The 57,671-nt window shown below is 72.0% G+C and carries 44 protein-coding genes, 9 tRNA genes, 1 pseudogene and 1 riboswitch (1 of these 55 running past the window's edge); of the genes and pseudogenes, 26 read left to right on the top strand and 28 right to left on the bottom strand.

Going from position 1 to position 57,671, the window contains the following annotated elements:
• Positions 1 to 467: 467 nt before the first annotated feature.
• Entirely contained in the window at positions 468 to 1,016 is a 549-nt protein-coding gene (locus IE142_RS19250) for a MarR family winged helix-turn-helix transcriptional regulator (protein ID WP_043382094.1), read from the bottom strand.
• A 135-nt stretch (positions 1,017 to 1,151) separates the two neighbouring features.
• Between IE142_RS19250 and IE142_RS19255 the strand changes: the two genes are divergently transcribed.
• Positions 1,152 to 2,429, top strand: a complete 1,278-nt coding sequence (locus IE142_RS19255) for an MFS transporter (protein ID WP_191887089.1) — start codon at positions 1,152 to 1,154, stop codon at positions 2,427 to 2,429.
• Between the two features lie 84 nt (positions 2,430 to 2,513).
• On the opposite strand, the gene IE142_RS19260 is transcribed toward IE142_RS19255, so the two are convergent.
• Complete coding sequence (locus IE142_RS19260) at positions 2,514 to 4,166, bottom strand: ATP-binding SpoIIE family protein phosphatase (RefSeq protein WP_191886915.1); 1,653 nt, start codon at positions 4,164 to 4,166, stop codon at positions 2,514 to 2,516.
• Positions 4,167 to 4,362: 196 nt separating this feature from the next.
• Entirely contained in the window at positions 4,363 to 5,739 is a 1,377-nt protein-coding gene (locus IE142_RS19265; RefSeq protein WP_191886916.1) for an NAD(P)/FAD-dependent oxidoreductase, read from the bottom strand.
• Positions 5,740 to 6,112: 373 nt separating this feature from the next.
• On the opposite strand from IE142_RS19265, the gene IE142_RS19270 reads away from it, so the two are divergent.
• On the top strand, positions 6,113 to 6,922 hold the full coding sequence (locus tag IE142_RS19270) for a TetR/AcrR family transcriptional regulator (protein ID WP_191886917.1): 810 nt from the start codon (positions 6,113 to 6,115) through the stop codon (positions 6,920 to 6,922).
• Between the two features lie 168 nt (positions 6,923 to 7,090).
• Here IE142_RS19270 and IE142_RS19275 read toward each other — a convergent pair whose 3' ends face one another.
• On the bottom strand, positions 7,091 to 9,208 hold the full coding sequence (locus IE142_RS19275) for an asparagine synthase-related protein (protein ID WP_191886918.1): 2,118 nt from the start codon (positions 9,206 to 9,208) through the stop codon (positions 7,091 to 7,093).
• Between the two features lie 690 nt (positions 9,209 to 9,898).
• Here IE142_RS19275 and IE142_RS19280 point away from each other — a divergent pair.
• From IE142_RS19280 to IE142_RS19295, 4 genes are all read left to right on the top strand, one after another.
• The gene (locus tag IE142_RS19280; RefSeq protein WP_043382107.1) at positions 9,899 to 11,323 is read left to right on the top strand and encodes an NsdA family TPR-like regulatory protein; all 1,425 of its coding nucleotides are present in this window, start codon (positions 9,899 to 9,901) and stop codon (positions 11,321 to 11,323) included.
• Between the two features lie 75 nt (positions 11,324 to 11,398).
• Positions 11,399 to 12,643, top strand: a complete 1,245-nt coding sequence (gene lhgD / locus IE142_RS19285) for an L-2-hydroxyglutarate dehydrogenase (protein ID WP_191886919.1) — start codon at positions 11,399 to 11,401, stop codon at positions 12,641 to 12,643.
• Positions 12,644 to 12,693: 50 nt separating this feature from the next.
• Positions 12,694 to 13,554 (top strand): tRNA (guanosine(46)-N7)-methyltransferase TrmB, encoded by an 861-nt coding sequence (gene trmB / locus IE142_RS19290; protein WP_191886920.1) that lies wholly within the window; start codon positions 12,694 to 12,696, stop codon positions 13,552 to 13,554.
• Between the two features lie 10 nt (positions 13,555 to 13,564).
• A complete protein-coding gene (locus IE142_RS19295) occupies positions 13,565 to 14,992 on the top strand; it encodes a PrsW family intramembrane metalloprotease (RefSeq protein ID WP_191886921.1) in 1,428 nt (475 codons plus the stop codon).
• A gap of 18 nt (positions 14,993 to 15,010) precedes the next feature.
• On the opposite strand, the gene IE142_RS19300 is transcribed toward IE142_RS19295, so the two are convergent.
• The 5 genes from IE142_RS19300 to IE142_RS19320 form a co-directional block, all read right to left on the bottom strand.
• Positions 15,011 to 15,955, bottom strand: a complete 945-nt coding sequence (locus IE142_RS19300; protein ID WP_191886922.1) for an aldo/keto reductase — start codon at positions 15,953 to 15,955, stop codon at positions 15,011 to 15,013.
• Between the two features lie 139 nt (positions 15,956 to 16,094).
• On the bottom strand, positions 16,095 to 17,132 hold the full coding sequence (locus IE142_RS19305) for a M23 family metallopeptidase (protein WP_191886923.1): 1,038 nt from the start codon (positions 17,130 to 17,132) through the stop codon (positions 16,095 to 16,097).
• Between the two features lie 10 nt (positions 17,133 to 17,142).
• Positions 17,143 to 17,299: riboswitch (cyclic di-AMP (ydaO/yuaA leader) on the bottom strand.
• A 236-nt stretch (positions 17,300 to 17,535) separates the two neighbouring features.
• A complete protein-coding gene (locus tag IE142_RS19310) occupies positions 17,536 to 18,720 on the bottom strand; it encodes a PP2C family protein-serine/threonine phosphatase (RefSeq protein WP_191886924.1) in 1,185 nt (394 codons plus the stop codon).
• Between the two features lie 173 nt (positions 18,721 to 18,893).
• A tRNA-Met gene (locus IE142_RS19315) sits at positions 18,894 to 18,967 on the bottom strand.
• 90 nt (positions 18,968 to 19,057) lie between these two features.
• The gene (locus IE142_RS19320; protein WP_191886925.1) at positions 19,058 to 20,188 is read right to left on the bottom strand and encodes a dihydrofolate reductase family protein; all 1,131 of its coding nucleotides are present in this window, start codon (positions 20,186 to 20,188) and stop codon (positions 19,058 to 19,060) included.
• Positions 20,189 to 20,346: 158 nt separating this feature from the next.
• Between IE142_RS19320 and IE142_RS19325 the strand changes: the two genes are divergently transcribed.
• The 3 genes and pseudogenes from IE142_RS19325 to IE142_RS36785 form a co-directional block, all read left to right on the top strand.
• Positions 20,347 to 20,817: a trimeric intracellular cation channel family protein gene (locus IE142_RS19325; protein ID WP_229830674.1), complete on the top strand. Its 471-nt coding sequence runs from the start codon at positions 20,347 to 20,349 to the stop codon at positions 20,815 to 20,817.
• The gene (locus IE142_RS36780) at positions 20,814 to 20,975 is read left to right on the top strand and encodes a hypothetical protein (protein ID WP_229830678.1); all 162 of its coding nucleotides are present in this window, start codon (positions 20,814 to 20,816) and stop codon (positions 20,973 to 20,975) included. Before IE142_RS19325 ends, IE142_RS36780 begins: the two co-directional genes overlap by 4 nt.
• Before the next feature lie 2 nt (positions 20,976 to 20,977).
• Positions 20,978 to 21,164 (top strand): annotated as a pseudogene (locus tag IE142_RS36785) (amidohydrolase); the annotation flags it as partial.
• Between the two features lie 61 nt (positions 21,165 to 21,225).
• Here IE142_RS36785 and IE142_RS19330 read toward each other — a convergent pair.
• From IE142_RS19330 to IE142_RS19350, 5 genes are all read right to left on the bottom strand, one after another.
• Positions 21,226 to 21,301 (bottom strand) — tRNA-Lys (locus IE142_RS19330).
• Positions 21,302 to 21,420: 119 nt separating this feature from the next.
• Positions 21,421 to 22,956: an amino acid permease gene (locus IE142_RS19335; RefSeq protein ID WP_191886926.1), complete on the bottom strand. Its 1,536-nt coding sequence runs from the start codon at positions 22,954 to 22,956 to the stop codon at positions 21,421 to 21,423.
• Positions 22,957 to 23,093: 137 nt separating this feature from the next.
• On the bottom strand, positions 23,094 to 25,055 hold the full coding sequence (locus IE142_RS19340; RefSeq protein WP_191886927.1) for a DEAD/DEAH box helicase: 1,962 nt from the start codon (positions 25,053 to 25,055) through the stop codon (positions 23,094 to 23,096).
• Between the two features lie 290 nt (positions 25,056 to 25,345).
• Positions 25,346 to 25,891 carry a hypothetical protein gene (locus tag IE142_RS19345; protein WP_191886928.1) on the bottom strand — a complete coding sequence of 182 codons (546 nt, stop codon included), beginning with the start codon at positions 25,889 to 25,891 and terminating at the stop codon, positions 25,346 to 25,348.
• A gap of 163 nt (positions 25,892 to 26,054) precedes the next feature.
• The gene (locus tag IE142_RS19350; protein WP_043383624.1) at positions 26,055 to 26,405 is read right to left on the bottom strand and encodes a metallopeptidase family protein; all 351 of its coding nucleotides are present in this window, start codon (positions 26,403 to 26,405) and stop codon (positions 26,055 to 26,057) included.
• 129 nt (positions 26,406 to 26,534) lie between these two features.
• Here IE142_RS19350 and IE142_RS19355 point away from each other — a divergent pair, with 129 nt between their 5' ends.
• The 7 genes from IE142_RS19355 (at position 26,535) to IE142_RS36790 (ending at position 33,142) form a co-directional block, all read left to right on the top strand.
• Positions 26,535 to 28,148 carry a metallophosphoesterase family protein gene (locus IE142_RS19355; RefSeq protein ID WP_191886929.1) on the top strand — a complete coding sequence of 538 codons (1,614 nt, stop codon included), beginning with the start codon at positions 26,535 to 26,537 and terminating at the stop codon, positions 28,146 to 28,148.
• 80 nt (positions 28,149 to 28,228) lie between these two features.
• Positions 28,229 to 28,301 (top strand) — tRNA-Glu (locus tag IE142_RS19360).
• 34 nt (positions 28,302 to 28,335) lie between these two features.
• Positions 28,336 to 28,410, top strand: a tRNA-Asp gene (locus IE142_RS19365).
• Positions 28,411 to 28,434: 24 nt separating this feature from the next.
• Positions 28,435 to 28,508 (top strand) — tRNA-Phe (locus tag IE142_RS19370).
• Between the two features lie 142 nt (positions 28,509 to 28,650).
• Positions 28,651 to 32,595 carry an ATP-dependent RNA helicase HrpA gene (gene hrpA, locus IE142_RS19375; RefSeq protein ID WP_191886930.1) on the top strand — a complete coding sequence of 1,315 codons (3,945 nt, stop codon included), beginning with the start codon at positions 28,651 to 28,653 and terminating at the stop codon, positions 32,593 to 32,595.
• A 105-nt stretch (positions 32,596 to 32,700) separates the two neighbouring features.
• Positions 32,701 to 32,775: transfer RNA gene (locus IE142_RS19380), tRNA-Asp, on the top strand.
• A 172-nt stretch (positions 32,776 to 32,947) separates the two neighbouring features.
• Positions 32,948 to 33,142 (top strand): DUF6274 family protein, encoded by a 195-nt coding sequence (locus tag IE142_RS36790; RefSeq protein WP_229830682.1) that lies wholly within the window; start codon positions 32,948 to 32,950, stop codon positions 33,140 to 33,142.
• 442 nt (positions 33,143 to 33,584) lie between these two features.
• Here the strand turns inward: IE142_RS36790 and bldC are convergent, their stop codons facing one another.
• Both bldC and IE142_RS19390 read right to left on the bottom strand, forming a co-directional pair.
• Positions 33,585 to 33,791: a developmental transcriptional regulator BldC gene (gene bldC / locus IE142_RS19385; protein ID WP_003949541.1), complete on the bottom strand. Its 207-nt coding sequence runs from the start codon at positions 33,789 to 33,791 to the stop codon at positions 33,585 to 33,587.
• A 532-nt stretch (positions 33,792 to 34,323) separates the two neighbouring features.
• Complete coding sequence (locus tag IE142_RS19390; protein WP_191886931.1) at positions 34,324 to 35,175, bottom strand: DUF8083 family protein; 852 nt, start codon at positions 35,173 to 35,175, stop codon at positions 34,324 to 34,326.
• Positions 35,176 to 35,395: 220 nt separating this feature from the next.
• Here IE142_RS19390 and IE142_RS19395 point away from each other — a divergent pair, with 220 nt between their 5' ends.
• Together IE142_RS19395 and IE142_RS19400 are read left to right on the top strand one after the other, a co-directional pair.
• On the top strand, positions 35,396 to 36,490 hold the full coding sequence (locus IE142_RS19395; RefSeq protein ID WP_191886932.1) for a Leu/Phe/Val dehydrogenase: 1,095 nt from the start codon (positions 35,396 to 35,398) through the stop codon (positions 36,488 to 36,490).
• A gap of 324 nt (positions 36,491 to 36,814) precedes the next feature.
• Positions 36,815 to 37,066: a DUF3073 domain-containing protein gene (locus tag IE142_RS19400; protein ID WP_019330669.1), complete on the top strand. Its 252-nt coding sequence runs from the start codon at positions 36,815 to 36,817 to the stop codon at positions 37,064 to 37,066.
• A 78-nt stretch (positions 37,067 to 37,144) separates the two neighbouring features.
• Here IE142_RS19400 and purM read toward each other — a convergent pair whose 3' ends face one another.
• The 7 genes from purM to purS all read right to left on the bottom strand — a co-directional run bounded on the left by purM (position 37,145) and on the right by purS (position 45,037).
• Positions 37,145 to 38,212, bottom strand: coding sequence for a phosphoribosylformylglycinamidine cyclo-ligase (gene purM, locus IE142_RS19405; RefSeq protein WP_043382183.1), 1,068 nt, complete (start codon positions 38,210 to 38,212; stop codon positions 37,145 to 37,147).
• A 43-nt stretch (positions 38,213 to 38,255) separates the two neighbouring features.
• Positions 38,256 to 39,782 carry an amidophosphoribosyltransferase gene (gene purF / locus IE142_RS19410; RefSeq protein WP_043382187.1) on the bottom strand — a complete coding sequence of 509 codons (1,527 nt, stop codon included), beginning with the start codon at positions 39,780 to 39,782 and terminating at the stop codon, positions 38,256 to 38,258.
• 62 nt (positions 39,783 to 39,844) lie between these two features.
• Complete coding sequence (locus IE142_RS19415; protein ID WP_191886933.1) at positions 39,845 to 40,630, bottom strand: META domain-containing protein; 786 nt, start codon at positions 40,628 to 40,630, stop codon at positions 39,845 to 39,847.
• Between the two features lie 44 nt (positions 40,631 to 40,674).
• Positions 40,675 to 41,472 carry a maleylpyruvate isomerase family mycothiol-dependent enzyme gene (locus tag IE142_RS19420; RefSeq protein WP_191886934.1) on the bottom strand — a complete coding sequence of 266 codons (798 nt, stop codon included), beginning with the start codon at positions 41,470 to 41,472 and terminating at the stop codon, positions 40,675 to 40,677.
• Positions 41,473 to 41,832: 360 nt separating this feature from the next.
• A complete protein-coding gene (gene purL / locus IE142_RS19425; protein ID WP_191886935.1) occupies positions 41,833 to 44,091 on the bottom strand; it encodes a phosphoribosylformylglycinamidine synthase subunit PurL in 2,259 nt (752 codons plus the stop codon).
• The gene (gene purQ / locus IE142_RS19430) at positions 44,088 to 44,768 is read right to left on the bottom strand and encodes a phosphoribosylformylglycinamidine synthase subunit PurQ (RefSeq protein WP_061443786.1); all 681 of its coding nucleotides are present in this window, start codon (positions 44,766 to 44,768) and stop codon (positions 44,088 to 44,090) included. Before purQ ends, purL begins: the two co-directional genes overlap by 4 nt.
• Positions 44,765 to 45,037 (bottom strand): phosphoribosylformylglycinamidine synthase subunit PurS, encoded by a 273-nt coding sequence (purS, locus tag IE142_RS19435; RefSeq protein ID WP_043382202.1) that lies wholly within the window; start codon positions 45,035 to 45,037, stop codon positions 44,765 to 44,767. Before purS ends, purQ begins: the two co-directional genes overlap by 4 nt.
• Before the next feature lie 339 nt (positions 45,038 to 45,376).
• Between purS and IE142_RS19440 the strand changes: the two genes are divergently transcribed.
• The 8 genes from IE142_RS19440 (at position 45,377) to IE142_RS19475 (ending at position 50,051) form a co-directional block, all read left to right on the top strand.
• Entirely contained in the window at positions 45,377 to 45,694 is a 318-nt protein-coding gene (locus IE142_RS19440; protein WP_043382204.1) for a histone-like nucleoid-structuring protein Lsr2, read from the top strand.
• Between the two features lie 138 nt (positions 45,695 to 45,832).
• Positions 45,833 to 45,904, top strand: a tRNA-Gly gene (locus tag IE142_RS19445).
• 80 nt (positions 45,905 to 45,984) lie between these two features.
• Positions 45,985 to 46,057: transfer RNA gene (locus IE142_RS19450), tRNA-Gly, on the top strand.
• A 144-nt stretch (positions 46,058 to 46,201) separates the two neighbouring features.
• Positions 46,202 to 47,188 (top strand): ABC transporter ATP-binding protein, encoded by a 987-nt coding sequence (locus IE142_RS19455; protein WP_191886936.1) that lies wholly within the window; start codon positions 46,202 to 46,204, stop codon positions 47,186 to 47,188.
• On the top strand, positions 47,185 to 48,000 hold the full coding sequence (locus tag IE142_RS19460) for an ABC transporter permease (RefSeq protein ID WP_191886937.1): 816 nt from the start codon (positions 47,185 to 47,187) through the stop codon (positions 47,998 to 48,000). Before IE142_RS19455 ends, IE142_RS19460 begins: the two co-directional genes overlap by 4 nt.
• Positions 48,001 to 48,055: 55 nt before the next feature.
• Positions 48,056 to 49,303 carry a sensor histidine kinase gene (locus IE142_RS19465; protein ID WP_191887090.1) on the top strand — a complete coding sequence of 416 codons (1,248 nt, stop codon included), beginning with the start codon at positions 48,056 to 48,058 and terminating at the stop codon, positions 49,301 to 49,303.
• Positions 49,300 to 49,914, top strand: coding sequence for a response regulator transcription factor (locus IE142_RS19470; protein ID WP_191886938.1), 615 nt, complete (start codon positions 49,300 to 49,302; stop codon positions 49,912 to 49,914). The genes IE142_RS19465 and IE142_RS19470 overlap by 4 nt, the downstream gene beginning before the upstream one ends.
• Positions 49,915 to 49,975: 61 nt before the next feature.
• Positions 49,976 to 50,051 (top strand) — tRNA-Gly (locus IE142_RS19475).
• Positions 50,052 to 50,199: 148 nt separating this feature from the next.
• On the opposite strand, the gene IE142_RS19480 is transcribed toward IE142_RS19475, so the two are convergent.
• From IE142_RS19480 to IE142_RS19500, 5 genes are all read right to left on the bottom strand, one after another.
• Positions 50,200 to 51,099: a phosphoribosylaminoimidazolesuccinocarboxamide synthase gene (locus IE142_RS19480; RefSeq protein WP_043382219.1), complete on the bottom strand. Its 900-nt coding sequence runs from the start codon at positions 51,097 to 51,099 to the stop codon at positions 50,200 to 50,202.
• Positions 51,100 to 51,183: 84 nt separating this feature from the next.
• A complete protein-coding gene (locus IE142_RS19485) occupies positions 51,184 to 52,695 on the bottom strand; it encodes a N,N-dimethylformamidase beta subunit family domain-containing protein (RefSeq protein WP_191886939.1) in 1,512 nt (503 codons plus the stop codon).
• Between the two features lie 187 nt (positions 52,696 to 52,882).
• Entirely contained in the window at positions 52,883 to 54,778 is a 1,896-nt protein-coding gene (locus IE142_RS19490) for a hypothetical protein (protein WP_191886940.1), read from the bottom strand.
• Positions 54,779 to 55,078: 300 nt separating this feature from the next.
• Complete coding sequence (purD, locus tag IE142_RS19495; protein ID WP_191886941.1) at positions 55,079 to 56,329, bottom strand: phosphoribosylamine--glycine ligase; 1,251 nt, start codon at positions 56,327 to 56,329, stop codon at positions 55,079 to 55,081.
• Positions 56,330 to 56,466: 137 nt separating this feature from the next.
• Positions 56,467 to 57,671: the 3' portion of a DNA polymerase III subunit gamma and tau gene (locus tag IE142_RS19500; protein ID WP_191886942.1), read on the bottom strand. The gene runs 1,153 nt beyond the window's last position; 1,205 of the gene's 2,358 nt are visible here — the last part of the coding sequence; its start codon lies off the right edge, out of view — the gene reads right to left on this strand; it ends in the stop codon at positions 56,467 to 56,469.

Below are 57,671 nucleotides of genomic sequence, written 5' to 3' on the forward strand. Positions count from 1 at the left end.
AAGGAACGGTCGCTTCCTTTGTACTCACCCTCTCGGGCTTTCCTCCGGGCGCTTCCCTTCGGTCTTGCGTTTCCGACTCTATCAGATCTTTCCGATCCGATTTCCTCGGTGCTTTCCAGGTTCCCGCTTTCGCGTTTCCCTTTCCGGCGGTTCCGACTCTATCAGATCCTTTCGGGCTCTGATTCCCCGTCAGAGGGGGTTGCCTTCCCGGCTGTTGGGCCGTTCCGACGTCCCAAACCTTAGCGGACTTTCCCGGCGTTTCCCAAATCGGTGTCGAGCGGGTCGCCGGGCCCTCTCGGAATTGAATTCGGACATGCCGAAACAAGTTCCCAGCGGGAGATCGTGCAGGTGGTTTGGTGGCCGCTGTCGCGGCGGAAGGTGCTGCCGCAGAACCGTTACGGCCCCGTGGCAACCCGAAGAACCCTACGGATCGCCTAGGGGGCTGTCAAGCGTCCCTGTCAAGATCTTCAATCGAGGTCGCTGAGCCGGCCACCGGCGTCGGGCTGGGCGTGCTCGACCCTGCGCAGCAGGCGGGTCAGGACCTCGCCGAGGGCCGACCGCTCGTCCGCGGAGAGGTCCTGGAGCAGGTCCTCCTCGAAAACCGTGGCGAGGCGCATGGCCTCCAGCCACTTCTCGCGCCCCTCCGCCGTCAGCTCGACGATGACGCGAACCCGGTTGGACTCGTCACGGTCCCGGGTGACGAGCCCTTCCCCCACCATGCGGTCGATGCGGTGGGTCATCGCGGCCGGAGTCAGGCCGAGTCGCTTGGCGAGGTCGCCGGGGCCCAGGCGATAGGGGGCTCCGGAGAGGACGAGCGCCTTCAGCACCTCCCAGTCCGTGTTGCTGATGCCCAGCTCGGCGGTCTGACGGCCGTACGCGACGTTCATACGGCGGTTCAGGCGGGAGAGCGCCGAGACGATCTTCTCGACCTGGGGATCGAGGTCCTGGAACTCGCGCTGGTAGGCGGCGATCTGCTCTTCGAGTGTCGGCTCGCCGGCGCCGGAGGTGTCGCCCATGGCCGCAGTATGGCATGCGCCTTCTTTGCCTCGAAGTCCTTCACTGTGTACTCTTTAGCTTCGAACTTTAGCTTCTAAGTCTTCAGCTTCAACGGCTGGAGCATCGGCTCAGAGAGGGTGAACGTGACCAGGGCGATGGGCGCAGCGATGCGCCGGATCCATGTGGGCAACGCACTCAGCGCGTTCGGGCTCGGCTTCACCGTCCCCTACCTGTACGTCTATGTGGCGCAGGTGCGGGGACTGGGTTCTGTGACGGCGGGCCTCGTGCTCGCCGTCTTCGCCGTGGCCGCGCTGATCGTGCTGCCGTTCGCCGGGCGGGCCATCGTCCGGCGGGGCCCGCTGCCGGTGCTGCTGGTCGCCCTGGTCACCGCCGCGCTCGGTGCGCTGAGCCTCGGGCTGTCGGCCTCCGCGGCCACCGTGCTGCTGTCCGCGGCCGCCCTGGGGGCGGGGCAGGCCGTGATGCAGCCGGCGCTCGCGACGATGATCGTGGACTGCTCGACGACCGAGACGCGGTCCCGGGCGTTCGCGATGCAGTTCTTCCTGCAGAACCTGGGCCTCGGTGTCGGCGGGCTCATCGGTGGTCACCTGGTCGACACCACGAAGGCCTCGTCGTTCACGCTGCTGTTCGCGATCGAGGCGGCGATGTTCCTGGCCCTGGTCGCTGTGATGGCGACGGTGCGCACACCGGGCGCGCCGGGCCTGGAGGAGGCCCCGGGAGGGTCCGCCGGGGGCAGTTGGAAGCAGCTGCTCGGCAACCGGGCCATGGTGCAGCTGTGCGTACTGGGCTTCGTGCTGTTCTTCGCCTGCTACGGGCAGTTCGAGTCAGGGCTGAGCGCGTACGGCGTCGAGGCCGCCGGGATCTCCACCTCCGCGCTCGGGACCGCGCTGGCGGCGAACACGCTGATGATCGTGATCGCGCAGTTCGCGGTGCTGAAGTTCGTGGAGCGGCGGAAGCGGTCGCGGGTGATCGCGTCGGTGGGGCTGATCTGGGCCGTGGCGTGGGCCGTGGCCGGGTACGCCGGGCTCGGGCACGGCAGCCAGGCGATGGCGACGGCCGCCTTCATCTCGACGTACGCGCTGTTCGGGCTGGGTGAGGCGCTGCTGTCGCCGACGCTGGCGCCGCTGGTGGCGGATCTGGCACCGACCGGGCTGGCCGGGCAGTACAACTCCGCCTTCGCCCTGGTGAAACAGCTCGCGCTGGCGATCGGACCGGCGGTGGGCGGGCCGCTCGGGGCGTCACTGCACGCGCCGTACATCGTGGCCTTCACGCTGATCTCGCTGGGCATCACGGTACTGGCGGTGCGGCTGGGGCGGCAGCTCACGGACGTACAGAACCAGCCGTCGCTCGCGCGGAGCCGGGTGGTCACGCAGGGCGGGGCGTCGACCGACGCGGTGGCGACGGCGGAGGCCTGAGCGCGACCGGTCCCGGCGTGGCCGGGGGGGGTGGCGGGGGCGTGGCTCGAGCAGCCGCGCCCCTTTTCCCCTCGTGCCTTTGTGTCACCGCTTGGGCAGGAGGAATTCGCACCAGACCGCCTTGCCGCCGCCGGGTGTGCGCCGGGAGCCCCAGTTGGAGGCGATCGTCGCGACGATGGCGATGCCCCGGCCGGACTCGTCGACGGGTTCTGCGCGGCGGCGTCTGGGCAGGTGGTCGTCGCCGTCGGTCACCTCGATGATCAGGCGGCGATCGGTGCGGCGCAGGCGCAGCCGCATGGGGGGCGTGCCGTGCTGGAGGGAGTTGGCGACCAGTTCGCTGGTGGCGAGGACGCCCAGGTCGTGCAGGTCGGTGGGGAAGCGCCAGCTGGTCAGGACGCCGGAGGCGAAGGCACGCGCGCGTGGGGCCGCTTCCACGCCGCCGAGCAGTTCCAGGGCGGCGTTGCGGAATCGCTCGGCCTCGGCGCCCTTGCGGGCGGGGTGCTGGAGGACGAGGACGGCGACGTCGTCGTCGTGGTCGGGGGTGACGCCGGCGGAGCGGACCAGGCGGTCGCAGACCACCTGCGGGGTGCCGGTGGCTCCGGACAGGGCGCGCTCCAGGGCGGCGATGCCCTCGTCCAGGTCCTCGTTGCGGCGTTCCACCAAGCCGTCGGTGTAGAGGACGGCGGTGGAGCCGGGAGTCAAGGCGATGGAGCCGGACGTGTGCATCCAGCCGCCGGTGCCGAGCGGGGGGCCGGTGGGTTCGTCGGCGCGCTGGACGGTGCCGTTCTGGTCGCGGACCAGGATGGGCAGGTGGCCGGCGGACGCGTAGACGAGACGGCCTTCGTTCGGGTCGTGGATGGCGTAGACGCAGGTGGCGATCTGGTTGGCGTCGATCTCGGTGGCGAGGCCGTCGAGGAGCTGGAGCACCTCGTGCGGGGGCAGGTCGAGGCGGGCGTAGGCCCTGACCGCCGTACGGAGCTGGCCCATGACGGCCGCCGCGCGGACGCCGCGTCCCATGACGTCGCCGATGACGAGGGCGGTGCGGCCGCCGCCGAGAGTGATCACGTCGTACCAGTCGCCGCCGACCGCGGCCTCGGTGCCGCCCGGGTGGTAGGTGGCGGCGACGCGCAGGTCGTCGGGTTCCTCCAGCTCCTGTGGGAGCAAGGAGCGCTGGAGGGTGACGGCGGTCTCGCGCTGGCGGCGTTCGCTCGCGCGGAGGCGGGCGGCGGCTTCGGCGTGGTCGGTGACGTCGGTGGCGAAGACGAGGACACCGCCGTCGCCGTCGCCGTCGTGGGGCTCGGTGACCGGCGTGCAGGTGAAGGTGTAGGAGCGGCCGTCGGGGGCCTTGCGGGACTTGAGGGTGCGGGGTCGGCCGCTGCGCTGGACCTGGTCGAGGAGGGGGAAGAGGCCGAGCTCGGCGAGTTCGGGGAGCGCCTCGTGGGCCCGTTCGCCCAGGGTGCGGTCGCCGAAGGCGCCGACGTAGGCGCCGTTGACGTAGGCGAGGCGGTGGTCGGGGCCGTGGACGAGGGCGACGAGGGCCGGGACGCGGTCGAGGACGTCGCGTACGGGGAGGTCGTCGACGGCGGGTACGGGCGGGGCGTCGTCGGTCAGCTGCTCGGCGCGGGCGGGGGGTACGGAGCCGTCCGGCCGGCGGTCCGGGGGGAGCGGCGGGTCGGTCCGCGCTGCGGCGCGGCGCTGCGTTCCGGGGAGCCGGGCGCTCCAGCGCGTGAAGTTCACGAATCCTTGCCTCGTGTCCTTGCCTCGTGTAGTTGTCGGCGGCCCGGGACCGGACGGATCGTGAAACCGGGCGGAGTGCCGGGGACCGCGCGTCGCGAGCGGCGGCGCGCCCGCGGTGGTGGACCAGTCTGGCAGGGTGCCGGCCGGACCGGCATTCGTCAGACGCCGGACCTGCCGGGGCAGTTCCTCAGCCCGGTCAGGACGACCCCTTCGGGTTGTCCGGGGGTTCCTGAGAAGGCTTTCCACCGGCCGCGAGTTCGAACTCGGCTCGCGGATGTTCGAGTGATCCCAGGGAGACGATCTCCCTCTTGAAGAGTCCGGCGAGGGCCCATTCGGCCAGCACGCGCGCCTTGCGGTTGACGGTGGGGACGCGGCTGAGGTGGTAGGCGCGGTGCATGAACCACGCGGGGTAACCCTTAAGCCTGCGCCCGTAGACGTGGGCCACGCCCTTGTGGAAGCCGAGGGAGGCGACCGAACCGGCGTAGGTGTGCCCGTACGTCTCCAGGGGCTCGCCGCGCAGGGCGTGCGTGATGTTGTCGCCGAGGACCCTGGCCTGGCGGACGGCGTGCTGGGCGTTGGGGGCGCATTCCGCGCCCGGTGTGCCGGCGGTGACGTCGGGGACGGCGGCGGCGTCACCGGCGGCCCACGCGTGCGGGGCGCCGTCGACGGAGAGGTGCGGGGTGCACTTGAGCCGGCCGCGCTCGTCGCGGGGGAGGTCGGTGGCGGCGAGGACCGGGTGGGGTTTGACGCCGGCCGTCCACACGACCGTACGGGTCGGGAAGCGGGAGCCGTCGCTGAGGACGGCGACGCGGTCCGCGCAGGACTCCAGGCGGGTCCGTAGGCGTACGTCGATGTTGCGGCGGCGCAGTTCGGTGACCGTGTAGCGGCCGAGTTCCTCCCCGACCTCGGGGAGGATGCGGCCGGAGGCCTCGACGAGGATCCACCTCATGTCGTCCGGCGTGACGTTGTGGTAGTACCGCGCGGCGTAGCGGGCCATGTCCTCCAGCTCGCCGAGGGCCTCGACGCCCGCGTAGCCGCCGCCGACGAAGACGAACGTGAGGGCGGCGTCGCGGAGGGCGGGGTCGCGGGTGGAGGAGGCGATGTCCATCTGTTCCAGGACGTGGTTGCGCAGGCCGATGGCCTCCTCGACGGTCTTGAAACCGACGCCGTGGTCGGCGAGGCCGGGCACGGGGAGGGTGCGCGAGACGGAGCCGGGCGCGAGGACGAGTTCGTCGTACGTCAGCCTGCGGGCGTCCGCGCCCTCCTCGGTGGCGAGGGTGGTGACGGTGGCGGTGCGGGTCGTGTGGTCGATGGACCGGGCCTCACCGATGACGACGTCGCACTGGTCGAGGACGCGGCGCAGCGGCACGACGACGTGCCGGGGGGAGATGGATCCGGCCGCCGCCTCGGGGAGGAACGGCTGGTACGTCATGTAGGGGTCGGGGGTGACGACGGTGATCTCGGCGTCGCCGCGCCTCAGTTCGCTTCTCAGGTTCCTCTGGAGACGCAGGGCCGTGTACATCCCGACGTAGCCACCGCCGACAACGAGAATGCGCGCACGTTCCTTCACCATCCCATGACGCACCCGGCGCTTGCGTTTGTCCACAGGCTCGTCGATTTGTGTGACCGGGGAACGCGGCGGCGGGCGGCGGGGGCAATGGCTTTGTAGCGGGACGGACGCGCAGGTCAGTGGGGGTGGGCGCGAGTCTGGAGGACGGCGCATTCTGGGCGTATACGATCCGTACTCCGATCGAGGGGCGCACCGTGCGGAACCTGCCCCTTCTGAATTGACTCCCGCTCAACTATGTTCTTCCCACGGAGCGTAGGGGGATGTGCTCATCGGGTCCGCGACGGGCGGGCCGGTAACCGGGCCCGTTCCGCCGCACTCCGGCTTTCGATGGCGGGGAGAGTCTCCGGGGGGAGACGTCATTACCGGGGGATTGGCTATGCATGTTCAGGGCTCTCATTGGTCGTCCGCGTCCGCCGTCGCGCCCGGGGGCGCGATGAGTGCGGCACCGGGCGGCGCACCTGGGGACGGGTCGCGGACCGCGCCGTTGCGCGTGGACGCCCAGCGCAATCTGGAGCACGTGCTGCGCGCGGCGCGCGAGGTGTTCGGCGAGCTGGGGTACGGCGCGCCCATGGAGGACGTGGCGCGGCGCGCGCGGGTCGGTGTCGGCACGGTGTACCGGCGCTTCCCGAGCAAGGACGTCCTGGTGCGGCGAATAGCCGAGGAGGAGACGGCCCGGCTGACCGACCAGGCCCGGGCGGCGCTCGGGCAGGAGGACGAACCGTGGTCGGCGCTCTCGCGCTTCCTGCGGACGTCCGTGGCCTCGGGCGCCGGCCGGCTGCTGCCGCCGCAGGTGCTGCGGGTCGGGGTGTCCGAGGACGGTGACGGCGGTGCCGTGCGCGGCGAAGCGCGGGTGCCGCAGCAGCGGATACAGCGGGGCTCCGGTGAGCTGCGGCTGGTGCCTGAGGGCACCGCCGCCGCGGTCGGTGCGGCGGCCGGTGGCTCCGCCGGTACGTCCGTTTCCGTGGCGGACGACGACGGGGCGGCGGCCCTGCTGGAGGTCGTGGGGCGGCTCGTCGAGCGGGCGCGGGCGGCGGGTGAGCTGCGGCCGGACGTGTCGGTCTCGGACGTGCTGCTGGTGATCGCCACGGCGGCGCCCTCGTTGCCGGACGCGGTGCAGCAGGCGGCGGCCTCGGCCCGGCTGCTGGACATCCTGCTGGAGGGTTTGCGGTCGCGCCCCGCGTCCTGACGCGGAGGTGCCGTCGGCCGGGCGGGGCGTCACAACCACCGCGACGGCGCGGCCCTGGCCGACTGGGCGGAGTCACGGTTCACCTGCGCGTAGTGCCGTGCCTGCACGACGTCGCCCACCACGGCGGCCCCCGCCGCGGCCACCCCCGCCCAGCCGCCGGAGGCCCCCTCACCCCCGCCGGGCCACCGCCCCCGCACCGCCCAGCGCCCCGCGCTGCGGCGCGATACCCGCCGGCACCGCCCGCTGCCGCGCCGGCGTCCCCGTCCAGCACGTGCCCCGGCGGGCGAGCAGGCGGCGGAGCCACAGTTCCAGTGAGATCAGGTCGGCCAGCCCGTCCAACGGCAGTGCCTCACCCGCGGCCGCCCCCCGTACCGCCTTGCGCACGACCCGCGCCTCCACCAGCCCCGCCTCCGCGAGCAGCGGCGTGTCGAACAGCCCCAGCAGGGAGTCCGCGGCCACCCGCAGCCCGGCCCGTGCCGCCGAAGCGGCCACCGCCTGCGTCGGCGCCCCCCACCCGCTGGGCAGTTCGCTGACCCCGGCGCCCTCCAGCACCGTCCGCAGGATCGACGCCCGCGCGCCGGGCTGCACCCGCAGCGCCTCCGGCAGGGCCCGGCAGGCGCGGACGACCTGGTTGTCGAGGAACGGTGTGTGCAGCCGTTGGAAGCGGATCTCGGCTGCCTGCTCCAGCACCCGCACCTCCGCCGCCTGCCGCGCCAGGGCCGCCCGCGCCCGGAAGTCACCGGGCCGCTGCCCCGGCCCCACCCCGGACCGCTGCGACGACGTCTGCAGGCGAACCGATACTTCAGCCAGCGCCTCCCCGGTCAGCCACCGCGCCGCCGGCCCGGGCCCGGCCCAGGTCAGCACGGCCAGCGACGCGTCCGTCGCCCCGTCGCCGGGCACGTCGAAGCGTCTGCGCAGCAGTCGCTCGGAGAGCACCTCGAGACCGGTCCGGTACGGCGTCCGCGCCAGCCGCCGCGCCGCGGCGTAGACCCGCGCGGGGACCAGCACCGAGCCGTCCGCCTTGGCCATCGCGGCGACCGGCCGCACGAGATGGCGCCGCTTGCGGTCCATCAGCAGGTCGGCGAGGCGCGCCGGATGCGCGTCCAGGACCTGTCGCGCCCCGTACCCCGTGAAGTGGTCCGCGCTGCCGGCGGCCAGCCTCGCCCGGTGTCGTGCCGCCGCGACCAGGGACGAGCCCGGCTCGTCGGTCAGCGGCCCGTCGAGGACGCCGTACGGCAGCATGTCCCTCCCGCCCGTGACGACGACGTGGTGCAGCCGAGGGTTGGCCGCCAGCGCCCCCGCCCGCTCCACCTCGGCCTCCTGCCCGCCGACGGCGAGGTCGTTGAAGGTGACGGCCAGCAGCCGCTCCCCCGCACCCGTGCCGTGCCCGAGCACGGTCCCCGGCATCCCGGGCAGCCCGGCGGCCAGCAGCGCCAGCGTCCCGGAGGCCGGCCCGCCGGACAGGTCGGCGCCGATCCCCGGCACCGGCATCCCGCGCGCGGCACGCCGTTCCGCGGGGCCCATGCCCGGGACCGGGCCGGGGTCGATGCCGTCCCCGGGGACGTGCCGGGGCGCGGCGAGGCGCGTGCGCACGGCTTCCACCAGGGCGTCCCGTACGGCGTCCACCGCACGGCCGGGGTCGGCCGCGGGCGCCGCCACGGCGAGCGAGGCCACCGGTTCGTACCCGGCGATCTCACGCGCCCCGGCGCGCAGGATCAGCGCATGCCCCGGCGGAACGCGCTTCACGCCGTCGTACGGGGTGGAGTCGTCCAGCGCGGCCGGCACGTCGGGGGCGGCGAGCAGCGCGGCGAGGTGCCCGAAGTCGAGGTTGGCCTCGACGAGGTCGGCGAGCGGCAGCGCGGCCGTCGCGTAGGCGGTGCCGCCCGCCCAGGGGGTGTGGAACACCGGCCGCGCGCCCGCGAGATCGCCGCAGACGGTGATCCGCCGGCCGACCTGGACGACGGCGGTGTAACTGCCGGGCCACGCGGTCAGGTGCCGAAGGGCGCCACCGCGCGCGGCGAGCAACCCGACCCGCAACTGCTCGTCGCTCGCGCCGCAGATGCCGAGCACGGCGATCCGGGTCTGCGGATCGGCGGTGACGACGCGCACCTCGTCGGGGCGCCAGTCGCCGACCGCCCACAGGGGGTCGGGGTCGCCCCACAACAACTGGGAACCCACCGGCTGGACGGTCTCACCGTCGTATCCGGTGGCCCCCGCGGAGCCGGCCGCCCCGGCGATCCCGGCTGCCCCCACGGCGGCGCTGCTCCACCCCACCAACCACCGCATCGACGCCTCCACAGGCTGGGGACAACCAGTGCACGGTACGAACTGGTCCCATGCTGCCATGAAGGGCGCGCCGCGGAGCAGCGGCGGAGCCGCACGTGCTCCCATGAATGCGCCCCCGCGGGTGTCCACCCGCGAAGGCCGACTGCCTGCTCGGAAGGCGCGAAGTCGACGCGAATGCGCCCCCGTTACGCGCCTCTTGGCTACCCAAAGCGCCCTCAACTCCCATGGTGAGGACGCTGCCCCCCGGAAGAACCGGGGACGATTTTCAGCCAATTCGACATTACGAGAACTCGCTCGAACACGCTCCGTGCAGGCTTTGCGCACCACCCGGTGACGGGCGGTCCGCGCGCGGCCCGGGAGGCGAGGCACGCCCCCCGGACCGGTCCGCCGCCCGCGGGGATGTAGGCGGCGGTGTCCCCCAGCCCACTGGATCCAGTACAGCGGGCCGACCCACGCACCGCCCATGGAACCGCTCCCCCGGTGGCCGGAGAAGAGCGCACGGCCGGGCGCACGGCCACACACCGGGAGCACGCGGCAACGGACAGTACAGACACCGCACTCGAGTACGGACCACAATCCCGCCATCCGGAACAATGCCTCTTAACGCCTGGGATGCGGCGAACTACGCTGGGTTTACGAATGCCGCGTGGTTATGCCAGCGCGGCAGCCGTCTGTGTCGAGGGGTGGCGCATGTCCAGGGAGCAACGCGGGCCGAACGAAAAGCTCGGCGCCGTTCTCGCCCTCGCGGGAATCAGCAACGCAGGTCTCGCCCGGCGCGTCAACGACCTCGGCGCCCAGCGCGGGTTGACGCTTCGCTACGACAAGACGTCGGTGGCGCGCTGGGTGTCGAAGGGCATGGTGCCGCAGGGTGCGGCGCCGCACCTCATCGCCGCCGCCATCGGCCAGAAGCTCGGCCGCCCGGTGCCGCTGCACGAGATCGGCCTGGCGGACGCGGACCCGGCTCCCGAAGTGGGCCTGGCCTTCCCCCGGGACGTCGGCCAGGCGGTCAGGTCGGCCACCGAGCTGTACCGGCTGGACCTCGCCGGACGCCGGGCCGGCACCGGCGGCATCTGGCAGTCGCTCGCCGGATCGTTCGCGGTGAGCGCATACGCAACGCCCGCCTCACGGTGGCTGATAACCCCGGCCGACAGTTCGGTGGCGCGCGAGGCGAGCCCGGCAGAGGGCTCCGGCGCACCGCTCAAAGTCGGCCACAGTGATGTGCAGAAGCTGCGGGAGGCCGCCGAGGACGCCCGCCGCTGGGACTCCAAGTACGGCGGCGGCGACTGGCGTTCGTCGATGGTCCCCGAGTGCTTACGCGTCGAGGCGGCACCGCTCCTCCTCGGCTCCTACTCCGACGAGGTCGGCCGCGCCCTGTTCGGCGCCTCCGCCGAACTGACCCGCCTGGCGGGCTGGATGGCCTTCGACACCGGCCAGCAGGAGGCGGCCCAGCGGTACTACATCCAGGCCCTGCGCCTGGCCCGCGCGGCGGCCGACGTCCCCCTGGGCGGTTACGTGCTCGCCTCCATGTCGCTCCAGGCGACCTACCGCGGCTTCGGCGACGAGGGCGTGGATCTCGCCCAGGCCGCGCTCGAACGCAACCGGGGCCTGGCCACGGCCCGCACCATGAGCTTCTTCCGCCTGGTCGAGGCCCGCGCCCACGCGCGCGCGGGTGACGCCCCGGCGGCGGGCGCGGCCCTGAAGGCCGCCGAGAGCTGGCTGGAGCGCGCCCGGCCCGGCGACAGCGACCCGACGTGGCTGGGTTTCTACTCCTACGACCGGTTCGCCGCCGACGCGGCCGAGTGCTACCGCGACCTGAAGGCACCACGCCAGGTCCGCCGCTTCACCGAGCAGGCCCTGTCGAAGCCGACGGAGGAGTTCGTACGCTCGCACGGCCTCCGGCTCGTCGTCTCGGCGGTGGCCGAGCTGGAGTCCGGCAACCTGGACGCGGCCTGCGAGCAGGGCGTGCGGGCGGTCGAGGTCGCCGGGCGCATCTCCTCGGCCCGCACCACCGAGTACGTCAGGGACCTCCTGCACCGCCTGGAGCCGTACGGGGACGAGCCGCGCGTGGTGGAGCTGCGCGAGCGCGCCCGGCCGCTGCTGATGACCACGGCCTGATTCACCGCCCCTCCCGGGTTTGAGGGCATTGTCAGTGGCGCAGTGCACTATCGGAGCCGGGAGGTGGACCGGGAGATGGAACGAGCAGGGGCCGTGCCCGCACACGGCACCGCGTACGGCACCGCGTACCACTGCGACGTGCTGGTGATCGGCGGCGGCATCGTCGGTCTGTCGACGGCGTACGCGATCACGCGCGCCGCGCCGGGCACCCGGGTGACGGTGCTGGAGAAGGAGCCGGGACCCGCCCGGCACCAGACGGGCCGCAACAGCGGCGTCATCCACAGCGGCGTCTACTACCGGCCTGGTTCGCTGAAGGCCCGCTACGCGGTGCGGGGCGCGGCGGAGATGGTGAAGTTCTGCGCCGAGTACGGCATCGCCCACGCCGTCACCGGCAAGCTGATCGTCGCCACCGAACGCACCGAGCTGCCCCGCCTGCACGCCCTCGTGCAGCGCGCCCGGGAGAACGGCATACCGGTGCGCGAGCTGGGCGCCGCCCAGATCCCGGAGTACGAGCCGGAGGTCAGGGGCCTGGCCGCCATGCACGTCGGCACCACCGGCGTCTGCGACTACGTCGCCGTGGCCCGGCAGCTGGCACACGCCTCCGGCGCGGAGATCCGCTACGGGGCGCAGGTCCGCTACGTCGACCGCCGCCCGGGGCTCGGTGTCGCCGTCCGCACCCGCTCGGGGGACGTGCTCCGCGCCCGCGTCATGGTCAACTGCGCCGGGCTGCACTGCGACGAGATCTCCCGCCTGACCGGCGACGACCCCGGCATGCGGATCGTTCCCTTCCGGGGCGAGTACTACGAGCTGGCGCGTCCGGAGCTGGTCCGGGGCCTGGTGTACCCGGTGCCGGACCCGGCCTTCCCGTTCCTCGGGGTGCATCTCACCCGAGGGATCGACGGTGGCGTGCACGTCGGGCCCAACGCGGTGCCGGCCCTCGCCCGGGAGGGCTACGGCTGGGGCGTGGTGCGGCCCCGCGAGCTGGGCGGGACGCTGGCCTGGCCGGGCTCGTGGCGGATAGCCCGGCGGCACTGGAGGTACGGGGCGGGCGAGCTGCTGCGGTCGCTGTCCAAGGCGGCGTTCACCACGGCCGTGCGCAGGCTGCTGCCCGAGGTGAGAGAGGACGACCTGGTGGCGGCGCCCGCGGGGGTGCGGGCACAGGCGGTGCTGGCGGACGGGACTCTGGTCGACGACTTCCTGATCCACGAGGGCGCCCACGCGGTGCACGTCCTCAACGCCCCGTCACCCGCCGCGACGGCCTCCCTGCCGATCGGGCGCGAGGTGGGCCGGCGGGCCCTGGCCATGTTGGGGGGCGCCTGACCGGGTGGCAGCCGCACCGTCGCGCACCCCGCCGTAAAATCGAAGGCACTGTGTCTGATTCCCGCAGCGCCTCCGACGCCCCCCAGCCAGCCGCACCGCACCCCGGCGCCTCCGTCAGGCGCACCCGTGCCAAGGGCGAGCCCCGGTTCCCCGACGGGCCGAAGGCCGACCCGGCCGGGTCGCACTTCGAGCGGCGGATCCGGAGTTTCCAGCCCCGCCGGAGCCGGGTGACCGCCGGGCAGGCGGACGCGCTGCAGCGGCTGTGGCCGCTGTGGGGGCTGGACATCGACGGGCAGCGGGTCATCGACCTCGGCGAGCTGTTCGGCAACGACCACCCCGTCGTCCTGGAGATCGGCTTCGGCATGGGCGAGGCCACCGCACAGATGGCCGCCGCCGACCCCCACACCGACATCCTCGCCGTGGACGTCCACACCCCGGGCCAGGGCAACCTGCTCGGTCTCGCGGAACGGGACGGCCTGTCCAACGTCCGGGTGGCCAACGGCGACGCGATCATCCTCCTGCGCGAGATGCTCGCCCCCGACTCCCTCGCCGGACTGCGCGTCTACTTCCCCGACCCCTGGCCGAAGAAGCGCCACCACAAGCGCCGCCTGATCCAGCCGGAGTTCCTGACCCTGGCCGCGACGCGGCTCGCGCCGGGGGCCGTGCTGCACTGCGCCACCGACTGGGAGCCGTACGCCGAGCAGATGCTCGAGGTGCTCACCGCGCACCCCGACTTCGAGAACACCGTGCCCGGCGGCGGTTTCGCGCCGCGTCCCGCCCACCGGCCGCTGACCCGTTTCGAGGGCCAGGGCCTGGACAAGGGACACGTGGTGAACGACTTGCTCTTCCGCCGCGTACAGCACCGCGTACCGCCCCTCGACCAGCACCAGGAGCAGCCCCCCACCGGTTAGGGTCCATGCCGTGGCCACCTGTCCCCCGCATCCGACGAATCCGCCGCGTCCGCACTGGTGGCATCGCGCCTGGGTGCGTTACGGGGCCTCGACCACGCTGCTGGCGATCTCCGGGTTGGTGATCCTGGCCCTGGTGCGCGAACAGACCGGCACCCAGGGCTTCCTGGTGGGACTCGGCCTCGCGGTGCTGCCCGTGCCGCTGCTCCTGGCCGCGTTCCGCTGGCTGGACCGTGTCGACCCCGGCCCTTGGCGGAACCTGCTCTTCTGCTTCGCCTGGGGTGCCTGCGCCGCCGCCCTGGTAGCGATCATCGCCAACAGCTTCGCGACGAGATGGATAGCCACGGCGACCGCCGACCCGGCGGGCGCCGACACCCTGGGTGCCACGGTCATAGCGCCGGTCGTCGAGGAGTCCGCCAAGGCCGCCGCCGTCCTCCTGGTCTTCCTCTTCCGCCGGCGGGACTTCACCGGCATCGTCGACGGCGTGGTCGTCGCCGGGGTCACCGCCACCGGCTTCGCCTTCACCGAGAACATCCTCTACCTGGGCAACGCCTTCGGCACCGACCAGCTCACCGGGGACAGCGGCTTCGCTTCCGTCACCGCCGCGACCTTCTTCGTCCGCGTCGTGATGTCGCCCTTCGCCCACCCGCTGTTCACCGGGCTCACCGGCATCGGTTTCGGCATCGCCGCCGTCTCCACCGGCCGGCACCACCTGCGCCGCGCCCTGCTCCCGCTGGCCGGCCTGCTGCTCGCGATGGGCATGCACGCGCTGTGGAACGGTTCGGCCGCGTTCGGCGAGTACGGCTTCCTCGCCGTGTACGGGGCGTTCATGGTCCCCTGCTTCGGGCTCCTGACCTGGCTGGCGATCTGGACCCGGCAGCGGGAACTGCGCACCGTGCGCGACGAGCTGCCCGCCTACGTGATGGCCGGCTGGCTGACGCCGACGGAGCCGTACGCGCTCGGCTCGATGCACGCCCGCCGCCTCGCCCGGCGGCACGCCCGCCGGCACGCCGGTAAGGACGCCGCGGGGGCGGTGACGCAGTACGAGGCGTACGCGACCTCACTGGCGTTCCTGCGGCAGCGGGGGCGCGGGGGCCGGGCGGGCGCCGACTTCGCCGTACGGGAAAGGGAGCTGCTGGACGCCCTGTGGCAACGCCGCGAAGTGGCCCGCCCGGCGCTGGACCACGCCGCCCGGGCCACGGCACCGCCGCCCGTCGCCGCCTGGCCGGGCCACGTGGCGTACGGCGTCCACGCCGGGTACGTGCCGTACGGATACCCGGCGCCCGGGGTCCCGGCGTTCGCTCAGAGCCGGGGGCAGTACCCCTGGCCCCCGGCGTTCACGACGGCTCCGTACCCCGGGCTCGCCCAGGCGCAGTACCCCGTCGCCCAGTCGGCGTACCCGTACCCGCCCTACGCCTGGCCCCGCCCCTACCGGCCGTAGCCCCCGGGGCGGCGGACCTCAGGCCGAGGCCTCGGTCAGCCGTACGGTCTCGTCCTCGGTGAGGGGCAGTTCCGCCACCCCCAACAGCGCCGGCAGCTGCTCCACCGTGCGCGCGGAGGCGATCGGCGCGACCACCGTCGGCTGTGCGGCCAGCCAGGCCAGGGCGACCGTGGCGACGGGGGCGCCGTGGGCTTCGGCGATCTCGTCCAGGACCGCGAGGACCCGCTGCCCGCGCTCGCTCTCCAGGTGCTTGGCGGCGCCGCCCGCGCGCGGGCTGTCGACCCGCGCACCGGTCCGGTACTTGCCGGTGAGGAAGCCGGACGCGAGGGCGTAGTAGGGCACGGCGGCCAGTCCCGCCCGCTCGGCGAGGTCGCGCAGTCCGCCCTCGTACGTGTCGCGCGAGACCAGGTTGTAGTGGGGCTGGAGGGCCACGTACCGGGCGAGGCCCTCGCGGTCGGAGAATTCCAGGGAGGCGGCGAGCCGCTCGGCGGAGATGTTGGAGGCGGCGATGTGCCGGACCTTGCCCGCCCGCACCAGCTCGTCGAGCGCGCCGATGATCTCCTCGACCGGAACCTCGGGCTTGTCGAAGTGGGTGTAGTAGAGGTCGATGTGGTCGGTGCCCAGGCGGCGCAGCGAGGCGTCGGCGGCCGCCTTGATGTTCGCGGCGCTCAGTCCCGGGTACTCGGGGTGCTGGCTGACCTTGGTGGCGAGGACGACGTCATCCCGGTTGCCGCGGGCCGCGAGCCACTTGCCGATGAGGGTCTCGGACTCTCCGCCGCTGTTGCCGTCGACCCACGCGGAGTAGGAGTCGGCGGTGTCGACGAAGTTGCCGCCGGCCGCCGTGTAGGCGTCTAGGACGGCGAAGGAGGTGTCCTGGTCGGCGGTCCAGCCGAAGACGTTGCCGCCGAGGGCGAGGGGACACACCTCCAGGTCGGAGGAGCCGAGCTTGCGCAGAGAAGTCATGTAAGGCGTCAACGAGCCCGGCGGACCGCGAGATTCCGGAAGCGGGGCAAAGTTCCCGCAAACCGGCAGCCCTGACGTCGGGGGGTTGCCGTCAGGACCGCCGGGGATCAGGAGTGACGACCGGCGTGTGCGGTGTGGCTCAGGGGGTGAGGCCCTTGCTCCGCAGCCACGCCATCGGGTCGAGGCTGCCGCCGCCGGCCGTGTGGACCTCCATGTGGAGGTGGGCGCCGGTGACGTTGCCGGTGGCGCCGACGCGGCCGATGACGTCGCCGGTGGTGACCTTCTGGCCGACGCTGACGTTGATCGACGACTGGTGGGCGTACCAGATCTCGGTGCCGTCGTCGAGGGTGAGCACGGTCTTGTAGCCGTACGAGCCCTCGTATCCGGCCGACGTGATCGTGCCGCTGTGCACCGCCTTGAGCAGCGTGCCCGTGGGGGCGGCGAAGTCGAGGCCGGTGTGGTGGCCGGAGGACCAGTAGGGGCCCGCCTGCCCGAAGGTGGAGGAGATCGTGTACGAGGAGGTGGGCAGCGTGTACTGCTTGGCCAGCTTCGCCAGCCGCTCGGCCTCGGCCTTCTTCGCGGCCTCCTCCTCCGCCTTCTTCTTGGCGGCGGCTGCCTTGGCCTCGGCCTCCTTCTCCGCCTTGGCGGCGGCTTCCGCGGCCCTCTTCTCGGCGGCGGCCTTGGCCTCGGCGGCGGCCTTGCTCTCGACCTGGGCCTGCTGCTGCTCGGCCTGCGCCATGATGCGCGCGCGCAGCGACTCGCCGGCGTCGGTGGCGCTGCTCTCCTGCCCGGTGCCGGCGGAGGCCGCGGCCATCGTGCTGAGCGGGGTGGCGGAGCCCTCGGGCTCCGGCTCCTCGTCGTCGGAGATGAGCGAGCCGACGTCGGGCAGGTCCGGCATGGAGATGGACACCGGCGGCTTGCCGGTCTGCGCGCTGGCCATGCCGCCCGCGCCGACTGCGGCTATGACACCGACGCCGAGGACGGTGGAGCTGCGGGCGAGTCCACCGCGCTGCTTGGCGACGCGGTGCCGGCCGCGCACGGGGCGGATGGACTCCGCGGTGGGGTTCCACTCCTCGAAGGGGCCCTCTTCGGCGCCGTGGACGTCATAGCCGAAGGTGTCGGTGTCGTGCCCACTGGGCACGAACGGGGCCTCGGGGGCAGGCCGGTTGGACGCCACGTGGGCGTACTCCTTTCCTTCCTTTCGCCTACCGGGTTAGCTGACGGGTTCGGAGCAGGAAGGTCTCCTACGCGCGTATACCAGCCGTGTACACACGGCGGCATACGCCCGATTCACCCCAAGTGGTGGTTCCCCGGTTCCCTCGCGGGATTCGGCGCGTGCGCACGGAGCCGCCTTCTGTGACGGCCGGGACGACCGCGCTGCGTTATCGAACGTTAATAGACGCGGGCCTCGGATTCCAAGCCGTTCCGACTGATCATTACCGAAACCCGGGTGGACACAGGCCTCACGAGCGGTGAAACCCGGACGAGTTGACCGCCCCTCAGTGTCATCTTCCACACCCGTCCCACCTGACTGTGTGTCAGTTGTTATGGGAGGGCGCTCGCGCCATCACGAGATGTGATCAGGGTCGCCGCACGGCGAGCAGCGCCATGTCGTCGGCCATGCCGCCGCCGGAATGCCGGCGCACGTCCTCGGCGAGGGTGCCGAGCAGTTCCGTCGGATGCCGGAACACGCAACCGGCCAGCCGCTCGTGCGGGTCGTAGAACTCTCCCCGGGCGTCGCGCGCTTCCGACAGCCCGTCGGTGTACAGCAGCAGCGTGGCCCCGCCGGGGAACGGAGCCTCCTCCGCCCGGTCGGGCCATACGCCCAGTTCCCCCATGCCCAGCGGCAGCGCCGACTCCCGGGCGGGCAGCGGGCGCAGGGTGCCGTCGGCGTAGAGCAGCAGCGGCGGCGGATGCCCCCGGTTGAGGATGCGGACGACGCCGTCGCCGTGCGGGAGTTCGGCGAGTACGGCGGTGGTGAATCCCTCGAAGGCGTCCAGTCCCTCGCGCCGGGTGCCCTCGCGGGCCAGCGCCCGCTCCAGCCGCTGGGCCACCGCCTCCAGCGTTGCCTCCTGCTCGGCGGCCTCGCGGAACGCGCCGATCACCACGGCGACGGCGGCCACCGCGCCCATGCCCTTGCCCCGCACGTCACCGACGACGAGCCGGATGCCGCGCGGGCTGTCCTGCACCGCGTACAGGTCGCCGCCGATGAACGCGTCGGCCTGCGCGGCTTCGTAGCAGGCGGCGATCTCGAAGCCGCCGATCCGCTCGGCGGGCTCGGGCAGCACGGCGCGCTGGGCGGCCTCGGCGATCTCGCGGACGGAGACGAGCCGCTCGCCGGCGCGGCGGACGAAGGTGTTGACGACGACGGCGAGCGCGGCCGCCGTCGCGATGCTGATCAGCTCGGTGAGGGAGTCGACGTAGTGGATGACCCCCTTGCCGAGTTGCAGCCCGATGACGGCGGCGACCACGGCGCCGCCCGTGAGCACCGTGCCGCGCCGGGAGCAGACCGCCGCGGCGACCAGGGGCGCGGCCGTGTAGAGGGGGCCGGCGGTGAAGTACCGGGGGGTGAGGAGGTCGTACACGACGGCGACGATGATCAGCAGCACGGGCAGCAGACGGATGAGGGCCCGCCCGTACGGGAGCCGCCGCCGCTGCTCGGCCTCGGACGGCAGGACGCCGGCGGCCTCGCCCAGGCCGGGGTCGGGCACGGGATCGCCCGGGAGCCGGCCGCCGGCCCTGGCGTACGCGCTCTCGTCGTCCACGTCACCTGGCCGCACTGCTCGTCTCCCGCCGCCCCGCACGTCCGCGCCGTCTGCCGCGTCCTCCAGGTTTCCCGGGGCGGGGGCGGGCGGCGAGTGGTGCGGGCCGAACGGGTGAACGCGACAGACGCACCGGAGGCCGGAATCCCTTTCGGATTCCGGCCTCCGGCCTTCAGTAGCGGGGACAGGATTTGAACCTGCGACCTCTGGGTTATGAGCCCAGCGAGCTACCGAGCTGCTCCACCCCGCGTCGTTGTGTCTCTACTGTACGTCATCCGGGGGGCGGAATGCACATCCGTATCTCCCCACCCCTCTCATCCGTATATCCCCGCCCCTCCTCCTACCCCTCCAGGTGGCGGTTGGGCGCCTTCGCCCGCTCCTCGAACTCCGGCAGTACGACCACGGTGGCGCCCTGGGCCGCGAGCACTCCGCTGCCGTCGGCCCCCGGTACGAAGGTGTCCGGCTCCCGCCAGGCCGTGACCACGCGGCGCACTCCGGCGTCGAGGATCAGGCTGGCACAGGGCGCGGGCCGGGAGGCGCGGCGGGCGCACGGCTCCAGGCTGCTGTACACGGTGGCGGTCGCGAGCCGGGCGTCGGCGGGGTCGACCTTGGCGAGCGCGGCCTCCTCGGCGTGCACGACGGCGTCGCCGCCCTCCCGCGAGTACCCTCGCGCCAGCTCGCTCCCGTCGGCGGCGACCACGACCGCCCCCACGCTGAACGCCGTCCCGGACGGAGGGCACAGCTCCGCCAGCTCGCAGGCGAGCGCCAGCCAGTGCCGGTCGGCGGCGGTGACGCGGTCGCCGGTGCCGGGGGCGGTCGGCAGGTACCGCGTCAGCACCACGTCCTCGATGCGCCTCGTCTCCGCCAGCCTCAGCCGCCCGCGCCGATAGGCACCGGGCCCGAACAGCCGGGGTGCGTCCGGGTCCCCCACGAGCAGCGGCGCGAGGACGAGCTGCAGTTCGTCGGCGAGCTCCTCCTGCAACAGCTGGGTGTGCACGCTCCCCCCGCCCTCGACCATCAGCCGCCGCACACCTCGCCGGTCGTGCAGGTACTCCAGCGCCGCCCGCCAGTCGAGCATCGCCCCGAGCGTCACGACGTCGGCGGCGACGCCGAGGGCGTGGGCCCGCCGGGCGCCCTCGTCCGTGGTCAGCAGCACCTTCTCCCCGCCCGTGTGCCAGAACCGCGCCGCCCGATCCAGCTCTCCGGTCGCACTGACGGTGACCTTGAGCGGGTACTCCGCCTTCCCCGCCGCGGTCCGGGCCGCCCGCCGCCCGGCCGAGTTGACCAGCAGCCGCGGATCGTCGGCGCGGATCGTGCCGGCCCCGACCAGGATCGCGTCGACGGACGCCCGCACCTCGTCGACCCGGTCGAAGTCGGCGGGCGAGGAGAGCAGGAGCCGTTCGGGGCCGGTGTCGTCCAGGTAGCCGTCCAGGGAGACGGCGGCGGAGAGGAGGACGTACGGGAGGGGCATGGGCGTACTCCGGTGGGACGGTCGGGCGACGGGGTTCCGGCGGGGCAACACTAGACGCCGGTGCCGCGGCGCCCCCGCCGACGACGGGGGCATTCCCTCCGGCCGGCGGTCCCGGCAGCGGGGTACCCGGGCCCGCATGAGTTCCCGACCCGCACCCGTTGCCCGCGCTGGCACCCGCACCGCCTCAGCGCACCGTTGAGCCCGAAGGCGAACGTGCCGGTGATGCGGCGCGGCTGAACGTGGTCGGCGTGGTCGTCCTCGGCATGATCACCGCGCTGGGCGGAGGCCTCATCCGTGACGTCCCCATCGACTCACAGCCTCCGGCCACCCTCCTGGACTGGCGTCACCACACGCTCGCCACCGTCGGCGGACTGGTCGCCTTCCCCCTCAGCAGGCACCTGCGCCGGCTGGAGCCCGCGATCACCGTGCTCGACGCCATCGGGCCGAGCACCTTCGCGGTCATCGGCGCGAGCAAGGCGCTGGAGGCCGCACTGGGCGTCGCCCCCGCGATCCTGCTGGGGATGGTCACCGCGGTCGGGGGCACGATCCGCGACACGCTCGTCGGGCAGGTCCCGACGGTGCTGCGCACCGGCCTGTACGCGATCCCGCCGTGGTGGGCGCCGCGATGACGGTCGCCACCGTCGAGACGGCCCCCTACGGTCTCCCGGCCACGGACCTGGAGGACCTCTACCGGGACCTGCACCGACGCCCCGAACCCGGCCTGCGGGGACACCGCATGGCGAAGAAGGCGGCGGACGCCGCCGGTCATGCACGCCTGCGGCCATGACGTGGGCGATCGATGGCACCGATCCCGAACGGTGCGCCGAGGCAGTCGTCGAGGGCACCGTCTCGCAGGACATCCCGGTCAACCCACGGCGCCACGTTCGCCCCCGTCCTCCAGCCGACCCTGGCCACCGGCGTGAGCGCGGTGACGGTGGCCGCTCCGGCCTGGCTCGGGGACGGGGCCGGCAGATGACCACGTCGGGGCCGGAACGGACGGGACCCCAGCTCGTTTCTGCCGGGAGCCGGGGTCCAACTGGTAGGCCCTGTGGGACTCGAACCCACAACCAATGGATTAAAAGTCCACTGCTCTGCCAATTGAGCTAAGGGCCCAGGGGTGTCGCGCGGTGTTGCGTGATGTTGCCACACCGAGCATAGCCCGACGCGGCCGGGACGCCGATCGGGTATCCGGGTCACGGCCGCGTCGGTGGGCTTCGCGGGGCGGCGGCGGGCTAGGGGTCAACCGGCTCGGGGGCGTTCGCGCGGGCCGCCGCGCGGGCCCGGGTGCGTTCGTGGTCGGGGTTGAGGAACCAGTGCCTGGCCGACGCCAGCCACCAGGTCGCGGCGGAGCCGAGGACGACGAGGACGGCGACCGGCGCGTAGTTGAAGGTCTCCCAGGTGACCGGGGAGACCTGCGGCAGCATGAACAGGACCGTGATGACGCAGACCCACGCCACCGCGATCACGCCCACCGCCTGTGACCAGCGGCCCAGGTGCCACGGCCCCCGCTCGAAGGCGGCGCCCTTGCGCACCCGCAGCAGGGTCGGGACGACGTAGGCGATGTAGAGGCCGATGACGGCGATCGACGTCACCGCCGCGTACGCCGTGACGTTGATCAGGTAGGGCAGGCCGAGGACCAGCGCGCCCAGGGCCGCGAGCCAGACCGCGGCGACCGGTGTGCGGGTGCGCGGGTTGACCGTGTGCCAGACGTGGGAGAAGGGGAGCGCGCCGTCGCGTGAGAAGGCGTAGATCATGCGGCTGTTGGCCGTCACCGACGCCATCCCGCAGAACAGCTGCGCTCCGATGACGACGAGGAGGAGCAGCTTGCCGGCGGTGGCGCCGAGCGCGTCGAGCAGGATCTGCGCGGGCGGCGCGCCGGTCGGGGACGTGAGGGCGCCCTCGTAGGACTGGATGGCGAAGGTGAAACCGAGGAGGAGGACGAAGCCGGCGATCCACGAGGTCCAGATGGACCGGACGATGCCCTTCGGGCCGGCCGTGGACGCGTCGCGCGTCTCCTCGGTCATGTGGGCGGAGGCGTCGTAGCCCGTGAAGGTGTACTGGGCCATCAGGAGACCGATGAGGACCACGTAGACGCCGCTGCCCCAGCCCGTGTTGTTGACGAACTCGCCGAAGACGAAGGACGCCGACCGGTGGTGGTCCGGCGCGAAGGTCAGCGCGCCGACGATCACCGCGACGCCGACGACGTGCCACCAGACGCTGATGCTGTTGAGGAGGCCGACGATGCGGACGCCGAAGGTGTTCAGCAGGCCGTGGAGGGCGAGGATGGCCGCGAAGAGCAGGATCGTGCGGCCGGGGGTGACCTCGAAGCCGAACTGGAGGTTCAGGTAGGCGCCCAGGAAGGACGCGGCGCCGAAGTCGATGCCGGCGGTCACCGCGACCTGGCCCAGCACGTTGAACCAGCCCGTGAACCACGCCCAGGCGGCGGCCGTACGGGGCGGCGCGAGGCGGTGCGCCCAGAAGTACAGGCCCGCCGAGGTCGGGTACGCGGAGCAGATCTCGGCCATCGCCAGGCCGACGAAGAGGGTCATCAGGCCTACGGCGACCCAGCCCCAGGTGATGACGGCGGGGCCGCCCGTGTTCATGCCGAACAGGTAGAGGGTCAGGCAGCCGGAGAGGACCGAGATGATGGTGAAGGAGACCGCGTAGTTGGAGAACGCCGACATGCGGCGGGCCAGAACCTGGGTGTAGCCGAGCTGGGCCAGCCGTTCCTCGTCCGAGAGCCCGCTCGCCTTGGCGTCATCTGTCATGCCCCCAGCAATTCCCCTGCGGCGGACGTGACATGCGTCACTCGGTGGCCGAAAACAGGTCCGAGTAAGCGGAGCGCGAAGCGCCGTGGCCTCCACCCGGTGAGGGCGGAGGCCACGGCGCTCGGTGCTACTCGGCGTCAGCCGTTGCGCTTCCAGCGCGGCTTGTCGTCACGGCGGCCGAAGGAGGAGCCGCGGTGGTCGTCCCGACGGCCGGACGGGCGGTCGTGCCCGCCGGCGCGGAAGCCGGGGCGGTCGCCCTGGCGGTCGCGGTTGAACGGACGGTCGCTGCCGCGGTGGCCGCCGCGGTCGTCACGACGGTCGAAGGAACGGCCGCCACGGTCGTCGCGGCGGAAGCCGCCACGGTCACCACCCCGGTCGTCACGACGGTCGAACGAACGCCCGCCACGGTCGTCGCGGCGATCGTCACGACGGAAGCCGCCACGGTCACCACCCCGGTCATCACGACGGAAGCCACCGCGGTCACCGCGGTCGTCACGACGGAAATCACCGCGGTCCCCACGGTCGTCACGACGGTCGCGGTCGGCGAAACGGTCCCGGCCGCTGCCGCCGCGCTCGGTCTTCTCCACGTCCCGCGCACCCGGCTGCTCGGGCACCACGACCTCGGCCTCCGCCTCGGACGCGGCTGCGGCCACCTCGGCGAGCACCGCCTCGGGGTCCTCGCCCCGCTCGCGCGCGACCCTGGCGACCAGCCGGTCCGCTTCCTCGCGCAGCTCGGTGGCACGCCGCTGGGCCCGCTCCAGCTCCTTGGCGAGCTGGGCGACCTCGCGCTCGGCCTGCTGCGCCGCGTTGCCCGCCGACTCGGCCTGGACCTCGGTCATCGACCGGGCGCCGGTGATCTCGGCGACCTCCGGGTCGAAGGCCGCGCCGCCCTGGATGATGTGGCGCGTGGCGTCGACGCCCGCGTCCTCCATCAGCCGGAAGATCTGGCGGCGCTGGTGCGGCAGGGACAGGGAGACGACGGTGCCGGTGCGGCCCGCGCGCGCCGTACGGCCGGCGCGGTGCAGGTAGTCCTTGTGGTCGCCGGCCGGGTCCACGTTCAGGACCAGGTCGATGCCGTCGACGTGGATGCCGCGCGCGGCGACGTCGGTGGCGACCAGGACGTTGACGTACCCGTCCTTGAAGTCGGCCAGCGTGCGGGTGCGCGCGCCCTGGGTCATGCCGCCGTGCAGCGCGTCCGCCTTGGCGCCGGCGTCCCGCAGCTGCTCGGCGACGCGGTCGGCGCCCAGCTGGGTGCGGACGAAGATGATGGTGCGGCCCTTGCGGGAAGCGATGGCCGCGGTGACCGGCGCCTTGTCCTTGGGCTTCACGACCAGGATGTGGTGCGACATGGTCGTCACCGCTCCCTGGGCCGCGTCGACCTCGTGGAGGGCCGGGTCCTTCAGGTAGCGGTCGACGAGGGTCTTGATCTCGTTCTCCATCGTGGCGGAGAAGAGCATCCGCTGGCCGCCCGCCGGGACCTGGTCGAGCAGCTCGGTGACCTCGGGCAGGAAGCCCAGGTCGGACATCTGGTCGGCCTCGTCGAGGACGGCGATCCGCACGTTCTCCAGGGAACAGGCACCGCGGTTGATGATGTCGCGCAGCCGGCCCGGGGTCGCGACGAGCACGTCGACGCCGCGCTCCAGGGCGTAGATCTGGTTGCCCATGGAGGTGCCGCCGCACACGACCTTCATCTTCAGCCCGAGGACGTCCCCGTACGGCTGGAGCGCGTCCGCGACCTGCATGGCCAGCTCACGGGTGGGCGTCAGGATGACGGCGCGGGGCTTGTGCTTCTCGGTGCGGCCGCCGGCCAGCGTGGCCAGGGTCGGCAGACCGAAGGAGAGGGTCTTGCCGGAGCCGGTGCGGCCCCGGCCGAGGATGTCCTTGCCGGCCAGGGCGTCCGGGATGGTCGCGGCCTGGATCGGGAAGGGGGTGGTCACGCCGTTCTGCGCGAGCTTGCGCACGACGCCCTCGGGCAGGCCCAGGTCGGCGAAGGTCACCTCGGGAGCGGCCTCAACGGCCTCGGTCCCGGGGTTCTCGACGGCCTCGAGGATGTCGGCGTTCTCGGGGACGACGACGTGATCAGTACTGGTCATGGACATGCGAATGCGAAACCTTCCGGAGTCTCTCGTCGGCACGCGCCCGTCAACTCCGTGAATCGCGATTCGCAATACGACCGCCTCGATGCGGTCCACCACGGCAAAGGAGAGTACGCGCCACACGGCGCGCTCTGTTGTGGCGCCGGGCAAATGGGATCAAACGATCTACCACCATACGCACCCCACACCCCCGAAGGCAAACCGAGCGACCGGCGCCCCGCACATGCCCAGCTCAGCGCGGCCATCGGTGCTCTCCGCCACCCGCGCGCCCCCGTCCGCCCCACCCCAACCGACTACGCCGGAGCCCCGGCAGCCGGCGCCGGCTGCCGGTGCGCCAGCTGCGTCCCCGGCGGCTCGTGCGCCGACGAGGAAGGCTCCGCCGTCGTCGGCTCCGGCGACGGCAAGGCGGGCGGTTCCTCGGTCGGCGTCGGCTCCGGCTCGGCCGGCCGCGTCGGCTCCGGGGGCGGCGTCCGGGTCGGCGCGGGCTCGTCGTCCCCGCCCTTCGCCGGCGGCGGCTGCGTCGCACGCGCGGGCGGCTCGGCCGAGGGGGACTCGCCCTTCCCCTTCCCGTCCTCGCCGTCGTCCTCGCCCTTGTCCTCGTCCTTGCCCTTCTTCCCCTTGCCGCGCCCGCGCCCCTCCTCGGCCGCCGCTCCGTACCCGACGCTGCCGCCCGACACGGCGGGCCCACCGTCCGTGGCCGCACCGCTCTGCTCTCCGGCGGAATGCGACGGCCTGGCGCCCCCGCCGGACGCGTCGTCGCCGACGCTCATGCAGCCGGCGGCAGCGGCGACGGCCACGGCGGTGGCGGCCAGACGGACGGGTACGTACAAGGGGCGCACGGGCGGCCACCTCCGGGGGTCAGGAGTCACCGTGCCCAACTCCCTTCACCCACAAGAGGACACGCGCCGCGCACCGCGGACCTTGACCCGAGCGCGTCAGCGGTACACAGGTCCGACCGAGGCGATCACCCGTGTCCGAGGAGGCCGCCCACTTCCGAGGCGCTCACCCGTATCCGAGGGCGTGCAGCCGCGCGTCGTCGATGCCGAAGTGGTGCGCGATCTCGTGCACCACCGTCACCTCGGTCTCCGCGACCACGTCCTCGCGCGTCTCGCAGAACCGCAGCGTCGGCCCCCGGTAGATGGTGATCCGGTCCGGCAGCACACCCGCGTACCACTCCCCGCGCTCCGTCAGCGGCGTCCCTTCGTACAGCCCGAGCAGCTCGGGATCGTCGGCCGGCGGCTCGTCCTCGACGAACACCGCGACGTTGTCCATGAGCCGCGTCAGCTCCGGCGGGATCCGGTCCAGGGCCTCGGCGACCAGTTCCTCGAACTCCTCGCGCGTCATCTCCAGCACAGGGCCCATTGTCGGGTACGACCGCGGGGTACGGCACAGACCGCTCCGAAGCCGCCCGCACTCACCGCCCTCGGGCAGCGCGAGGCCGCCGCCCGCATACCCGCCCCGGGCCTTGGGCATACGGGACCAATGGCCCGCGTCCCCGCCGCCCTGCACGCCCTGGCCGAGGTGATGAACCCCATCCGCAACGCGCCGCGCGCCCTCATCCACCGCCACCGCGCCCGCCGGACGTCCACGACCGTCGAACTCGCCTCTCGGCGACACCCCTGGACCCGCGCCGTCGGCCTCGTCGCCGTCGTCCTGCTCGGGGCCTGGCTCGGCCTGCTGATCGTGGGCGACGTCCGCGTGCCCGTCGGCCCCATGAACACCACGATGACCCTGCGTCCGTCCGTCAGCGGCGGCACGAAGATCAACGTCTCCCCGCTGGGCGCCCTCCAGCTCGACAGCCACGTCGCCCCCGTCCGCCTCGACGTCAACGTCGACCAACTCGACCCCGACCGCGCCCAGGCCCTGGTCGACCACCCCGAACGCCTCTCCGGCCTCCAGGACGAGGTCGCCCAGGACGTCGAACGCGGCACCCTCGACCTGGCCGTCCGCTCCTGTGTCGCCGTCGTCACCGGCGCCACCGCCCTCGGCCTCGCCGTCTACCGCCGCCCCCGGCGCGCACTGGCCGCCGGCGGACTCGCCCTCACCCTCCTGGTCGCCTCCGGCGGCACCGCCTACGCCACCTGGAACCCGGACTCCGTCCTGGAACCCAGATTCTCCGGACTGCTCTCCTCCGCGCCCTCCCTGGTCGGCGACGCGCGCAGCATCGTCACCGAGTTCGACGTCTACCAGAAGGAGCTGGCCCGCCTGGTCACGAACGTGACCAAGCTCTACGACGTCACCTCCACGCTCCCCGCCTACCAGCCCGACCCGACCACGATCCGCGTCCTGCACGTGTCCGACATCCACTTGAACCCGGCGAGCTGGAAGATCATCGCCTCGCTGGTGGAGCAGTACAAGGTCAACGTGATCGTCGACTCCGGCGACACCATGGACCACGGCACGGCCGCGGAGAACGGCTTCCTGGACCCCATCGAGGACCTCGACGCCCCCTACGTCTGGGTCCGCGGCAACCACGACTCCCGCGTCACCCAGAAGTACCTCGAGGGCCTGAAGAACGTGCACGTCCTGGACGACGGCCGCGCCCGGACCGTCGCCGGCCTGCGCTTCGCCGGCATCGGCGACCCGCAGTACACCCCCGACCGCTCGAAACCGGACGGCGCCGAGGCCTCCCAGGAACTGGCCGGCGCCCGCCTCGCCTCCGCCCTGCGCGACCAGAGCGCGGCCGGCACCCCCGTCGACGTCGCCATCGCCCACGAGCCGTCGGCCGCCCGCGAGGTCGACGGCGAGGTGCCGCTGGTGCTCGCCGGCCACCTCCACCGCGAGGACATGGAGGTCATGAAGTACGGCACCCGGCTGCGCATCGAGGGGTCCACCGGCGGCAGCGGCCTGCGCGCGGTCGAGGGCGAGTACCCGGACCCGATCCAGACGTCGATCCTCTATTTCGACCGCGACAGCCGGCGCCTCCAGGCCTGGGACGAGATAAAGCTCGGCGGCCTGGGGCTGACGACGGCCGAGGTCAGCCGCCACCTCCCCAAGGAGAACCAGCCCGGCGCGCCCCCGTCGCCGACCGGAACCGGGCACTCGCCCACGGAGAGCACGCCCACGCCCAAGGCCCCTTCCCCGACCCCTCCGTAAACCGTTTTGGCGATACCTCCCGCCATCCCATATGCTTCTCACGTCCCCGACGCGCTGAGAAGCGCCCAGGCGGGCCGATAGCCCTCATCGTCTAGCGGCCTAGGACGCCGCCCTTTCAAGGCGGTAGCACGGGTTCGAATCCCGTTGGGGGCACGCAGTACATGTGCGACACTGTCGTACGAAGCTTGGTCCTGTGGAGCAGTTTGGAGTGCTCGCCACCCTGTCAAGGTGGAGGCCGCGGGTTCAAATCCCGTCAGGACCGCTGAGGTTTCACGTGAAACCTCGCGGCTGGGTAGCTCAGTTGGTACGAGCGATCGCCTGAAAAGCGATAGGTCGCCGGTTCGACCCCGGCCCCAGCCACAGCAAAGGCCCCGATCTTCGGATCGGGGCCTTGTTGTGTCCGGCTCGTCCGGCTCGCCCGGTCCGTCCGGCCCCGCCGCCCGTGTCCGGCGGACAAAAGCGTTCGCCAGGTTTTTCCGTCGGATGAGATCCTGGAAGCCGTATGTCTACGCATCCCGCCCCCACTCTCGGCACTCTCGCCCCTCGGCTGACCGAGCTGTCGCTGCGCGACGCGCATCGGCTCGGTCGGAGGCTGGAGGGTGCGCGGAAGATCCGTAAGCCGGAGGCCCGGGCCGCCGTTCTCACCGAGATCGAGGCGGAGGTGGCCAAGGCCGAGCAGCGCATCGGTGAGCGCCGGGCGCGCGTGCCCGCCGTCACCTACCCCGAGCAGCTGCCCGTCAGCCAGAAGAAGGACGAGATCGCGGCCGCCATCCGTGATCACCAGGTCGTCATCGTCGCCGGTGAGACCGGGTCCGGGAAGACCACGCAGATCCCGAAGATCTGCGTGGAGCTCGGACGCGGCGTGCGCGGCATGATCGGGCACACCCAGCCCCGGCGGATCGCCGCCCGCACCGTCGCCGAGCGGGTGGCGGACGAGCTGGACACCCCGCTCGGTGAGGCCGTCGGCTGGAAGGTGCGGTTCACCGACCAGGTGAACCCGGACGCCACGTTCATCAAGCTGATGACGGACGGCATCCTGCTCGCCGAGATCCAGACCGACCGCGAGCTGCGCGCCTACGACACGATCATCATCGACGAGGCGCACGAGCGGTCCCTCAACATCGACTTCCTGCTCGGGTACCTGGCGCAGCTCCTGCCGAAGCGCCCGGACCTCAAGGTCGTCATCACCTCGGCGACCATCGACCCCGAGCGCTTCTCCCGGCACTTCGGCGACGCCCCGATCATCGAGGTGAGCGGGCGGACGTATCCCGTCGAGGTGCGGTACCGGCCGCTCCTCGAAGAGGACGGCGACGACGCCGACCGGGACCAGATCACCGCGATCACCGACGCCGTCGAGGAGTTGATGGGCGAGGGGAAGGGCGACATCCTCGTCTTCCTCTCCGGCGAGCGGGAGATCCGGGACACCGCCGACGCGCTGGAGAGGAAGAAGTACGGATTCACCGAGGTGCTGCCGCTGTACGCACGGCTCTCGCACGCCGAACAGCACCGCGTCTTCCAGCAGCACACCGGACGCAGGATCGTTCTGGCGACCAACGTCGCCGAGACCTCGCTGACCGTGCCGGGCATCAAGTACGTCATCGACCCCGGATTCGCCCGGATCTCCCGGTACAGCCACCGCACCAAGGTGCAGCGGCTGCCGATCGAGCCGATCTCCCAGGCGAGCGCCAACCAGCGCAAGGGCCGCTGCGGGCGTACCAGCGACGGCATCTGCATCCGGCTGTACTCCGAGGAGGATTTCGAGGCACGGCCGGAGTTCACGGACGCGGAGATCCTCCGGACCAACCTGGCCTCCGTGATCCTCCAGATGACCGCGGCCGGCCTCGGTGACATCGAGAAGTTCCCCTTCATCGACCCGCCGGACCACCGCAACATCCGCGACGGTGTGCAGCTCCTCCAGGAGCTGGGGGCGCTCGACCCCGCGCAGAAGGACGTACGCAAGCGGCTCACGGACACCGGGCGCAAGCTGGCCCAGCTGCCCGTGGACCCGCGGCTGGCCCGCATGGTGCTGGAGGCCGACAAGAACGGCTGTGCCCGCGAGGTCATGGTCATAGCGGCGGCCCTGTCCATCCAGGACCCGCGGGAGCGGCCGGCCGAGAAGCAGGCGCAGGCGGACCAGCAGCACGCCCGTTTCAAGGACGAGACCAGCGACTTCCTCGCGTTCCTCAACCTCTGGCGGTACGTGCGCGAGCAGCAGAAGGAACGCGGCTCGTCGTCCTTCCGCCGGATGTGCAAGCAGGAGTACCTCAACTTCCTGCGCATCCGCGAGTGGCAGGACATCTACACGCAGCTGCGCACGGTCGCCAAGCAGATGGGCATCCACCTCAACGACCAGGACGCCCCCGAGGACCGTGTGCACGTGTCGCTGTTGGCGGGCCTCCTCTCGCACGTCGGCACGAAGGACGTCAAGGAGGGGGCGAAGAACGAGTACCTGGGTGCGCGCAACGCCAAGTTCGCGATCTTCCCCGGCTCGGCGCTGTTCAAGAAGCCGCCGCGGTTCGTGATGTCCGCCGAGCTGGTGGAGACCTCCCGGCTCTGGGCCCGCGTCAACGCGAAGATCGAGCCGGAGTGGGTCGAGCCGCTCGCCGGCCACCTGCTCAAGCGCACCTACAGCGAGCCGCACTGGGAGAAGGACCAAGCGGCCGTGATGGCGTACGAGAAGGTCACGCTGTACGGCGTGCCCATCGTGGCGCAGCGCAAGGTGAACTACGGGCGGATCGATCCGGAGGTCAGCCGCGAGCTGTTCATCCGCAACGCGCTGGTCGAGGGCGACTGGCGCACGCACCACAAGTTCTTCGCGGACAACCGCAAGCTGCTGACCGAGGTCGAGGAGCTGGAGCACCGCGCCCGGCGCCGGGACATCCTGGTCGACGACGAGACGCTGTACGACTTCTACGACCAGCGGGTACCCGAACACGTCGTCTCGGGCGCGCACTTCGACTCGTGGTGGAAGCACAAGCGGCACGAGCAGCCCGACTTCCTCGACTTCGAGCGCGAGATGCTCATCAACGAGAAGGCGGGTGCGGTCACCAAGGACGACTATCCGGACTCCTGGCGCCAGGGGCAGCTGAAGTTTCGGGTGACGTACCAGTTCGAGCCGGGCGCGGACGCGGACGGCGTGACCGTCCACATTCCCCTCCAGGTGCTCAACCAGGTCACGGACGAGGGCTTCGACTGGCAGATCCCGGGGCTGAGGGAGCAGGTGGTCACGGAGCTGATCCGGTCGCTTCCCAAGCCGATCCGCCGCAACTACGTGCCGGCCCCGAACTACGCGCAGGCGTTCCTGGAGCGGGCGGTACCGCTCCAGGAGCCGCTGACGGTGACCATGGCGCGGGAGTTGAAGCGCATGGTGGGGGTGCCTTTCGACGCGGAGGACTTCGACTGGTCGAAGGTCCCGGACCACCTGAAGATCACTTTCCGGATCGTCGACGAGCGGCGGCGCAAGCTGGCCGAGGACAAGGACCTGGAGGCGCTGAAGCTCCGGTTGAAGCCGAGGGCGCGCAAGGCCCTGTCGCAGGCCGCGGCGGCCACCGCCGAGCGCAGCGGCGGCGAGTCGCTGGAGCGCTCCGGGCTGACGGACTGGACGATCGGCACGCTGTCCCGGGTGTTCGAAACCCGCCGGGCGGGCCAGCCGGTGAAGGCGTACCCGGCGCTGGTCGACGACGGCGACACGGTGTCCGTACGGCTCTTCGACACCGAGGCGGAGCAGGCGCAGGCGATGTGGAAGGGCACGCGCCGGCTCATCCTGCGCAACATCCCGGTCAATCCGGCGAAGTTCGCATCCGAGAAGCTCACCAACCAGCAGAAGCTGAACCTGTCCGCGAATCCGCACGGTTCGATCCAGGCTCTGTTCGACGACTGCGCGATGGCGGCGGCGGACAAGCTGATCGCCGACTTCGGCGGGCCGGCGTGGGACGAGGAGTCGTACCGGAAGCTCTACGACAAGGTCCGGGCGGAGATCGTCGACACGACCGTCCGCACGGTGGGGCAGGTGCAGCAGGTGCTGGCGGCCTGGCAGGCCTGCGAGCGCCGTCTGAAGGCCGTGCGGAGCCCCGCGCTGCTGGCGAACCTCCAGGACGTGCGGGGGCAGCTGGACGCGCTGGTGAAGCCCGGCTTCGTCACGGAGGCGGGAATCAGGCGGCTGCCGGACCTGGTGCGCTATCTGGTCGCCGCCGACCGGCGGCTGCAGCAGATGCCGACGGGCGTCCAGCGGGACACGTCCCGCATGGAGAAGATCCACGAGATGCGGGACGAGTACGCGTGGCTGCTGGAGCAGATGCCGCGGGGTCGGCCGGTTCCGCAGCAGGTCCTCGACGTGCGCTGGATGATCGAGGAGCTGCGGGTCAGCTATTTCGCGCACGCGCTGGGCACGGCGTACCCCGTCTCCGACAAGCGGATCGTGAAGGCGATCGACGCGCTCGCGCCGTAGCGGAACCCGTGACGAGACGCTCACGGGGGGTGAGTTCGACCGGGGGCCCACCCTCCTGTAGAGTCTCTTCTCGCAGCGCAACGCAAGAAAAGCGCGGCAAAACCTGGTCCTGTGGAGCAGTTTGGAGTGCTCGCCACCCTGTCAAGGTGGAGGCCGCGGGTTCAAATCCCGTCAGGACCGCAGTACAAGAGACCCGCACCGATTGGTGCGGGTCTCTTCTCGTGCTCTCTCTGCACGTTCCGCCCCATACCCCCAGGAGGCCCTCAGCGCCTCCCTCCCGGCCTTGACGGCGTCACGTTCGCTCGGTACTCCAAAGACAGGGAACGTCCCTGTACGGCCCCGGAGGTGGCGTATGGCGGCATCGGTCAGGCACGAGACGCGGGCCTTGCTCCGCGCGCACCTGTCGGCCGCATCGTCCTACCGTCACCTGACGCGTCACTGCCCGATCTGTCACCGGCTGCTGCGGCTGGCGCTGGACTCGCCCGCCCCACAGTCCCCGACGGACCGTCAAGAACGCGTCGACGGCGAGACCGCGCCCCCCGCCTGAGGCACGCCGGCCCCCAACGCCCTTGGCACAAGGGCCTCCTGGAACATGGCCTCCCAATAGCGCACCCGCCCCGCGGCCAACAAGCACCAAGACCTGTGACGGGTGTCACTGCATGAGTTTTCGAAACGGTGGCCCTTACGACTCCCCTACAACTGGTCAATTTAATATGTGCAATTGCACTGCCTCCTCCACTGCCCCCCAGCCTGCGCACAGCCGTTCCGACACCCCTCCCCAAAGTTCGACAAGGCGGCTCACAGAGTGCCCGTCAGGGCCCCTCATCAGGCACAGGACCGCACACAAAAAAGATCGCGCTGGACCCGGCGGAGTCCAGCGCGATCGACGACGCACCCCTGTTGGGGCAGGAACGGCGCCGTGTGGAGCTGTGGTTACGAGCGTCTCGGCGGGTTGGGGGACCTGCCGTTCTGCCCGGTCATGCGGTCGTTCAGGCCTCGCTGCGCTGCTGCGGAATGCCCGCGAGCAGAGCGCGGACCTCGGCCTCGCGGTAGCGGCGATGCCCGCCGAGCGTGCGGATCGACGTGAGCTTGCCGGCCTTCGCCCAGCGCGTGACCGTCTTCGGGTCGACGCGGAACATGGTGGCGACCTCAGCCGGGGTCAGCAGCGGCTCGGCATCAGGGGTGCGAGCGGTCATGAGCGGCCTCCTCGGGAGAACCGAACCTTCTCGGTTCTTTCCTCTAAATTCTGCACCTTGACCCGCGTTGCCCGAAATGGCGGACGCGAGTCGAGTCGGTTATAGGACGAACGGCTTGTCCTCGGCACTACAACTACACCATCTGTCCAGCCGCGTCGGCCAAACCGATGGAATTGCCCTCCCAGGTGTTCATCAGCGACGGAAGCCGATGGACCATGCCATAGCGGACAGTCACGCCACTGTGACGATCAGTCACAGGACGATCAGGCGTCACCAGACCCCCCAAAGCGTGCAAACCCAGGATTCCGCCCACAGTGCATCACAACGGGACGGAACAAGCCCTCCCCGGACTCCTTGTCCTATTTTGGCACGAGGAGGGGGAACAGGCGCAAGAGTGATGTACGTGCGGTCCGTCACGCTTGACTCATACGCCCGGATCGGGACCTACGTCCCTTGTTGACAAAACCTCAGCCCACACCGGGCGAGTGTCGGATCGGAAGACGAAACCTCACATCGGGCGGTACGTCAAACGTCAGTTCGCCGACCGCCGGTCCCGGACCGCCCGCCAGCGCTGCACCAGCCGCCCGTACGCCGCCCCCGCCGTGGCCCCGTCACCGTGCCGCAGCGCCTCGATGCCCTCGGCCACATCCGCAGCGGAGTGGTCCTCCTCCAACTCACCGGCGGGCAGGGCGTGCACGAGCCCGCCGTAGTCGAGTTCGACCAGGGAGCGCGGGTGGAACTCCTCCAGCCAGCGCCCCACGTCCACCAGGCCGTCGATGAGCGGCCCCTCGTCCATGGCCTCCTTGAGGGCCCGCAGACCCCGCGCCACCCGCCGCCGGGCCTGCACCATCGGCGTCCGGTAGCGCAGCACCGGCGCGGCGGCACCCTCGCCCTCGCCGCCCTCCTCGTACTCCCGCTCGGCGTCGGAGACCAGCACGAACCAGTTGATCGGCACCTGCCAGGTGGCGGTGCGGATCCAAGGGCGGGCGTCCGGGTTGCGCTCCAGCCACCGTGCGTAGTCCTGTGCGCTCTCGCGGCGTACGACCGGGGGCAGCAGGGCGTCCAGCACCGGTTCCGGGAAGTCCTCGGCCAGTTCCCCGAGGGCCTGCCAGCCGCGCAGCCGGGTCCGCCAGGGGCAGACGCAGACCACGCCGTCGACCTCGGTCACGAAGGCGTCGGCGCTCTCGTGCACCGGCACCGCGACGGGCGGAGTGGGCAGCAGGTCGGCCAGGGAGCGGCGAAGCTCGTCCTGGTAGGAGGGCAGGTCGGTGCGGCGGGCGTAGCGGGTCCAGTGGGCGCGCTCGTCGTCGGGGAACGCGGCCAGCGGCTCGTACACACGCAGATACGCCGCGTAGGGGACGATCACCGAGGACACCTTGGGCACGCCTGCTCCCTCCCCCGCGCACCGCCCCGAAAACCTGCCGGAACCGATCACAAACGCGCGGGAACCTGAGCGAATCGTCGCACGCCCGTACTCCGTGCGGAGGTGATCCTGAGCACTGTGCGGCGGGGGGACCCCGGCAGGCTCTAATCTCGTGCCACAGTCCCCGCCACCCCTTGGGGACAGGTCTCACACCCGCCGCGACTGCACAGGAGTCACCACCGTGACCGACGTAAACGGCGCACCTGCTGATGTACTGCACACCCTGTTTCACTCGGACCAGGGTGGCCATGAGCAAGTCGTGCTCTGCCAGGACCGGGCCAGCGGCCTCAAGGCCGTCATCGCCGTCCACTCCACCGCCCTCGGCCCCGCGCTCGGCGGTACGCGCTTCCACCCGTACGCGAGCGAGGCGGAGGCGGTCGCCGACGCGCTGAACCTCGCGCGCGGGATGTCGTACAAGAACGCCATGGCCGGCCTCGAGCACGGCGGCGGCAAGGCCGTGATCATCGGCGATCCGGAGCGGATCAAGAGCGAGGAGCTGCTGCTCGCCTACGGCCGGTTCGTCGCCTCGCTCGGCGGCCGGTACGTCACCGCCTGCGACGTCGGCACCTACGTCGCCGACATGGACGTCGTGGCGCGCGAGTGCCGCTGGACGACCGGTCGCTCCCCGGAGAACGGCGGCGCGGGCGACTCCTCCGTCCTCACCTCCTTCGGCGTCTACCAGGGCATGCGGGCCGCCGCCCAGCACCTGTGGGGCGACCCGACGCTGCGCGACCGCACCGTCGGCATCGCGGGCGTCGGCAAGGTCGGCCACCACTTGGTCGAGCACCTGCTCGCCGAGGGCGCCCACGTCGTCATCACGGACGTGCGCAAGGACGTCGTGCGGTCCATCACCGAGCGGCACCCGTCGGTAATCGCCGTCGCCGACACCGACGCGCTGATCCGGGTGGAGAACCTGGACATCTACGCCCCCTGCGCGCTCGGCGGCGCGCTGAACGACGACACGGTGCCGGTGCTGACCGCCAAGGTGGTCTGCGGCGCGGCCAACAACCAGCTCGCCCACCCGGGCGTGGAGAAGGACCTCGCCGACCGCGGCATCCTCTACGCGCCGGACTACGTGGTGAACGCCGGTGGCGTCATCCAGGTCGCCGACGAGCTGCGCGGCTTCGACTTCGACCGGTGCAAGGCGAAGGCCGCGAAGATCTACGACACCACGCTGGCCATATTCGCACGTGCGAAGGAGGACGGCATCCCGCCGGCCGCGGCGGCCGACCGGATCGCCGAGCAGCGGATGGCCGAGGCACGTACCCGGCGGTGACCGGACGGTGACCGGGCGGCATCCCGGGCGCCCGGTATTCGAAAGTTTGAGCGGTACCCGCCGGAGGGCAGTTGGAGAGAACTCTCACTTATCCCGGCGGGTCGACCGTCGAAAGGTGGTTAAAATCGCCCCTGACCAGCGAGGACGGGGCGCCTCGCCGGTCCTGGGCGCGGCCACGTCCTGCGGGCGACGTACCGTATGGGCGTGGGCTCAGGTACCGTGGGAGCCCTACGGACCGGTCTCTCCACGGAGAGCCCGTTCCGGACCATGAACGCGTGTCAAGACTCTGGGGCCGTCGAGCCCCGTCGTTGAGGGGGTCGAGCCATGGGGCGCGGCCGGGCCAAGGCCAAGCAGACGAAGGTCGCCCGCCAGCTGAAGTACAACAGCGGTGGGACTGATCTCTCCCGCCTGGCCGAGGAGCTGGGCGCATCGACGTCGAGTCCGCAACCGCCTAACGGCGAGCGGTTCGAGGACGATGAGCAGGACGACGACGTGTACGCACGGTACGCCGACCTTTACGAGGACGACGACGAGGACGAGGACGGCCAGTCCCCGCAACAACGTCGCGGCGCTTGACCTCGCACTGAACACCCGCCCGGTCGGTGACTCAGGTCACCGACCGGGTTCTGTGCTACCCGCGGGTACCGCAGCGGCTCAGGCGGCGTAGTCGCCGACGAGGGCCGCGCCGGACTCGTGGTCGCCGCGGTCGGTGATCTCGCCGGCCACCCAGGCGTCCACACCGCGATCGGCCAGTGTCGCCAGTGCCACGTCCGTCGACTCCTCGGGCACGATCGCGATCATGCCCACACCCATGTTCAGGGTCTTCTCCAGCTCCAGGCGTTCGACCTTGCCCGTCGTACCGACGAGGTCGAAGATCGCGCCCGGGGTCCAGGTGGACCGGTCGACGGTCGCGTGCAGGCCGTCGGGGATCACGCGGGCCAGGTTGGCCGCGAGGCCGCCGCCGGTGACGTGGCTGAAGGCGTGGACCTCGGTGGTGCGGGTGAGGGCCAGGCAGTCCAGGGAGTAGATCTTGGTGGGCTCCAGCAGCTCCTCGCCGAGGGTGCGGCCGAGGCCGTCCAGGTGGGCGTCGAGCGACAGGCCTGCCTCGTTCAGCAGGACGTGGCGGACGAGCGAGTACCCGTTCGAGTGAAGCCCGGAGGCGGCCATGGCGACGACCGCGTCACCCTCACGGATGCGGTCGGGGCCCAGCAGCCGGTCGGCCTCCACGACGCCCGTACCGGCGCCGGCGACGTCGAAGTCGTCCGCGCCCAGCAGGCCCGGGTGCTCGGCCGTCTCGCCGCCGACCAGGGCGCATCCGGCCAGCACACAGCCCTCGGCGATGCCCTTCACGATCGCGGCGACACGCTCGGGGTGGACCTTGCCGACGCAGATGTAGTCGGTCATGAACAGCGGCTCGGCGCCGCAGACCACGATGTCGTCCATGACCATGGCGACCAGGTCGTGGCCGATGGTGTCGTAGACGCCCAGCTGCCGGGCGATGTCGACCTTGGTGCCGACGCCGTCCGTGGCGGAGGCGAGCAGGGGACGCTCGTAGTTCTTGAGGGCGGAGGCGTCGAAGAGGCCGGCGAAACCGCCGAGGCCGCCGAGGACCTCGGGGCGCCGGGTCTTCTTCACCCATTCCTTCATGAGTTCGACGGCGCGGTCGCCCGCTTCGATGTCGACGCCCGCGGCTGCGTAGCTGGCACCAGTTGTGTCAGACATGACGATGAGAACCTTTGTGTCGTACGGCAGGTGGTGCGCGGCGCTACGGGCGACGGATGGCGTCGGCGGCGGCCGTCGCGGCGGGCCCGGCGGCCAGCTCGGTCTCCAGGAGCTGCTTGCCGAGCAGCTCGGGGTCGGGGAGCTCCATCGGGTACTCGCCGTCGAAGCAGGCGCGGCACAGGTTCGGCTTGGCGATGGTGGTCGCCTCGATCATGCCGTCGATGGAGATGTACGCCAGGGAGTCGGCGCCGAGCGAGGTGCCGATCTCGTCGATGCTCATGCCGTTGGCGATGAGCTCGGCGCGGGTGGCGAAGTCGATGCCGAAGAAGCAGGGCCACTTCACGGGCGGCGAGGAGATCCGGATGTGGACCTCGGCGGCGCCGGCCTCGCGGAGCATGCGGACCAGGGCCCGCTGGGTGTTGCCGCGGACGATGGAGTCGTCGACGACGACCAGCCGCTTGCCCTTGATGACTTCCTTCAAAGGGTTCAGCTTCAGGCGGATGCCCAGCTGGCGGATGGTCTGCGAGGGCTGGATGAAGGTGCGGCCGACGTAGGCGTTCTTCACCAGGCCGGCGCCGAAGGGGATGCCGGAGGCCTCGGCGTACCCGATCGCGGCGGGCGTGCCGGACTCCGGGGTCGCTATGACCAGGTCGGCTTCGGCGGGAGCTTCCTCGGCCAGCTTGCGGCCCATCTCCACCCGGGAGAGGTACACGTTCCGGCCGGCGATGTCGGTGTCCGGGCGGGCCAGGTACACGTACTCGAAGACACAGCCCTTGGGCTTCGCTTCTGCGAATCGAGAGGTGCGCAGGCCGTTCTCGTCGATGGCGACGAACTCGCCGGGCTCGATCTCGCGGACGTAGGAGGCGCCGCAGATGTCGAGGGCGGCGGACTCGGAGGCGACCACCCAGCCGCGCTCGAGGCGGCCGAGTACCAGCGGGCGGATGCCCTGCGGGTCACGGGCGGCGTAGAGGGTGTGCTCGTCCATGAAGACGAGGCTGAAGGCGCCGCGCACCTGGGGCAGCACCTTGCCGGCCGCCTCCTCGACGCTCAGCGGCTTGCCGTCGTCGTCCACCTGACCCGCGAGCAGGGCGGTGATCAGGTCGGTGTCGTTGGTCGCCGCGACCCGCGTGGAGCGGCCGTCCTGCTTGGGCAGGTCGGCGACCAGCTCGGCGAGCTGGGCGGTGTTGACGAGGTTGCCGTTGTGCCCGAGCGCGATGGAGCCCTGGGCGGTGGCACGGAACGTCGGCTGGGCGTTCTCCCAGACGGAGGCGCCGGTGGTCGAGTAGCGGGCGTGTCCGACCGCGATGTGACCCTGGAGCGAACCGAGGGAGGTCTCGTCGAAGACCTGGGAAACCAGGCCCATGTCCTTGAAGACGAGGATCTGGGAGCCGTTGCTGACCGCGATTCCCGCGGATTCCTGGCCCCGATGCTGGAGGGCGTAGAGCCCGAAGTACGTGAGCTTTGCGACCTCTTCGCCCGGAGCCCAGACACCGAAGACGCCACAAGCGTCCTGGGGGCCCTTCTCGCCGGGAAGCAGATCGTGATTGAGTCGACCGTCACCACGTGGCACGCCTCCGAGTGTAGGCGAGGTCGACCACTGGTCCGAATTGGGGACAGGGACTCGCGACCGGGTCACTGCTCGGCATAGGCCCTCAGGATCTCGCCGTCTTCCCTGGTCAGCGTGAGGGTTTCATGATCGATGCGGTAATCGACCCGACCCTCGAAGAAGCCCAGTATCCGCTTCTCGGCGTCCATGAGTGAGCCTTCGCACATCATTCGGGTCGTCGTCGGGGCGCCCAGGGTGATGTGACCGTCGCCGACCGTGGCCTTCGCGTTGACGTGGTTGCAGGGGAGGCGGCCCGCGACGGTCTTCGCGTCCTTGTCGAAGGTGAGCTGCGTGCGGCTCTTCCCGTCGGCCGACGTGGCGGTCCACTCCGTGCCGTGCAGGGACGCGTCCTTCGGCTTGCTGAGTTCGACGGTGTCGCCGTCGGCGGTGGTCAGGGTGAGCCGTTCGCCCCGGGTCTCGGCGGTGAGATCGGCGTCGAGGGCCCGGCCGAGGGACTTCTCGAAGGCGGGGGGCGTGTCCGTGCAGCCCTTCTCGGTGAACACGGCGTCGCTGAGCCGGACGCGCTCGCCGTCGACGTCGGCGCGGGCGCTGAAGGTGTTGCATCCGGTGCTGCCGACCGCCTCCCCGCTCTCGTGGATCAGTACCCGGGCGGAGTCGGGCGCCTTGTGGGTGGCGCCGTCCACGGTGACGGAGTCGATGCTCCACTGGACGCCGGTGACGGGCTTTCCCGCGCCGACGGAGCCACTGCCGCCGTCGGCCTTCTCGGTGCCGCAGGCCGCCGCGAGCGGCACGAGCGCGGCGACGGCGGCCACGGTCAGGGGGATGCTGCGCTGCTGCTTCTGCCTGTACATGCCGATACGACGGAGGCGCGGAGGATCTGGTTCCCCTCTTCCGCTCAGCTGAGCAGCGGCAGCAGCCCCGCGAGGTCGGCACGCTCCCCGCTCGCGCTGACGGTCGCGTAGCCCACGGCGTCCTTCCAGGTCAGCCGCCCGGTCGCCAGCCGAACCCAGGTCAACGGGTCGGTCTCGACGACGCTCGGCGGGGTGCCCCGGGTGTGCCGGGGGCCCTCGACGCACTGCACGACGGCGTACGGCGGAATCCGCACCTCCGTCGAGCCGCCGGGCGCCTTCGCGGCGAGCGCGTCGGCAAGCAGCCGGGTCGCGGCGGCCAGCGCCTGCCGGTCGTACGGGACGTCGAGGCCGGGCACGGCGGCGTTCAGGTCGTCGGTGTGGACGACCAGCTCGACGGTGCGGGTGACGACGTAGTCGGCCAGGGGGAGGGCGCCGGCGCAGGTGGGCAGCAGCCGGGTACCGGGGTGGGTGTCGAGGCGCTCGGCGAAGCGCCGCTCGGCCTCGGCGAGGTGGGCGTCGAGGTCGGGGTGTTCGGCCGCGAGTCGCCGGGCGGTGGCGGCGATGCCGTCCGCGTCGGCGGTGATGGCGAACGGCCAGTCGAGCAGGTGTCCGTCCTGCCGCACCGGCTCGGGTTCACCGAGCAACCGGTCCACGGCCGTCAGCGCCGTGCCGACGTGCGCGACCAGCTCCCGCACGGTCCAGTCGCCGAGCCGCGTCGGCAGCGCCAGCTGGTCCGGGGTGAGGGTGCGGACGGCCGCCCGTATGTTCCCGAACTGGGCGAGCACGGCGGTGCGGGTGCGGGCGGGGTCGTAGGCGCGGGCACGCTTCTTGGCTGCGGGCATGCGGGGAGCTTATGCGGGGGTGCGGGCGGACAGTCACCCGTACGTGTGTCCGGAAGCGGAAACCGCACGCGAAGCGCCGGACCCCGGAAACACTGGTCCGCGCCTGGAAGGAGGTGCAACACGACGGATATGGCCGAGCACACGTCCCACATGTCGGTGGACGAGTGGGGGACGATCGCCTCCGCCGCCCCCGGGACCGGCAGGTTGGTGGCTACCGCGATGTACGCGTGTTCGGCGATCCGGTCATCCTCCCGCCCCGGTCGGCATTGAAGACACGGAAATCCTCAAGAGCTACGTCCGCTGAAACGCCGAGGTCCCGCCCGGAACCGGACGGGACCTCGAACTCTCGGGGATCGGCGACTACGCCAGCAGCCCCGGGATCGTTGCCTCGTGGGCCTCGCGCAGTTCCGTCAGGGGCAGCGTGAACTCGCCCTGGACCTCCACCGCGTCCCCGTCCACGACACCGATGCGGGTGGCCGGCAGGCCCCGGGCACCGCACATGTCGTTGAAGCGGACCTCTTCCGAGCGCGGGACGGCGACGACCGCGCGGCCCGCCGACTCCGAGAACAGGAAGGTGAAGGCGTCGAGCCCGTCCGGTACGACCAGACGCGCGCCCTTGCCGCCGAGCAGCGCCGACTCGACGACCGCCTGGACCAGACCGCCGTCCGACAGGTCGTGTGCGGAGTCGATCATGCCGTCGCGGGAGGCGGAGATCAGGATCTCGCCGAGGAGGCGCTCGCGGTCCAGGTCGACCTTCGGGGGCAGGCCGCCGAGGTGGTCGTGGATCACCTGGGACCAGGCCGAGCCGCCGAACTCCTCACGCGTGTCGCCGAGGAGGTAGAGCAGCTGCCCCTCCTCCTGGAAGGCGACCGGCGTGCGGCGGGCCACGTCGTCGATGACGCCGAGGACCGCGACCACCGGGGTCGGGTGGATGGCGGCCTCGCCCGTCTGGTTGTAGAGGGAGACGTTGCCGCCGGTCACCGGGGTGCCGAGCTGGAGGCAGCCGTCGGCCAGACCGCGCACGGCCTCCGCGAACTGCCACATGACCGCCGGGTCCTCCGGCGAGCCGAAGTTCAGGCAGTCGGAGACGGCCAGCGGCTTCGCGCCGGTCGTCGCCACGTTGCGGTAGGCCTCCGCGAGGGCCAGCTGCGCACCCGTGTACGGGTCGAGCTTGGCGTACCGGCCGTTGCCGTCCGTGGCGATGGCGACGCCGAGGCCGGTTTCCTCGTCGACGCGGATCATGCCGGAGTCCTCGGGCTGGGCGAGGACCGTGTTGCCCTGCACGAAGTGGTCGTACTGCTGGGTGATCCACTGCTTGGAGGCCTGGTTGGGCGAGCCGACCAGCTTGAGGACCTGGTCCTTGAGCTCGTCGGACGTCTGCGGCCTGGGCAGCTTGTTCGCGTCGTCGGCCTGGAGCTCGTCCTGCCAGGACGGGCGGGCGTAGGGGCGCTCGTAGACCGGACCCTCGTGCGCGACCGTGCGCGGGTCGACATCGACGATCTTGCCGCCGTGCCAGTAGATCTCCAGGCGGTCGCCGTCGGTCACCTCACCGATCACGGTGGCGATGACGTCCCACTTCTCACAGATCTCCAGGAAGCGGTCGACCTTGCCCGGCTCGACGACCGCGCACATGCGTTCCTGCGACTCGCTCATCAGGATTTCCTCGGGCGAGAGCGTGGAGTCGCGCAGGGGGACGTCGTCCAGGGTGACGCGCATGCCGCCGGAGCCGTTCGAGGCCAGCTCGGACGTGGCGCAGGAAAGGCCCGCCGCTCCCAGGTCCTGGATGCCGACGACCAGCTTCTCCTGGAAGGCTTCCAGGGTGCACTCGATGAGGAGCTTCTCCTGGAAGGGGTCGCCGACCTGGACGGCCGGGCGCTTGGAGGGCTTGGCGTCGTCGAAGGTCTCCGAGGCCAGGATCGACGCGCCGCCGATGCCGTCACCGCCGGTGCGGGCCCCGTAGAGGATGACCTTGTTGCCCGCGCCGGACGCCTTGGCGAGGTGGATGTCCTCGTGCCGCATGACGCCGATGGCACCGGCGTTGACCAGGGGGTTGCCCTGGTAGCAGGCGTCGAAGACGACCTCGCCGCCGATGTTGGGCAGGCCCAGGCAGTTGCCGTAGCCGCCGATGCCGGCGACGACGCCGGGCAGGACGCGCTTGGTGTCCGGGTGGTCGGCGGCGCCGAAGCGCAGCGGGTCCACGACGGCGACCGGGCGGGCGCCCATCGCGATGATGTCGCGGACGATGCCGCCGACGCCCGTGGCCGCGCCCTGATATGGCTCGACGTAGGAGGGGTGGTTGTGCGACTCGACCTTGAAGGTGACCGCGTAGCCCTGGCCTACGTCGACGACACCGGCGTTCTCACCGATGCCGACGAGCATCGCGTCGGACTCGGGGGCCTTCTCGCCGAACTGGCGCAGGTGGACCTTGCTGCTCTTGTACGAGCAGTGTTCGGACCACATCACCGAGTACATGGCCAGCTCCGCCCCGGTGGGGCGGCGGCCGAGGATCTCCACGACCCTCTCGTACTCGTCCTTCTTCAGGCCCAGCTCGGCCCAGGGCAGCTCGACGTCGGGGGTCTCGGCCGCGTGCTCGACCGTGTCCAGAGGCGTCCGGCTCATGCGTTGACCAGCTTCTTGAGGATCGACGTGAAGAACGGGAGGCCGTCGGTGCGGCCGGTGCCGATCAGTGGCTCGACGGCGTGCTCGGGGTGCGGCATGAGGCCGACGACGTTGCCGGCGGCGTTGGTGATGCCGGCGATGTCGTTGAGCGAGCCGTTCGGGTTGAAGTCCACGTAGCGGAAGGCGACGCGGCCCTCGGCCTCCAGCTCGTCCAGCGTCCGCCGGTCGGCGACGTACCGCCCGTCCATGTTCTTCAGCGGGATGTGGATCTCCTGACCGGCGGTGTAGTCGCTGGTCCAGGCGGTGCCCGCGTTCTCCACCCGCAGCTTCTGGTCGCGGCAGATGAAGTGCAGGTGGTCGTTGCCCAGCATGCCGCCGGGGAGCAGGTGCGCCTCGGTGAGGATCTGGAAGCCGTTGCAGATGCCGAGGACGGGCAGCCCGGCCTTGGCCTGGTCGATGACGGTGTCCATCACCGGCGAGAACCGCGCGATGGCGCCGGCCCGCAGGTAGTCGCCGTACGAGAAACCACCGCAGAGCACCACGGCGTCGACCTGCTTGAGGTCCTTGTCCTTGTGCCAGAGGGCGACGGGTTCGGCGCCGGCGACGCGGATCGCACGCTGCGTGTCCCGGTCGTCGAGAGAGCCAGGGAAAGTGACGACGCCAATACGAGCGGTCACTTCGAGGCCTCCGCGACTACGTCCGCGGACTCGACCTTCACGGTGAAGTCCTCGATCACGGTGTTGGCGAGGAAGGATTCCGCAAGATCGTGGATGCGGGCGAGGGCTGCGTCATCGACGGGCCCGTCCACTTCCAGTTCGAATCGCTTTCCCTGACGGACGTCCGAGATCCCTTCGAAACCCAGTCGCGGCAGTGCGCGCTGCACCGCCTGGCCCTGGGGGTCGAGGATCTCCGGCTTGAGCATGACGTCGACTACGACGCGTGCCACTGGCACTCCCGGTGTGTGGTGCTGAGCAGGTTCCTTCAGACTACCCGTACAAAAATTCTACGCGCGTAGCCTTGGAGGAAACTACGTGACCCCTGTCACGATCGGGTATCGGAAGGAGGTGACTGCGAAAAGCTTCGGGAAAGATCTCGGATCGAGCCGGGGCCAACTATTGTGTGCGGACACGCGGAGAGATTTAGTCGGGCTTCCCATTGCAATGCCGGGCACTGTACAAATGAAATGTCATTAGCCGATACTTGCCCAATTACAGGCGAACAGTCGGCATCATCGCGGCGTCTTGGCACGTCATCGCGGAGGTGCCGCACGAAGGGACCGATATTCGTGGCGCAGCGTGTCGTGGTCACTCTCTTTGACGACATCGACGGCTCGGAAGCGGCGGAGACGATCGCCTTCGGGGTCGACGGCCGTATGTACGAGATCGACCTGAACGAAGCCAATGCCCGGAAACTGCGCAAGGCCCTCGAACCGTTCGTGTCGGCCGGCCGCAAGCGGTCGCGGTCCGGCAAGGCGTACCGGCAGACGGAGGTCGCCCCCGACCCGGCGGCGGTCCGCGCCTGGGCGCAGGCGAACAGGATGGACGTGCCCGCGCGGGGCCGGATCCCGAAGAAGGTCTACGAGGCGTTCGCCGCGGCGCAGTGAGGCGCCGCCCGTGCCTGGGGCGGCCGACGGCCGCCCAGCCGCCCCTCGCGGCAACCGACTTGCGCGGCACCCCGGGTGATCAGCTAAAGTCTGGAGCACGCCGAGGGGCGAGGCCGAAAGGCCCAGCTCACGGAACACGCGGGTGTAGTTCAGTAGTAGAACATCCCCCTTCCAGGGGGAAGGCGCAGTGTGCAATTCCTGTCACCCGCTCTGCATCGCCGTACCGATCACTCGATTCGATCAGGTAGGCTGATGCTCGCACCGATCGGTGAAGGCCGGTCGGGGGCAATGCGGACGTAGCTCAGTTGGTAGAGCGCAACCTTGCCAAGGTTGAGGTCGCGAGTTCGAGCCTCGTCGTCCGCTCGGGAATCAGACCCCGGTCCTCCGTGACCGGGGTCTTTTCGTGCGCCCATGCGGTGCCCCGAACAGCCTCCGTCTGACATTTGTCATGGCCGGTGATGACAGCTCGCACTGTCACCCGGCCCGGAGTGCCGCGACGCTTGAGCCATGCATGCGAACGGACACGAACACGTGATTGAGGTCACCGACCTGCGGCGTGTGTACGGGGGCGGGTTCGAGGCCGTGCGGGGGATCGACTTCTCCGTGCGCCGCGCAGAGATCTTCGCCCTGCTCGGCACCAACGGCGCCGGCAAGACGTCTACGGTCGAACTGCTGGAGGGCCTCGCCGCTCCGGCCGGCGGGCGGGTGCGCGTCCTCGGGCACGACCCCTACACCGAGCGGGCCGCCGTACGCCCCCGCACCGGGGTCATGCTCCAGGAGGGCGGCTTCCCGTCCGAGCTGACCGTCGCGGAGACCGCGCGGATGTGGGCGGGATGCGTGAGCGGGGCCCGCCCGCCGGCCGAGGTGCTGGCCCTGGTCGGTCTGCAGGCGAAGGCGAACGTCCGCGTGAAGCAGCTCTCCGGGGGCCAGCGGCGCCGCCTCGACCTGGCGCTCGCGCTGCTCGGCGACCCCGAGGTGCTCTTCCTCGACGAGCCCAGCACCGGACTGGACGCCGAAGGCCGCCGGGACACCTGGGAGTTGGTGAGCACCCTGCGCGACGGCGGTACGACGGTGCTGCTGACCACGCACTACCTGGAGGAGGCCGAGAACCTCGCCGACCGGCTCGCGATCATGCACGAGGGCCGCATCGCCGCCACCGGCACGCCGGCCGAGGTGACCGCCGCGCAGCCGTCCCGGATCTCCTTCGAACTGCCCGACGGCTATTTCGTGGGCGACCTTCCGCCGCTCGGCGAACTGGGCGTGAGCGACCACGAGGTCGACGGCCGGCTGGTCAGGCTCCGCACCCGCGAGCTGCAGCGCGCGGCCACCCAGTTGCTGGTCTGGGCCGGACGGGCCGGAGTGGAACTGCGCCGCCTGGACGTGCGGTCGGCATCCCTGGAGGAGGCGTTCCTGGGCATCGCGAAGGACGCGTCCGCGAAGGACGCGTCCGCGAAGGCGGCCGAGTCGACGACGAAGGAGGAGTACGCGGCATGAGCGCCACGGACACCCGAGCCCGCACGGCGCACACCGCCAAGGGCGCGGTCACCACGCCGACGAGTCGCATGACGGCGCTCGCCCGCGCCGAACTCACCCTGCTGGGTCGGAACAAGGGCACCGTGTTCGCGGCGCTGTTCGTGCCGCTGGTGCTGCCCTTCAGCGTGTACTCGGCGTCCGAGGAGATGGACCTCGCCGAGGCCGGACTCACCCCCGCCCTGCTCGTCCTGCCCGCCGCGATCGGCTTCTCCCTCCTGTTCGCCGTCTACTCCGCGCTCGTCGGCGTCTTCGTCGTCCGCCGCGAGGAGCTCGTCCTCAAGCGGCTGCGCACCGGCGAACTCCGGGACGTCGAGATCCTGAGCGGCTCCGCGATGCCGGCGGTGCTCAGCGGACTGGTGCAGAGCCTGGTGCTCGCCGTGGGCTGTGCCGTGCTGCTGGACCTGTCCGCACCGTCCGCGCCCCACCTCGCCGTCCTCGGCCTGCTGCTGGGCCTCGTGATGTGCGCCGCGCTCGCGGCGGTCACCGCGAGTTTCACCCGCACCGGCGAGAGCGCGCAGGTCACCCCCCTGCCGTTCATGTTCGTCTCGATGCCCGGCTCCGGCATGTTCGTGCCGCTGGACCTCTTCCCCGACCAGGTGGCCTCCGTCTGCGAGCTGCTGCCGCTGACGCCCGTCGTCACCCTGGTCCGCGGCGGCTGGACCGGCGACCTCTCGGCGTACGAGACGCTGGGCGCCGTGGCTACGGCGGTGGCCTGGACCGTGGTCGCGGTGTTTGCTGTACGGCGGTGGTTCCGCTGGGAGCCACGGCGCTGACCTCCGGGGAGTCCCGGATCGGGGCCGGCAGCGGGGAGAGGGGTTGAGCGAGGGCATGCGCAGGCCGAGGCGCTGGTGGGGGCGGAAGAGCACGCCGGCGAAGGTGGAGACGTACACGCGGTGGTCGTTCCACTTCTTCGGGGTCATCGAGATGCTCGCGATGGGGGCGTCGGCCTACGAACGGGTCGGGCCGCGCCTCGCCACCGGGCTGGCCGTGCTGGTCACCGTGCACGCCGCGGTGGGCATGGCGGTCGCCTCCCGGTCCCTGGACTGGACGCGCGGCCTGCGACCGCAGCCCCTGCGGCTGCTGTGGGGCTACGCCGCCCTCACGGCGGTGATCTCCACCGGCACGGTCCTGCTCGCGGAGCACGCGTCCGGTGACGCCGTGGACACCGCGGCGGGATCGGCCTTCGGGGGCGTCCTGTGCTTCGGCGCGGGCATGATCACGCTCGGGGTGCGCGACCGGCGTCGGGTGGTCGCGGTCGTCGCGGGCTTCGCGCTGGGCACCGGGCTCGTGTCGTTCCCGCTGGGTCTGGGGGCCACCGGCGCGCTCGCGGTGGCGGCCCTGGTGCTGCTGGCCGGCGGGTTCCTCGCCTTCACCTCCGTCTTCTCCGTGTGGCTGCTCGACGCCGTCTACACCCTCGACGAGGCCAAGGAGACCCGGGCGCGGCTCGCCGTCGCCGAGGAACGGCTGCGGTTCGGCCGGGACATGCACGACGTGATGGGGCGGAACCTGGCGGTGATCGCCCTCAAGAGCGAACTGGCCGTCCAGTTGTCCCGGCGCGGACAGCCCGAGGCGGTGGAGCAGATGATCGAGGTGCAGCGCATCGCCCAGGAGTCGCAGCGGGAGGTCCGGGACGTCGTGCGCGGCTACCGGGAGGCCGCCCTGGAGGTGGAGCTCACCGGCGCCCGGGGGGTGCTCTCGGCGGCCGGCATCGACTCGGAGGTCACCGGCGGGACGGACGGGCTGCCCGCCGAGGTGCAGTCGGCCCTCGGCTGGGTCGTCCGCGAGGCGACCACCAACGTGCTGCGGCACGGGAACGCGCAGAAGTGTGCCGTGGCGGTACGGATGTCGGAGGGACGTGTGGTGCTGACGGTGGAGAACGACGGGGTGCCGGAGGTGACCGGGTCCGCAGACGCCGTGGGTTCGGGCGGCTCCGGGCTCGCGGGGCTGCGGGAGCGGCTGGCCGCCGTGGACGGCACGCTGGAGGCCGGGAGCGTCGGCGAGGGCGTGTTCCGGCTCACAGCCGAGGTGCCGCTGCCGTCGTCCGCCGGGGCGGCCGTACTGGAGGCCGCGTCGTGACGACCCCCGTACGGGTGCTGCTCGCGGACGACGAGCACCTCATCCGCGGGGCGCTGGCCGCCCTGCTCTCGCTCGAGGAGGACCTCACCGTGGTCGCCGAGGCAGCCACCGGACCGGAGGCGCTGGCGATGGCCCGGGCCCACGAACCCGACGTCGCCGTCCTGGATCTCCAGATGCCCGGCGCGGACGGTGTGAAGGTCGCCACATCGCTGCGGGCCGAACTGCCCAACTGCCGGGTGCTGATCGTGACCAGTCACGGGCGGCCCGGGCATCTGAAACGGGCGCTCGCGGCGGGGGTGCGCGGCTTCGTGCCCAAGACGGTCAGCGCCCAGCGGCTCGCCGAGCTGATCCGCACCGTGCACGCCGGAAACCGCTACGTCGACCCGGAGTTGGCCGCCGACGCGATCTCCGCGGGGGACTCGCCGCTGACCGCGCGTGAGGCCGAGGTGCTGGAGCACGCCGCCGACGGGGCCCCCGTGGCGGAGATCGCCGAGCGTGCCGCGCTCGCCGAAGGGACCGTGCGGAACTACCTGTCGTCGGCCGCGAACAAGCTCGGTGCGGAGAACCGGCACACGGCGGTGCGGCTCGCGAGGGAGCGGGGTTGGGTATAGTGGCTGTCGCGCCACGGGGAAGTCACCGGCTCCGGCCGACGGCCTAGACCCGCGGCGCAGTGCGAACGTAGCTCAGTTGGTAGAGCGCAACCTTGCCAAGGTTGAGGTCGCGAGTTCGAACCTCGTCGTTCGCTCCACATGAGGAAGCCCCCGGTTGCGGCCGGGGGCTTTTTCGTGTCTGCGTGCGGTGGCTTCTTCGTATGTGCGTGCGGTGGCTCACTCGTGCCCGTGCGAAGGCCCCCGGTCACGGCCGGGGGCCTCGGCGTCGGCGTGCACGGGCCGGCGCTACGACCAGCTCAGGCCGGTCAGGCGCTCGTACGCCTCCACGTACTTGGCGCGGGTCGCGTCCACGACCCGCTGGGGCAGCTCCGGCGGGGGCTGCTCGCTCTTCCGGTCCCAGCCGGACTCCGCCGAGGTCAGCCAGTCCCGGACGAACTGCTTGTCGTACGACGGCTGCGCCCGGCCCGGCTGCCACTGGTCGGCCGGCCAGAAGCGGGAGGAGTCCGGGGTGAGCACCTCGTCGGCGAGGATCAGGTCGTCGTCGCTGAAACCGAACTCGAACTTGGTGTCGGCCAGGACGATGCCGCGCTCACGGGCGATGTCCCGGGCACGGGAGTAGATGGCGAGGGTGGCCTGGCGCAGGCGGGCCGCGGTGTCCGCCCCGACCTGGCGGGCGACCTCCTCGTAGGAGACGTTCTCGTCGTGCTCGCCGACCTCGGCCTTGGTGGCCGGGGTGAAAATCGGGGCGGGGAGCTCCGAGCCGTCGACCAGGCCCTCGGGGAGGGCGAGGCCGCAGACGGTGCGGGTCTGCCGGTACTCGGCCAGTCCCGAGCCGGTGAGGTGGCCGCGGGCCACGCACTCCACCGGGACCATCCGCAGCGACTTGCAGACCAGGGCGCGGCCCTCCCAGTCGGCGGGGGCGCCGGGGGGCAGCTCGGTGCTCAGGACGTGGTTCGGAACCAGGTCGGAGAGCTGGTCGAACCACCACAGGGAGAGCTGGGTGAGGACCCGGCCCTTGTCGGGGATCTCGGTCGGCAGCACCCAGTCGTAGGCGGAGATGCGGTCGCTGGCGATCATCACGAGGTCGCCCGCCTCGTTCCGGTACAGCTCGCGCACCTTGCCGGTGTGCAGATGCACCAGACCCGGAACCTGGAGCGGCTCGGGCTTTTCGACGAATCCGGACACGGTTCCTCCCCGTGGTTCTGTCCAAGTACGTCGATTCTCCCGTATGCGCGGATCGGCCTCCTTGCGGGGTGGCGGCGGGCGGGGTCAGTCCCGTTTGCAGATGCGGTCAAGGAGGTTGGCGGTGGCCCGCTGGACACGTGGGTCGACGTGGCCCGGCCGGTCCAGGGCCGGGGACCAGGCGAACGTCCCGGACGCGAAGACCCAGGCACCGGACGGTGCCCGGTACAAGGACGTCTCCTGGTGGCGCCGGACGCCGTCCACGTCGGTGTACGGCGAGTGGGCGAGCAGGACCCGCTCGTCGTGCTCGGGGAGCGCGGTGCGCGGGAAGTAGCGGTCGGCCTCGCCCGCGACCAGGTCCTCGATCTCGTCGCCCTCGTGGGCTCCGGTGGCCTCCCAGAGCCAGTGATCGGCGTTGCGGACGATCACCGGGTGCGGTTCGGGGACGCGGCCCGCGTACTGGATGCCGAGGAGCTGCTGCTCGGGACGGTCGACCTCCCGCCACAGCGTCGGCTTGCCGGGCCCCTTGCGTTTGCGGCAGGTCAGCAGGCGGTCGGGGGCGCCGGACGGGGAGGGGCCGAGCTCCACCTGCCAGTACATCGTGTTGGCGGAGAGGAAGACCAGGGAGGTGCCGTGCTCGCGGGCGAGTTCCGTGGTGCGGCGCATGGGAACGGACCAGTACTCGTCGTGCCCGGGGAAGACCAGGCCCCGGTAGCGGGTGGGGTCGACTCGGCCGGAGTGCAGGTCGCGGGCGTCGGCGTAGGCGAGGTCGTAGCCGTAGCGCTCGGCGAAGCGGATGACGTCGTAGGCGTGGCCGACGTGGAGGGGGAGTCCGGCGCCCGCGTACGGGCGGTCGAAGGAGACGGTCGTCGCGGCGTCCGCCTCGCCCAACAGGCGGCCCTCCTCGTCCCAGGCGTGGTAGAGACTGGCGCCGGTGCGGCCGTCCTCCGGGTAGAGGTTGTACGCCTGCCAGGTGATGTCCGGCAGGATGAGGAGCAGGTCGGCGGGGTGATCGTCGCGGACCGTGAAGGGGACGTGGGAGCGGTAGCCGTCGGCGGTGGTGAGGACGGCGACGTAGGCGCCGATGTTCCAGTACGACGGAATCTGCAGCCGCCAGGACAGCCACCAGTGGTGGCAGGAGACCGTGCGGTCGGCGGTGAGTGGCGGGGGCTGGACGATCCCGGACAGGCGGGGGCTGGTGGTGATCTTGGTGGCGCCGTCGCCGCCGTAGTGGCCGATGCGGTAGACGTCGACGCTGAATTCCTGGGGCGGGTCGACGGTGATGTGGAAGTCGATGGCCTCGCCGGGGGCGGCGGCTCCGGCGGCGGTGAAGCCCTTGATCTGGCGGCCGACGTCGTCGGCGGCGCGCGGCCCGCCGCCGTCGTTGCGCCGCTCGCGGGCCTTCGCGCCGGGTGTGCCGGGTTTGCCGTCCGGGTCCGGTACGGCGTCCTGGTCCGCGTACCAGGCGACGACCTGGCCGGTGTCGCCGAAGTACGTCTCGCCGCCGCGCAGCCAGGGCAGGGGCCCCTGTCCGAAGGGGTCCGTCACGGCGTGCGCGAGTGCACCCGATTCCCAGCGGCGGATCTGCTCGGGCCCCATGGGACAGTCCCCTCCCTCGTGCCCCCGTGGTCGTGCGTATGACGAACGCCTTTGCCATGTGCGCGATCGGTCCCAGCACATCACATTTCGCGCGCGTGCTGTCACTGTTCGTTGCGAAGTGGCCGAAAGAGGAATGCGAAAGTCCGCTTGGGGTCCCGAGTGGGGCGGACTCGGGACGAGCTCGGGGTCAGACGAGGCGCACCGGCTTCTCGGGGCGTACGCCGAGCTCGGCCAGCCAGGCGCGCAGCGGGCCCGGGTCGCCGGTCTCCACGAGGCTGCGGACGTGGGTCCCCAGATCGGCGGTGCGCACGCCGTTGACCAGGAGGGACGGTCCGTCGAGCCAGTCGAGGCCGGGGGCCGCGCCGGCGGTGTCCATCGCCGCGCAGCACACCATCGCCGTGATGTGGGCGGTGAGGATCTCGCGTCCGGTGCGCGGGGGCTGCAACGGCAGGAGGGGGAGCGCGCGGTCGTCCCAGAGGGCGGTGTCGGGGGCCGTCGGTCCGTCGGCCGTCCCGGGGGGCAGGGGCGGGGTGGGAGTTCCGGGGACCTGCGCCCGTGCTTCCTCGCGGGCCAGCTGGGCACTGAGCCCGGCGGCGAGGGCGGCACCGCGGGCGGTGGTGCCGGCGAGGTCGTCATCGTCGTCGGGGGTGGTGGGGTGGGTGGGGGCGTGGCGAGCGGGGCCGGGGGCGGTGTCGCGGGCGAGACCGGTCTCCGTTTCGGTGACGGGAGCGGGGACGGTCTCGGTCTCTGTCTCGGTTGCCGAGGCCCGTGCGGGCGCGGGGTCGTCAGGGGGCGGGGTCGCGAGGTGGTCCAGGACGCGGGACAGGGTCGGGCCGTCCGTGCCGGGTGCGGCGTCCTCGGCGGCGCGACGGACGCCCAGGGTGTCCAGAACTCGGTGCAGGCGGGCCGCGTCCGTGCGCCAGGTCCGGTCGACGACCTCCTCGGCGTACTCGTCCCATCCGACCGGCGCCCAGTCCGGGCCCGTCTCGGCGGGTCCCCCGTGGAAGAGGCGCGCGGCGAGGAGCGAGACCGACTCGTCCATCACCCCGGGCTCCTCCAGCAGGTCGCACGCGGGGCGCTCACCCAGGCGGGAGGCGAAACCCTCGGCCAGGCGGTCACGGCGGGACAGCTCCGTGAGCGCGGCGACGACGCCCACGTCCAGCCGGGAGGGCCAGCGGCCCATCCGCCAGGCGGGCAGCGCCACCCGGGTCAGCAGCCGGTCCCAGCCCGCGTAGGCGAGTCCCACCTGTTCCTGCGCGACGATGCGCAGACCGTAGTCCACAGCCTGTGCACGCTCGGCGGCGGCCGCGGCGACCCCGCGCTCCATCTCCGCCGCGTGCACTCGGCAGCTGCGCAGCAGAAACCTGGACACCCAGCCGAGACCCGCGCTCACCGCACGGGACGACGGCCCCCGACCGACGGCCGAGGTCGCCGCCACCGCGGCGTCCAGGCCCCGTATGAAGCGGCGGGCCGCCGCTATGTCGGGGTGTGCCGAGGGCCCCGTACCGGCGACGACCGGGGCGAGGACGGCGCGCAACTCCCCCACGCGCATCCACCACAGGAAGGGCGATCCGATGACCAGGACGGGGGCGGCGGCACTCCGGCGGTGCGCGGACCGGGCCGGGTTGGCCACGTCGTCGTGATCCTCCGCCGACGGCGGGCCGTGGGCCGGGTGGTTGCGGTCCTCCAGCCAGCTGTCGCAGTCCGGTGTGAGCGCTATCGCGGAGGGGGCGGGTACGTCGAGCCGGTCGGCCAGGTCCCGGACCATCCGGTAGAGATCCGGCGCCGACTCCTCGGCGACCGCGACCGTCGGCGTGACGGCGGGCCGGGAGCGGGCGACGACCAGGGCGACCGCGGCGGCGGCCGACAGGACGAGGAGCGCGAGCACGGACACGGCCCAGCGGGCGGTGTCCCAGCCCCCGCCCACCAGATGCCCGGTCGAGCCGCCCGCCAGCAGGATCACCGCGACGGCAGCGGGCAACAGGGCGACGGCGAGCGCCCGGCTGCGGATGCGCAGCACCGCCAGCGCCCGGGAACGCGCGGCCTGCGCGCCCAGCTCCACTCCACCACCAGTACCGGTCACGGCCGGACCTCACCCCCTCCTCGCTGTCCTGTCCGTCCAGGGCTGTCCTGCTGCTCTCCCGCGCTTGCTCACTCACCCCACTGTGGCACCCGCCACTGACATCGCAATGCCGGTGGGCCAAGTGCCGGAACGCCTGCGCGGCACCCTAGTTGGGGGTCCGGCACCCGTCAGCCGTATGGCTTATCGGCCACTCGATGGAATGGCTTTGGGGAAAGGTGGATGACGGACAGCAAGGATCAGGCCCCGGCTCCTGGGACGGAGCCGGGGCCTGCCGGGTTCGGTGCGAAGGGGCTGTCCGGACTATGCTCCAGCGGCCTTCGCCGCGATGTCGCTGCGGTGCTGGGAGCCGTCGAGGCGGATGCGGGCGACGGCCCGGTACGCGCGGTCGCGGGCCTCGGTGAGGTCGGTCCCGGTGGCCGTGACGGACAGGACGCGGCCGCCTGCGCTGACGACGGCGTCACCCTCGTGCCGGGTGCCGGCGTGCAGGACGTAGGCGTGCGGGGCGTCCTGGGCGGCGACCTCGTCGAGGCCGGTGATCGGGTCGCCGGTGCGCGGGGTGCCGGGGTAGTTGTGGGAGGCGACGACCACGGTGACGGCGGCGTCGTCGCTCCAGCGCAGCGGCTCCAGGTCGGCGAGGTTGCCGGTGGCGGCGGCCATCAGCAGTCCGGCGAGCGGGGTCTTGAGGCGGGCCAGCACGACCTGGGTCTCGGGGTCGCCGAAGCGGGCGTTGAACTCGATCACGCGGACGCCGCGGGACGTGATCGCCAATCCCGCGTAGAGGAGCCCGGAGAACGGGGTGCCGCGACGGCGCATCTCGTCGACGGTCGGCTGGAGCACGCTCTCCACGACCTCGTCGACCAGCTTGGGGTCGGCCCACGGCAGCGGCGAGTACGCGCCCATGCCGCCGGTGTTGGGACCCCGGTCGCCGTCGAGGGCGCGCTTGAAGTCCTGGGCGGGCTGGAGCGGGCGGACGTTCTCGCCGTCGGTGACGGCGAAGAGGGAGACCTCGGGGCCGTCCAGGTACTCCTCGATGACGACGCGGTCGCAGGCCGCCGCGTGGGCGCGGGCCGCCTCGACGTCCTCGGTGACCACGACGCCCTTGCCTGCGGCGAGCCCGTCGTCCTTCACGACGTAGGGGGCGCCGAAGGCGGCGAGGGCCGCGTCGACCTCCTCCGGGTTCGTGCAGACGTACGAGCGGGCCGTGGGTACTCCGGCGGCGGCCATGACGTCCTTGGCGAAGGCCTTGGAGCCCTCCAGCTGCGCGGCCTCCCCGGAGGGGCCGAAGACCGGGATGCCCGCGTCGCGCACGGCGTCGGCGACCCCGGCGACGAGGGGGGCTTCGGGCCCGACGACGACCAGTTCGGCACCGAGCCGGGTGGCCAGCGCGGTGACGGCCGCGCCGTCCAGGGCGTCGACCTGGTGCAGTTCGGCGACCTCGGCGATACCGGCGTTGCCGGGTGCGCAGTGCAGCGCGGTGACGTCGGGGTCGAGGGACAGGGAACGGCACAGGGCGTGTTCGCGGGCGCCGCCGCCGATGACAAGGACCTTCACGGGGTCAGCCTAATGCGAAGGCGCCGGTGCGCCTTGTGCGGGCTTCCGAAGGAGCGGGGCACGGGGTGTCGTACTTTCCTCCAGCGCTGCCGCGGAACCGGACTCGGCGCACGTGGCGAGCGCGCCCCCTGCGGTACCTACTCGTTCGCGATCTCCTCGACCACGGTCGCCCCCAGCTCCCGTACCAGCAGCTCCTTGCCGGAGAGGGCCGACTCGTCCAGGTCCGGGTCGTCGTCCTCGGGGATGTCGTCCTCGGGGGAGACCGGACGCGGCTCGGGCGCCGGAGGTCTGGGCGCGGGAGCGGGGGCGGCGGCCGGAGCGGACGCGGGCGTCGGCGCGGCGGGCGCCGACGGCGCGGGCGCCGGGGGCTGGGCGTCGGGCGTGGGCGCCGACGGGCGCTGCGCGGGCGCGCCGCCACCGAAGCCGCCACCGCCTCCGCCTGAGGCGGGCCCGAAGCCGCCGGGTCCGCCGTACCCACCGGAGGGGCCGGACGGAGGGGGAGGTGCCGAGCCACCGGACGGATCGACGACCGCGTCGACCTTCCACTGCACGTTGAACTGCTCCGCCAGGGCCTGCCGCAGCACGTCCTCGCTCCCGCTGCTCAGGAAGTTGTCGCGCGCCCCGGCGTTGACGAAACCGATCTGCAGGGTGGTGCCGTCGAAGCCGGTCACCTGGGCGTTCTGGCTGAGCAGGATCCAGGTGAACCGGCGGCGGTTCTTCACCGCCTCCAGGATGTTGGGCCAGATCTGGCGGGGGTCGACTCCGGAGCCCGGCGGCGGGGAGGCGGGGGCGGCGACGGTCGGCGCGGGTGCCGGGGCCGCGGCCGGAGGCGCGGCCGGGCCGGGGGCGGGGGCGGCCGGTGTCCGGGACTGCCCACCGCCCGCGGGAGCCGCGGTGGGCCACCCGCCGGGGCGCCGCCCGCCACCCGCGGGCGCCGCGGTGGGCCAGGCACCGGGCGCGGGCGTCGAGGCGGGCGCCGCGGGAGGAGCGGCGTCAGGCGCGGGAGGAGCGGCGTCAGGCGCGGGAGGAACGGCGTCAGGCGCGGGAGCGGCGGGAGGCCGGCCACCGCCGACCGGGCCGCCGCCGTCACCGTCACCGTCACCGTGAGAGTTACCGGCACCGGCGGCCGGCTCCGGGGCGGGACCCCTCCGGCCGGCCTCCGCCGGGGCGCCACCACCACCGGCCCCGGGCGCCCGCACGGCGGCCCGGGCAGCGGCGGGCCCACCGCCCGGCGGGACCGGAGCGGCGGGAGCGGCGGCAGCGGCAGCGGTACCGGCATGCGCCTCAGGTCCGGGCACGTACCCCATGGCGGGCGCGCCGGTCCCCGCCGAGAACTGGACGC

It is taken from the genome of Streptomyces mutabilis, from assembly GCF_014649815.1.
GTDB lineage: Bacteria > Actinomycetota > Actinomycetes > Streptomycetales > Streptomycetaceae > Streptomyces > Streptomyces mutabilis.

Bases quoted from the DNA above. Each gene is read 5' to 3' on its own strand.
- IE142_RS19460 (WP_191886937.1), top strand. From the start codon at position 47,185: ATGAGCGCCACGGACACCCGAGCCCGCACGGCGCACACCGCCAAGGGC.
- IE142_RS19335 (WP_191886926.1), bottom strand. From the start codon at position 22,956: ATGACAGATGACGCCAAGGCGAGCGGGCTCTCGGACGAGGAACGGCTG.
- IE142_RS36780 (WP_229830678.1), top strand. From the start codon at position 20,814: ATGACGGTCGCCACCGTCGAGACGGCCCCCTACGGTCTCCCGGCCACG.
- IE142_RS19400 (WP_019330669.1), top strand. From the start codon at position 36,815: ATGGGGCGCGGCCGGGCCAAGGCCAAGCAGACGAAGGTCGCCCGCCAG.
- IE142_RS19280 (WP_043382107.1), top strand. From the start codon at position 9,899: ATGTCCAGGGAGCAACGCGGGCCGAACGAAAAGCTCGGCGCCGTTCTC.
- IE142_RS19485 (WP_191886939.1), bottom strand. From the start codon at position 52,695: ATGGGGCCCGAGCAGATCCGCCGCTGGGAATCGGGTGCACTCGCGCAC.
- IE142_RS19415 (WP_191886933.1), bottom strand. From the start codon at position 40,630: ATGTACAGGCAGAAGCAGCAGCGCAGCATCCCCCTGACCGTGGCCGCC.
- IE142_RS19255 (WP_191887089.1), top strand. From the start codon at position 1,152: ATGGGCGCAGCGATGCGCCGGATCCATGTGGGCAACGCACTCAGCGCG.
- IE142_RS19250 (WP_043382094.1), bottom strand. From the start codon at position 1,016: ATGGGCGACACCTCCGGCGCCGGCGAGCCGACACTCGAAGAGCAGATC.
- IE142_RS36790 (WP_229830682.1), top strand. From the start codon at position 32,948: ATGGCGGCATCGGTCAGGCACGAGACGCGGGCCTTGCTCCGCGCGCAC.
- IE142_RS19300 (WP_191886922.1), bottom strand. From the start codon at position 15,955: ATGACTTCTCTGCGCAAGCTCGGCTCCTCCGACCTGGAGGTGTGTCCC.
- IE142_RS19270 (WP_191886917.1), top strand. From the start codon at position 6,113: ATGCATGTTCAGGGCTCTCATTGGTCGTCCGCGTCCGCCGTCGCGCCC.
- purM (WP_043382183.1), bottom strand. From the start codon at position 38,212: ATGTCTGACACAACTGGTGCCAGCTACGCAGCCGCGGGCGTCGACATC.
- bldC (WP_003949541.1), bottom strand. From the start codon at position 33,791: ATGACCGCTCGCACCCCTGATGCCGAGCCGCTGCTGACCCCGGCTGAG.
- IE142_RS19340 (WP_191886927.1), bottom strand. From the start codon at position 25,055: ATGTCCATGACCAGTACTGATCACGTCGTCGTCCCCGAGAACGCCGAC.
- purL (WP_191886935.1), bottom strand. From the start codon at position 44,091: ATGAGCCGGACGCCTCTGGACACGGTCGAGCACGCGGCCGAGACCCCC.
- IE142_RS19275 (WP_191886918.1), bottom strand. From the start codon at position 9,208: ATGCGGTGGTTGGTGGGGTGGAGCAGCGCCGCCGTGGGGGCAGCCGGG.
- IE142_RS19455 (WP_191886936.1), top strand. From the start codon at position 46,202: ATGCATGCGAACGGACACGAACACGTGATTGAGGTCACCGACCTGCGG.
- IE142_RS19465 (WP_191887090.1), top strand. From the start codon at position 48,056: ATGCGCAGGCCGAGGCGCTGGTGGGGGCGGAAGAGCACGCCGGCGAAG.
- IE142_RS19355 (WP_191886929.1), top strand. From the start codon at position 26,535: ATGGCCCGCGTCCCCGCCGCCCTGCACGCCCTGGCCGAGGTGATGAAC.
- IE142_RS19320 (WP_191886925.1), bottom strand. From the start codon at position 20,188: ATGCCCCTCCCGTACGTCCTCCTCTCCGCCGCCGTCTCCCTGGACGGC.
- IE142_RS19265 (WP_191886916.1), bottom strand. From the start codon at position 5,739: ATGGTGAAGGAACGTGCGCGCATTCTCGTTGTCGGCGGTGGCTACGTC.
- IE142_RS19420 (WP_191886934.1), bottom strand. From the start codon at position 41,472: ATGCCCGCAGCCAAGAAGCGTGCCCGCGCCTACGACCCCGCCCGCACC.
- lhgD (WP_191886919.1), top strand. From the start codon at position 11,399: ATGGAACGAGCAGGGGCCGTGCCCGCACACGGCACCGCGTACGGCACC.
- hrpA (WP_191886930.1), top strand. From the start codon at position 28,651: ATGTCTACGCATCCCGCCCCCACTCTCGGCACTCTCGCCCCTCGGCTG.